Annotated in this window: 69 protein-coding genes and 1 tRNA gene (1 of these 70 only partly in view); 14 read left to right on the forward strand and 56 right to left on the reverse strand. The window is 32.5% G+C overall.

What is annotated here, in order from left to right; translation table 11 throughout:
- On the reverse strand, positions 1 to 1603 hold the 5' portion of the coding sequence (gene sppA, locus EQ921_RS06875; protein ID WP_128331087.1) for a signal peptide peptidase SppA. It extends 173 nt beyond the left edge of the window; only the first 1603 of its 1776 coding nucleotides appear in the window; the start codon lies at positions 1601 to 1603; its stop codon lies beyond the left edge, outside the window.
- 41 nt (positions 1604 to 1644) lie between these two features.
- Here sppA and folK point away from each other — a divergent pair, with 41 nt between their 5' ends.
- From folK to EQ921_RS06890, 3 genes are all read left to right on the forward strand, one after another.
- Entirely contained in the window at positions 1645 to 2055 is a 411-nt protein-coding gene (folK, locus tag EQ921_RS06880; protein ID WP_128331088.1) for a 2-amino-4-hydroxy-6-hydroxymethyldihydropteridine diphosphokinase, read from the forward strand.
- Positions 2056 to 2144: 89 nt separating this feature from the next.
- Complete coding sequence (locus tag EQ921_RS06885; protein ID WP_128331089.1) at positions 2145 to 3590, forward strand: OmpA family protein; 1446 nt, start codon at positions 2145 to 2147, stop codon at positions 3588 to 3590.
- A 91-nt stretch (positions 3591 to 3681) separates the two neighbouring features.
- Positions 3682 to 4539: an aldo/keto reductase family oxidoreductase gene (locus tag EQ921_RS06890; RefSeq protein ID WP_128331090.1), complete on the forward strand. Its 858-nt coding sequence runs from the start codon at positions 3682 to 3684 to the stop codon at positions 4537 to 4539.
- Positions 4540 to 4585: 46 nt separating this feature from the next.
- On the opposite strand, the gene rplQ is transcribed toward EQ921_RS06890, so the two are convergent.
- From rplQ to rplC, 28 genes are read right to left on the reverse strand one after another with little or no spacing between them, the layout of a single operon-like run.
- A complete protein-coding gene (rplQ, locus tag EQ921_RS06895; protein ID WP_128148935.1) occupies positions 4586 to 5095 on the reverse strand; it encodes a 50S ribosomal protein L17 in 510 nt (169 codons plus the stop codon).
- A 9-nt stretch (positions 5096 to 5104) separates the two neighbouring features.
- The gene (locus EQ921_RS06900; RefSeq protein WP_128148937.1) at positions 5105 to 6097 is read right to left on the reverse strand and encodes a DNA-directed RNA polymerase subunit alpha; all 993 of its coding nucleotides are present in this window, start codon (positions 6095 to 6097) and stop codon (positions 5105 to 5107) included.
- A gap of 25 nt (positions 6098 to 6122) precedes the next feature.
- Positions 6123 to 6734: a 30S ribosomal protein S4 gene (gene rpsD, locus EQ921_RS06905; RefSeq protein ID WP_128148939.1), complete on the reverse strand. Its 612-nt coding sequence runs from the start codon at positions 6732 to 6734 to the stop codon at positions 6123 to 6125.
- Between the two features lie 24 nt (positions 6735 to 6758).
- Positions 6759 to 7151, reverse strand: coding sequence for a 30S ribosomal protein S11 (gene rpsK / locus EQ921_RS06910; RefSeq protein ID WP_128148941.1), 393 nt, complete (start codon positions 7149 to 7151; stop codon positions 6759 to 6761).
- A gap of 10 nt (positions 7152 to 7161) precedes the next feature.
- Positions 7162 to 7539, reverse strand: a complete 378-nt coding sequence (rpsM, locus tag EQ921_RS06915; protein WP_128148943.1) for a 30S ribosomal protein S13 — start codon at positions 7537 to 7539, stop codon at positions 7162 to 7164.
- 4 nt (positions 7540 to 7543) lie between these two features.
- The gene (gene ykgO, locus EQ921_RS06920; protein ID WP_128148945.1) at positions 7544 to 7660 is read right to left on the reverse strand and encodes a type B 50S ribosomal protein L36; all 117 of its coding nucleotides are present in this window, start codon (positions 7658 to 7660) and stop codon (positions 7544 to 7546) included.
- Between the two features lie 12 nt (positions 7661 to 7672).
- Entirely contained in the window at positions 7673 to 7888 is a 216-nt protein-coding gene (infA, locus tag EQ921_RS06925; protein ID WP_128148947.1) for a translation initiation factor IF-1, read from the reverse strand.
- Positions 7889 to 7891: 3 nt separating this feature from the next.
- Complete coding sequence (secY, locus tag EQ921_RS06930) at positions 7892 to 9268, reverse strand: preprotein translocase subunit SecY (protein ID WP_128148949.1); 1377 nt, start codon at positions 9266 to 9268, stop codon at positions 7892 to 7894.
- Between the two features lie 6 nt (positions 9269 to 9274).
- On the reverse strand, positions 9275 to 9724 hold the full coding sequence (gene rplO, locus EQ921_RS06935; protein ID WP_128148951.1) for a 50S ribosomal protein L15: 450 nt from the start codon (positions 9722 to 9724) through the stop codon (positions 9275 to 9277).
- A gap of 6 nt (positions 9725 to 9730) precedes the next feature.
- A complete protein-coding gene (gene rpmD / locus EQ921_RS06940) occupies positions 9731 to 9907 on the reverse strand; it encodes a 50S ribosomal protein L30 (protein WP_221410477.1) in 177 nt (58 codons plus the stop codon).
- 4 nt (positions 9908 to 9911) lie between these two features.
- The gene (rpsE, locus tag EQ921_RS06945) at positions 9912 to 10433 is read right to left on the reverse strand and encodes a 30S ribosomal protein S5 (protein ID WP_128148955.1); all 522 of its coding nucleotides are present in this window, start codon (positions 10431 to 10433) and stop codon (positions 9912 to 9914) included.
- 11 nt (positions 10434 to 10444) lie between these two features.
- Entirely contained in the window at positions 10445 to 10801 is a 357-nt protein-coding gene (gene rplR / locus EQ921_RS06950; RefSeq protein ID WP_128148957.1) for a 50S ribosomal protein L18, read from the reverse strand.
- Positions 10802 to 10813: 12 nt separating this feature from the next.
- Positions 10814 to 11359 (reverse strand): 50S ribosomal protein L6, encoded by a 546-nt coding sequence (gene rplF / locus EQ921_RS06955; protein ID WP_128148959.1) that lies wholly within the window; start codon positions 11357 to 11359, stop codon positions 10814 to 10816.
- A 12-nt stretch (positions 11360 to 11371) separates the two neighbouring features.
- Positions 11372 to 11770 (reverse strand): 30S ribosomal protein S8, encoded by a 399-nt coding sequence (gene rpsH / locus EQ921_RS06960; RefSeq protein WP_128148961.1) that lies wholly within the window; start codon positions 11768 to 11770, stop codon positions 11372 to 11374.
- Positions 11771 to 11828: 58 nt separating this feature from the next.
- Positions 11829 to 12098: a 30S ribosomal protein S14 gene (rpsN, locus tag EQ921_RS06965; RefSeq protein ID WP_128148963.1), complete on the reverse strand. Its 270-nt coding sequence runs from the start codon at positions 12096 to 12098 to the stop codon at positions 11829 to 11831.
- Positions 12099 to 12106: 8 nt separating this feature from the next.
- Complete coding sequence (gene rplE / locus EQ921_RS06970; RefSeq protein ID WP_128148965.1) at positions 12107 to 12658, reverse strand: 50S ribosomal protein L5; 552 nt, start codon at positions 12656 to 12658, stop codon at positions 12107 to 12109.
- A 16-nt stretch (positions 12659 to 12674) separates the two neighbouring features.
- Entirely contained in the window at positions 12675 to 12989 is a 315-nt protein-coding gene (gene rplX / locus EQ921_RS06975; protein WP_128148967.1) for a 50S ribosomal protein L24, read from the reverse strand.
- Positions 12990 to 13004: 15 nt separating this feature from the next.
- Entirely contained in the window at positions 13005 to 13373 is a 369-nt protein-coding gene (gene rplN, locus EQ921_RS06980) for a 50S ribosomal protein L14 (protein ID WP_128148970.1), read from the reverse strand.
- 7 nt (positions 13374 to 13380) lie between these two features.
- Positions 13381 to 13635 carry a 30S ribosomal protein S17 gene (gene rpsQ, locus EQ921_RS06985; RefSeq protein WP_128148972.1) on the reverse strand — a complete coding sequence of 85 codons (255 nt, stop codon included), beginning with the start codon at positions 13633 to 13635 and terminating at the stop codon, positions 13381 to 13383.
- A gap of 29 nt (positions 13636 to 13664) precedes the next feature.
- A complete protein-coding gene (gene rpmC, locus EQ921_RS06990) occupies positions 13665 to 13844 on the reverse strand; it encodes a 50S ribosomal protein L29 (RefSeq protein ID WP_128148974.1) in 180 nt (59 codons plus the stop codon).
- A 12-nt stretch (positions 13845 to 13856) separates the two neighbouring features.
- A complete protein-coding gene (gene rplP / locus EQ921_RS06995) occupies positions 13857 to 14279 on the reverse strand; it encodes a 50S ribosomal protein L16 (protein ID WP_128148976.1) in 423 nt (140 codons plus the stop codon).
- 16 nt (positions 14280 to 14295) lie between these two features.
- A complete protein-coding gene (gene rpsC, locus EQ921_RS07000; RefSeq protein ID WP_128148978.1) occupies positions 14296 to 14991 on the reverse strand; it encodes a 30S ribosomal protein S3 in 696 nt (231 codons plus the stop codon).
- 2 nt (positions 14992 to 14993) lie between these two features.
- Positions 14994 to 15398 (reverse strand): 50S ribosomal protein L22, encoded by a 405-nt coding sequence (gene rplV / locus EQ921_RS07005; RefSeq protein WP_128148980.1) that lies wholly within the window; start codon positions 15396 to 15398, stop codon positions 14994 to 14996.
- Between the two features lie 10 nt (positions 15399 to 15408).
- Entirely contained in the window at positions 15409 to 15687 is a 279-nt protein-coding gene (rpsS, locus tag EQ921_RS07010) for a 30S ribosomal protein S19 (protein ID WP_128148982.1), read from the reverse strand.
- Positions 15688 to 15693: 6 nt separating this feature from the next.
- Positions 15694 to 16515, reverse strand: a complete 822-nt coding sequence (gene rplB, locus EQ921_RS07015; RefSeq protein WP_128148984.1) for a 50S ribosomal protein L2 — start codon at positions 16513 to 16515, stop codon at positions 15694 to 15696.
- 14 nt (positions 16516 to 16529) lie between these two features.
- The gene (gene rplW / locus EQ921_RS07020) at positions 16530 to 16820 is read right to left on the reverse strand and encodes a 50S ribosomal protein L23 (RefSeq protein WP_128331091.1); all 291 of its coding nucleotides are present in this window, start codon (positions 16818 to 16820) and stop codon (positions 16530 to 16532) included.
- Positions 16821 to 16824: 4 nt separating this feature from the next.
- Positions 16825 to 17454, reverse strand: a complete 630-nt coding sequence (gene rplD / locus EQ921_RS07025; protein WP_128148988.1) for a 50S ribosomal protein L4 — start codon at positions 17452 to 17454, stop codon at positions 16825 to 16827.
- On the reverse strand, positions 17445 to 18068 hold the full coding sequence (gene rplC / locus EQ921_RS07030) for a 50S ribosomal protein L3 (RefSeq protein WP_128148990.1): 624 nt from the start codon (positions 18066 to 18068) through the stop codon (positions 17445 to 17447). The genes rplD and rplC overlap by 10 nt, the downstream gene beginning before the upstream one ends.
- A 293-nt stretch (positions 18069 to 18361) precedes the next feature.
- Between rplC and asnA the strand changes: the two genes are divergently transcribed.
- Positions 18362 to 19402 (forward strand): aspartate--ammonia ligase, encoded by a 1041-nt coding sequence (asnA, locus tag EQ921_RS07035; RefSeq protein ID WP_128331092.1) that lies wholly within the window; start codon positions 18362 to 18364, stop codon positions 19400 to 19402.
- 592 nt (positions 19403 to 19994) lie between these two features.
- Here asnA and EQ921_RS07040 read toward each other — a convergent pair.
- The 3 genes from EQ921_RS07040 to EQ921_RS14740 form a co-directional block, all read right to left on the reverse strand.
- Positions 19995 to 20339, reverse strand: coding sequence for a DUF1493 family protein (locus EQ921_RS07040; RefSeq protein WP_164875599.1), 345 nt, complete (start codon positions 20337 to 20339; stop codon positions 19995 to 19997).
- A gap of 95 nt (positions 20340 to 20434) precedes the next feature.
- The gene (locus tag EQ921_RS07045) at positions 20435 to 20905 is read right to left on the reverse strand and encodes a hypothetical protein (protein ID WP_128331094.1); all 471 of its coding nucleotides are present in this window, start codon (positions 20903 to 20905) and stop codon (positions 20435 to 20437) included.
- Between the two features lie 163 nt (positions 20906 to 21068).
- The gene (locus tag EQ921_RS14740; RefSeq protein ID WP_164875600.1) at positions 21069 to 21206 is read right to left on the reverse strand and encodes a hypothetical protein; all 138 of its coding nucleotides are present in this window, start codon (positions 21204 to 21206) and stop codon (positions 21069 to 21071) included.
- 40 nt (positions 21207 to 21246) lie between these two features.
- On the opposite strand from EQ921_RS14740, the gene EQ921_RS07050 reads away from it, so the two are divergent.
- On the forward strand, positions 21247 to 21453 hold the full coding sequence (locus tag EQ921_RS07050; RefSeq protein WP_128331095.1) for a hypothetical protein: 207 nt from the start codon (positions 21247 to 21249) through the stop codon (positions 21451 to 21453).
- 111 nt (positions 21454 to 21564) lie between these two features.
- On the opposite strand, the gene EQ921_RS07055 is transcribed toward EQ921_RS07050, so the two are convergent.
- From EQ921_RS07055 to EQ921_RS07130, 16 genes are all read right to left on the reverse strand, one after another.
- Entirely contained in the window at positions 21565 to 22218 is a 654-nt protein-coding gene (locus EQ921_RS07055) for a hypothetical protein (protein ID WP_128331096.1), read from the reverse strand.
- A gap of 353 nt (positions 22219 to 22571) precedes the next feature.
- Complete coding sequence (locus EQ921_RS07060) at positions 22572 to 23228, reverse strand: hypothetical protein (protein ID WP_128331097.1); 657 nt, start codon at positions 23226 to 23228, stop codon at positions 22572 to 22574.
- Positions 23229 to 23378: 150 nt separating this feature from the next.
- On the reverse strand, positions 23379 to 23792 hold the full coding sequence (locus EQ921_RS07065) for a hypothetical protein (protein WP_128331098.1): 414 nt from the start codon (positions 23790 to 23792) through the stop codon (positions 23379 to 23381).
- 503 nt (positions 23793 to 24295) lie between these two features.
- Positions 24296 to 24619, reverse strand: a complete 324-nt coding sequence (locus tag EQ921_RS07070) for a hypothetical protein (protein ID WP_128331099.1) — start codon at positions 24617 to 24619, stop codon at positions 24296 to 24298.
- Positions 24620 to 24704: 85 nt separating this feature from the next.
- Positions 24705 to 24935 carry a DUF1493 family protein gene (locus tag EQ921_RS07075; protein WP_255424448.1) on the reverse strand — a complete coding sequence of 77 codons (231 nt, stop codon included), beginning with the start codon at positions 24933 to 24935 and terminating at the stop codon, positions 24705 to 24707.
- 105 nt (positions 24936 to 25040) lie between these two features.
- A complete protein-coding gene (locus EQ921_RS07080) occupies positions 25041 to 25616 on the reverse strand; it encodes a hypothetical protein (RefSeq protein ID WP_128331101.1) in 576 nt (191 codons plus the stop codon).
- Positions 25617 to 26228: 612 nt separating this feature from the next.
- A complete protein-coding gene (locus tag EQ921_RS07085; protein WP_128331102.1) occupies positions 26229 to 26645 on the reverse strand; it encodes a hypothetical protein in 417 nt (138 codons plus the stop codon).
- A complete protein-coding gene (locus tag EQ921_RS07090; protein ID WP_128331103.1) occupies positions 26642 to 27184 on the reverse strand; it encodes a hypothetical protein in 543 nt (180 codons plus the stop codon). The genes EQ921_RS07085 and EQ921_RS07090 overlap by 4 nt, the downstream gene beginning before the upstream one ends.
- 143 nt (positions 27185 to 27327) lie before the next feature.
- The gene (locus EQ921_RS07095) at positions 27328 to 27765 is read right to left on the reverse strand and encodes a DUF4279 domain-containing protein (RefSeq protein ID WP_128331104.1); all 438 of its coding nucleotides are present in this window, start codon (positions 27763 to 27765) and stop codon (positions 27328 to 27330) included.
- Positions 27766 to 27767: 2 nt separating this feature from the next.
- Positions 27768 to 28178: a polymorphic toxin type 33 domain-containing protein gene (locus EQ921_RS07100; RefSeq protein WP_221410478.1), complete on the reverse strand. Its 411-nt coding sequence runs from the start codon at positions 28176 to 28178 to the stop codon at positions 27768 to 27770.
- 165 nt (positions 28179 to 28343) lie between these two features.
- Positions 28344 to 28676 carry a DUF1493 family protein gene (locus EQ921_RS07105; RefSeq protein ID WP_128331105.1) on the reverse strand — a complete coding sequence of 111 codons (333 nt, stop codon included), beginning with the start codon at positions 28674 to 28676 and terminating at the stop codon, positions 28344 to 28346.
- 3 nt (positions 28677 to 28679) lie between these two features.
- Entirely contained in the window at positions 28680 to 35288 is a 6609-nt protein-coding gene (locus EQ921_RS07110; RefSeq protein WP_128331106.1) for an FG-GAP-like repeat-containing protein, read from the reverse strand.
- A gap of 22 nt (positions 35289 to 35310) precedes the next feature.
- Positions 35311 to 35760: a T9SS type A sorting domain-containing protein gene (locus EQ921_RS07115; RefSeq protein WP_164875601.1), complete on the reverse strand. Its 450-nt coding sequence runs from the start codon at positions 35758 to 35760 to the stop codon at positions 35311 to 35313.
- Positions 35761 to 35916: 156 nt separating this feature from the next.
- Positions 35917 to 38034, reverse strand: coding sequence for a prolyl oligopeptidase family serine peptidase (locus EQ921_RS07120; RefSeq protein WP_128331108.1), 2118 nt, complete (start codon positions 38032 to 38034; stop codon positions 35917 to 35919).
- 98 nt (positions 38035 to 38132) lie between these two features.
- The gene (locus EQ921_RS07125; RefSeq protein WP_128331109.1) at positions 38133 to 39053 is read right to left on the reverse strand and encodes a PfkB family carbohydrate kinase; all 921 of its coding nucleotides are present in this window, start codon (positions 39051 to 39053) and stop codon (positions 38133 to 38135) included.
- 194 nt (positions 39054 to 39247) lie between these two features.
- On the reverse strand, positions 39248 to 40162 hold the full coding sequence (locus tag EQ921_RS07130; RefSeq protein WP_128331110.1) for a DUF3078 domain-containing protein: 915 nt from the start codon (positions 40160 to 40162) through the stop codon (positions 39248 to 39250).
- Between the two features lie 97 nt (positions 40163 to 40259).
- Here EQ921_RS07130 and EQ921_RS07135 point away from each other — a divergent pair, with 97 nt between their 5' ends.
- On the forward strand, positions 40260 to 40874 hold the full coding sequence (locus EQ921_RS07135) for a DUF1684 domain-containing protein (protein WP_164875602.1): 615 nt from the start codon (positions 40260 to 40262) through the stop codon (positions 40872 to 40874).
- 30 nt (positions 40875 to 40904) lie between these two features.
- On the opposite strand, the gene EQ921_RS07140 is transcribed toward EQ921_RS07135, so the two are convergent.
- The 6 genes from EQ921_RS07140 to dut all read right to left on the reverse strand — a co-directional run bounded on the left by EQ921_RS07140 (position 40905) and on the right by dut (position 45640).
- Positions 40905 to 41513, reverse strand: a complete 609-nt coding sequence (locus EQ921_RS07140; protein WP_128331112.1) for a DUF4254 domain-containing protein — start codon at positions 41511 to 41513, stop codon at positions 40905 to 40907.
- 30 nt (positions 41514 to 41543) lie between these two features.
- Complete coding sequence (gene tatA / locus EQ921_RS07145; protein WP_128149026.1) at positions 41544 to 41732, reverse strand: twin-arginine translocase TatA/TatE family subunit; 189 nt, start codon at positions 41730 to 41732, stop codon at positions 41544 to 41546.
- Positions 41733 to 41819: 87 nt separating this feature from the next.
- Positions 41820 to 43358: a M23 family metallopeptidase gene (locus tag EQ921_RS07150; protein ID WP_128331113.1), complete on the reverse strand. Its 1539-nt coding sequence runs from the start codon at positions 43356 to 43358 to the stop codon at positions 41820 to 41822.
- Entirely contained in the window at positions 43358 to 44149 is a 792-nt protein-coding gene (locus tag EQ921_RS07155) for a DUF4292 domain-containing protein (protein ID WP_128149030.1), read from the reverse strand. The genes EQ921_RS07150 and EQ921_RS07155 overlap by 1 nt, the downstream gene beginning before the upstream one ends.
- A 5-nt stretch (positions 44150 to 44154) precedes the next feature.
- Positions 44155 to 45165, reverse strand: coding sequence for a sugar phosphate nucleotidyltransferase (locus EQ921_RS07160; protein WP_128149032.1), 1011 nt, complete (start codon positions 45163 to 45165; stop codon positions 44155 to 44157).
- 40 nt (positions 45166 to 45205) lie between these two features.
- Positions 45206 to 45640 carry a dUTP diphosphatase gene (gene dut / locus EQ921_RS07165; protein ID WP_128331114.1) on the reverse strand — a complete coding sequence of 145 codons (435 nt, stop codon included), beginning with the start codon at positions 45638 to 45640 and terminating at the stop codon, positions 45206 to 45208.
- A gap of 226 nt (positions 45641 to 45866) precedes the next feature.
- Between dut and EQ921_RS07170 the strand changes: the two genes are divergently transcribed.
- The 3 genes from EQ921_RS07170 (at position 45867) to EQ921_RS07180 (ending at position 49914) form a co-directional block, all read left to right on the forward strand.
- Positions 45867 to 47432, forward strand: coding sequence for a helicase HerA-like domain-containing protein (locus EQ921_RS07170; RefSeq protein WP_370449503.1), 1566 nt, complete (start codon positions 45867 to 45869; stop codon positions 47430 to 47432).
- A gap of 24 nt (positions 47433 to 47456) precedes the next feature.
- Positions 47457 to 48728 (forward strand): exonuclease domain-containing protein, encoded by a 1272-nt coding sequence (locus EQ921_RS07175; protein WP_128149038.1) that lies wholly within the window; start codon positions 47457 to 47459, stop codon positions 48726 to 48728.
- Positions 48729 to 48855: 127 nt separating this feature from the next.
- Positions 48856 to 49914: a class I fructose-bisphosphate aldolase gene (locus tag EQ921_RS07180; RefSeq protein WP_128149040.1), complete on the forward strand. Its 1059-nt coding sequence runs from the start codon at positions 48856 to 48858 to the stop codon at positions 49912 to 49914.
- A 73-nt stretch (positions 49915 to 49987) separates the two neighbouring features.
- Here EQ921_RS07180 and EQ921_RS07185 read toward each other — a convergent pair whose 3' ends face one another.
- Complete coding sequence (locus tag EQ921_RS07185; RefSeq protein ID WP_128149042.1) at positions 49988 to 51154, reverse strand: proline dehydrogenase family protein; 1167 nt, start codon at positions 51152 to 51154, stop codon at positions 49988 to 49990.
- A gap of 210 nt (positions 51155 to 51364) precedes the next feature.
- On the opposite strand from EQ921_RS07185, the gene hemH reads away from it, so the two are divergent.
- The 5 genes from hemH (at position 51365) to EQ921_RS07210 (ending at position 55740) form a co-directional block, all read left to right on the forward strand.
- Positions 51365 to 52375, forward strand: a complete 1011-nt coding sequence (gene hemH, locus EQ921_RS07190) for a ferrochelatase (protein ID WP_128331116.1) — start codon at positions 51365 to 51367, stop codon at positions 52373 to 52375.
- A gap of 67 nt (positions 52376 to 52442) precedes the next feature.
- The gene (locus EQ921_RS07195; RefSeq protein ID WP_128331117.1) at positions 52443 to 53306 is read left to right on the forward strand and encodes a lysophospholipid acyltransferase family protein; all 864 of its coding nucleotides are present in this window, start codon (positions 52443 to 52445) and stop codon (positions 53304 to 53306) included.
- Positions 53270 to 54286 (forward strand): glycosyltransferase family 2 protein, encoded by a 1017-nt coding sequence (locus EQ921_RS07200; RefSeq protein WP_128331118.1) that lies wholly within the window; start codon positions 53270 to 53272, stop codon positions 54284 to 54286. The genes EQ921_RS07195 and EQ921_RS07200 overlap by 37 nt, the downstream gene beginning before the upstream one ends.
- A gap of 74 nt (positions 54287 to 54360) precedes the next feature.
- Complete coding sequence (lysA, locus tag EQ921_RS07205; protein WP_128331119.1) at positions 54361 to 55578, forward strand: diaminopimelate decarboxylase; 1218 nt, start codon at positions 54361 to 54363, stop codon at positions 55576 to 55578.
- Positions 55579 to 55655: 77 nt separating this feature from the next.
- A tRNA-Ser gene (locus EQ921_RS07210) sits at positions 55656 to 55740 on the forward strand.
- Positions 55741 to 56004: 264 nt separating this feature from the next.
- Here the strand turns inward: EQ921_RS07210 and EQ921_RS07215 are convergent.
- Positions 56005 to 56742 carry a hypothetical protein gene (locus EQ921_RS07215; protein ID WP_128331120.1) on the reverse strand — a complete coding sequence of 246 codons (738 nt, stop codon included), beginning with the start codon at positions 56740 to 56742 and terminating at the stop codon, positions 56005 to 56007.
- Positions 56743 to 57671 lie beyond the last annotated feature (929 nt).

A 57671-nucleotide genomic window follows, 5' to 3' on the forward strand; every position in this document is an offset into this window, starting at 1 on the left:
TTAAAAAAGTTTCTAAAAATGTTTTTTCTACAGGATATGTAACTGTAGAATATTCATTTAGTTTTACAAGTTTTGCCGAATATTTAATAGCATCATCAAAAGTTCCAATCTGATCTATTAATCCATTTTTTAACGCAGAACTACCACTCCAGACTCTTCCTCCTCCAAGAGCATCAACTTGTTCAAATGTCATTTTTCTATTTTTCATTACTACTCCCACAAATTTTTTATAAACAATCTCCACCTCTTTTGTTAATACATTTTTAGCTCCATCAGAAAGCCCATTAAATACAGAATAATAGGCAGAATTAGCATTTGTTGAAACATAATCAGTTGTTATTCCTACATTGTTAGCAAATTTTTTAACGTTGGGAATTAAGCCTAGTACTCCTATGGAACCTGTTATTGTATTTTCCTGTGCATATATTTTATCTGCAGCCATTGCTATATAATAACCTCCTGATGCTGCAACATCACTAAACGAAACAACAATGGGCTTTTCTTTTTTCAGTTTTTCTAATTCATAAAGAATTTCGGCAGAAGCATTTGAACTTCCCCCCGGAGAATTAATTCTTAATACTACAGCTTTAACGTCTTTATTTTCTTTAATATCATGAATTTGTTTTATAAATGATTGGGAATAAATACCACCATCTTCTCCTTTTCCGGAAAATATCTGACCGGACGCATATAATAATGCAATTTTATTTTTAGTTGAAGAATTGAGCTGAGCTGTTTCTTTGTAACGAGTTAATGATACCTTATTTATTTTACTTCCTTTATCTAAACCTAATTTATTTTTAATAACCAAATCATAATCTGATTCATTAATTAATTTATCAACTAGTTTATTACTTATTATTTTATCAGAAATAAATCCGTATAAACTATCCGTAGCTTTGTTTAAATTATCAACCGAGACTTTTCTTGATGAAGATATATCTTGAGAAACTTTCCCCCAAATATTACCTAGCAACTCTGTAAGCTGTTGTCTGTTTTCATCAGAAAGATTATCTCTCATATAAGGTTCGACAGCGGACTTGTACTTCCCATGTCGTATAACATCAAACCCAATTCCATATTTTTCACCTAAATTTTTAAAAAACATAACTTCAGTAGACAATCCTGTAAGTTCTACAGTAGCATTTGGATTCAAATATAATGAATCAGCTACTGAACTTAAATAATAAGCTTTTTGGGAGCAATCATTTAAATAAGAATATACAAATTTCTTACTTTCTTTAAAATTTTGCAATGCTTGTCTGATTTCAGATAACTCTGAATATCCAACTTCAGGATTTGAAAGTTTAAGACTGATTCCTTTAATTTTATCATCTGCTTTAGCATAGTTAATTAGATCTAGAATATCTTTAAAATATAGGGGAGCTTCTTCTGATAAAGTAAAAACAGAAACATTTTTTTCACTTGAACTTTCAATAATTGATTTATTCAATGTAATTTCTAAAATTGAATTATCCTTTACTTTTGTCGTTGATTTATTAAGAAAAATAGAGCCGAAAAGTATAGAGCTTATAAAAAACAAACCTATAAGTAGCATAATTCCTACAATGGTTGCTAAAACCTGAATTGTAAATTTTTTCATTATTTTTGTATGTATTAATCTTATAATTTCATTATTAGTATATGAATAAAGTGATTTTGTTACTAGGAAGTAATCTTGGAGATAAAAAAAATAACATATTAAATGCAATTCAATTAATAAATAATAATATTGGAAAGGTAATCAACAAAACCGAGATTATTAGGACTGAACCTTTTGGGTACAACTCAAAAAATTATTATCTTAATTCCGGCCTTGAATTAAATACCTACAATTCTCCAATGACAGTTTTAAAAAAATTAAAAGAGATTGAAAATAAACTAGGTAGAAAATTTGATTCTTCAATAAGTGGTAAATATGAAGACAGAACCATAGACATTGATATAGTATATTTTAATAATATTGTCTTTTTATCAAAAAAATTAACTATTCCTCATGTACAACACATTACAAAAAGAGATTTTTCACAGAAGATTTTATATCAATTAATTTAATTTATTTTTTTTCTTCAAAAAAAAATGATACTTTTACACCCTATATTTGTATAAAAAAAGACTTGTATACTTACTAATTAATTATAGTTATGAATAAAAATTGTATTCTATTTGTACTTATAGCTTTATGCTCTTGCTTTAAAACACAAGCTCAGACACAAACTTTAGACAGTAGTAGCTTTACGGAAGATTATGTTAAATTTACTAATGATCAAAAGCAATTTAACGATTGGTCTATCTCAATATATGGAGGTGTACCATGGCTTCAATCTTCAGATTTCACTTCCATTCAGAATGGAGCATCCGGAACCTGGAGAGTTGGATATGATGTGCAGGCTTCGATAGATAAACAGATTTCACACGTTTTTGGAATCAGTTTAGTTGGTCAAATGGGCGAAAGTAAACAAGGCTATAATGGTGGACCAGAGGTTGACGCTAAAACTAAATATCACTCTATTAGCGTTATTGGAGATGTGAAAGTATCTTCTTTATTCAGAAGGATTGATAACCGTTCTCCATACAGATGGGGTATTCATGCATATGCCGGTGTTGGCTTTATAGGTTATAAAGCTTATAGAAAAGATTTAAGCAGAGGAGAAACAGAATATTATTTAATTGACAAAGCTGATTTAGACATTGATTCTTTTTTCGGTCAATTCGGTATGGGAATTGTATATAAAATTAATAATCGCTGGGATGCTGCATTTAAAGCTATGTATATAATAACAGGAGATAAACAATTTGATGGTTCAGGTAGAACCGGTTATTATGCAGAACTTCACACAGGAGGTAATTCAGATAACTTCATTACAACCTCATTAGGTTTAAAATATAAATTAGGTAAACACAATGAACATCTTGCTTGGGTTGACCCATTAAGAGAAGCATTCTCTAAAATCAATGAAGCTGCTGTTTCCGGAGGTTCTGTTGAAGTATGCGTATTTGGTGATAAAGATGATGATGGAGTTTGTGATGACTGGGACAGAGAGTTAGATACTCCTAAAGGAGCACGTGTTGACGGTTCCGGTAGAGCATTGGATGTTGATATGGACGGAATTATTGATTTATATGATAAATGTCCAACTTTCCCTGGGGTTCCTAATTTAGAACATCCTGAATTACATGGTTGTCCTGAGCCTAAACAACTTCCAAAAGTTATCAATGAAACAATTGTTAATACAATGGGAGGAATTCAATTTAATCTAGATTCTGATAAGATACTTGTTGAGTCTCAACCTATATTGGATAATGTTGCTGAAGTTATCTTAAAATATGGTCAAAATACAAGATTTTTAGTAGAAGGACATACCGATGCGAGAGGTTCTGATGCATACAATTTAAACTTATCAAAAAGACGTGTTACTTCAGTTATTAAATATCTAGTATCTAAAGGTGTTCCTCCTTATCAATTAACAGGTAAAGGAATGGGATTCTCTAGCCCTAAATATCCAGAATGTAAACCAGCGACTAAATGTCCTGAATGGAAAAACAGAGAAAATAGAAGAGTTATATTTAAGTTATTAGATCAAGAATAATAACTAATTATATAAATAAAATAAAAAACCTTCCTTTTACGGAAGGTTTTTTTATTTTTAGTAACTTTAATAAAATTTAAAATTTATAAGTATGAAACCACAGGTTGTTATAGGAACTATGCAATGGAAAAACAATACTAAATGTTTATCAGTCGAAGAAGCTACTGATCTAATTAAAAATTGTTATAATGAAAATCTTCTTAAATTTGATTTAGCAGATATGTATGGTAACTACACAACTGAGGACCTTTTTGGTCAAGCTTTATCTAAAAGTGGAATAAAGAGGAGTAATCTTAAATTATCAACCAAATGCGGAATCCTAAGTCCTGGGACAAAATATAAGGTTAAAGCTTACGATACATCAAAAATACATATTATCAATAGTGTAAATAATTCACTTAAAAATTTGAAAACAGACTATCTTGATGTATTATTTATTCACAGACAGGATTTATTAATCAATTTTGAAGAATTAGAATCCACTTTAACAGAATTGAAACTTAGTGGTAAGGTTAAAAATTTTGGTGTTTGTAATTTCTCAACCTATGCTTTTGAAGCATTAAATAATAAAATACCGCTTTTAACAAACCAAATTAATTTTTCACTAACACAATATAAAGCTTTGTTTAACGATACACTGTTTCAGTTAGGAAATCTCAATAAAAAAACACAAATATATTCTCCTTTGGGAAACTATTTTGATAAAAACTCTAATGACACCAGAGAGAATTTAAAAAATATAATAAATTCCCTATCTGAAAAGTATAATGCTGATATTGATCAAATTTTATTGGCTTGGACATTGAAGGTTCCCTATAAGATTACACCTATACTGGGGAGTACTAATTTTCAACGAATTAAGGAACAAATAAATGCTTTTAATTTAACTTTATCTACAGAAGATTGGTATCTTTTATTAGAGGCATCTAGAGGAGTAGAACTAGAATAAAAAAGCCGGTTAAAATTAACCGGCTTTTTTTAAACTGAATATTGTATTAGTCTTTAGATTCCTCAGATTGATTTTCAGAATCTATCTGTTCTACTTGTGAATCTTCAGCTACTGCTTCAGAAGCTACAGTTTCTTTTTTAGTTGAACGACGACTTCTTCTAGTTGTTTTCTTAGAAGCATCTCCTGCATTGTAAACCTCGTTAAAATCTACTAATTCGATGAGTGCAGTATCAGCACCATCACCCAAACGAAAACCTGTCTTAATGATACGCGTATATCCTCCATTTCTTGATGAAATTTTAGGAGCAATAGCTCTGAAAAGCTCAGTTACAGCTTCTTTACTTTGAAGGTAACTGAATACAATTCTTCTATTATGTGTTGTATCTTCTTTTGATTTAGTTAAAAGAGGTTCCACGTAAGTTCTTAAAGCTTTAGCTTTAGCAACAGTAGTATTAATTCTTTTATGTAAAATAAGAGAGGTAGCCATATTGGAAAGCATTGCTTTTCGATGCGAAGCTGTTCTCCCTAAATGATTAAACTTTTTTCCGTGTCTCATGATTTCTTATTATTCTACGTCTAATTTATATTTTGAAACATCTAAACCAAAAGTAAGATTTTTAGAATAAACTAAATCTTCCAATTCAGTTAAAGATTTTTTACCAAAGTTTCTAAACTTCATTAAGTCTGACTTAGTAAAAGAAACTAATTCTCCTAAAGTTTCCACTTCAGCCGCTTTCAAGCAGTTTAATGCTCTAACAGATAAATCCATATCTACTAATTTAGTTTTTAACAACTGTCTCATGTGAAGAGCTTCTTCATCATAAGTGTCTGTTGATGCAACCACATCAGCCTCTAAAGTTATTCTCTCATCAGAGAATAACATAAAGTGATGAATTAAGATCTTTGCAGCTTCAGTTAAAGCTTCCTGAGGTGTGATTGAACCGTCTGTCTGAATGTCTAATATTAGTTTTTCATAGTCAGTCCTTTGTTCAACACGATAATCTTCAACGCTATAACTTACATTTCTAATAGGTGTATAAATTGAGTCAACTGCGATAGTTCCTATCGGAGAATGATTAGATTTATTTTGTTCAGCAGGTACATATCCCCTACCTTTGTCTATATTGAAAGTAATGTTTATGTTAACAGATTTATCCATGTGACAAATCACTAAATCAGGATTTAAAACTTGGTAAGAAGAAATAAATTTCCCCAAATCTCCAGCTGTTAACTCTGTTTTTCCAGAAATTTGAGCTGTTACTACTTCATTTCCTCCTTTATTGATTTGATTTTTAAATCGAACTTTCTTAAGGTTCAGTATTATTTCAGTTATATCTTCTATAACTCCAGGAATTGTTGAAAACTCATGATCAACTCCTTCAATTTTTATTGAAGTAATAGCATAACCTTCAAGAGAAGACAATAAAACTCTTCTCAATGCATTTCCTACTGTCAATCCAAATCCCGGCTCTAATGGTCTGAATTCGAATTGCCCTTTAAAATCATCAGATTCAATTAAAATTACCTTATCAGGTTTTATAAAGTTTAAAATTGCCATATAAATTTTAGCTAATTTTTTATTTTTATTTAGAATATAACTCCACTATCAATTGTTCTTTGATATCTTCTGGAATTTGGATTCTTTCAGGAACAACTTTGAATTCTCCTGAAAGTTTTTCATCGTTCCATACCAGCCATTCGAAGGTTTTATGAGAATTATTTACTAAAGCATCTTTAATTACTTGTAATGATTTAGATTTTTCTCTAACCCCAATCACATCACCTGGTTTTAAAATGTATGAAGGAATATTAACTAATTCTCCATTTACAGTAATGTGCTTGTGAGATACTAACTGACGAGAACCTGCTCTAGTATTTGATAATCCCATTCTGTAAACAACATTATCTAAGCGAGATTCGCATAGTTGTAACAAAACTTCACCCGTAATACCTTTACTTCTTTGGGCTCTATCAAATAAATTAGCAAATTGTCTTTCTAAAATACCATAGGTATATTTAGCTTTTTGTTTTTCGGCTAACTGAACTGCATATTCAGATTTTTTAGCGCCTCTTCTCTTGTTCGGACCGTGTTGTCCTGGAGGGTATTTTCTTCTTTCAAAATACTTATCTTCCCCATAAATAGCTTGTCCGAATTTTCTAGCTATTTTCGTTTTTGGACCAATATATCTTGCCATTATAAAATTTGAATAAATTTAATATTAAACTCTTCTTCTTTTAGGAGGTCTACATCCATTGTGAGGAATTGGAGTAACATCAACGATTTCACTCACTTCAATTCCAGAATTATGGATAGTACGTATAGCTGATTCTCTACCAGCTCCAGGACCTTTAACATAAACTTTAACTCTTCTTAATCCTAACTCGTAAGCTACCTGAGCGCAGTTTTCAGCTGCCATTTGAGCTGCATAAGGAGTATTCTTTTTGGAACCTTTAAATCCCATTTTCCCTGCAGATGCCCAAGAAATTACTTCACCGTTTTTATTGGTTAAAGATATGATGATATTATTGAATGAGGCTTGAATGTGAGCTTCTCCTACTGCTTCAATCTTAACTTTTCTTTTTTTAGTAGTTTTTGATGCTGTTTTTGCCATGTTTCAGTTATTATTTAGTGGCTTTTTTCTTATTAGCTACAGTTTTTCTCTTACCTTTTCTAGTACGTGAATTATTTTTAGTTCTTTGTCCACGTAAAGGTAAACCTAAACGATGTCTTATACCTCTCTGACATCCGATATCCATTAATCGTTTAATGTTTAACTGAATTTCAGAACGTAATTCTCCTTCAACTTTTACGTTTTCAGATATAAATTTTCTGATGGCATTAATTTCGTCATCATTCCATTCTGAAACTTTTTTATCTTCGCTAATTCCTGCGTCTTGTAAAACTTTAGCCGCAGTACTTTTACCGATACCATAAATATAGGTAAGACCGATAACTCCTCTTTTATTTTTTGGTAAATCTACACCGGAAATTCTAGCCATAGTATTAACCTTGTCTTTGTTTAAATTTAGGATTCTTTTTATTTATAATGTATAGACGACCTTTTCGTCTAACCACTTTGTCATCTGCACTTCTTTTTTTAAGTGATGCTCTAATTTTCATTTCTTTCTAATTTTAATATCTGAAAGTTATTCTTCCTTTTGATAAATCATACGGTGACATTTCTAATCTAACTCTATCACCTGGTAATAATTTAATATAATGCATTCTCATTTTACCTGAAATATGTGCAGTTAAAATGTGACCATTCTCCAGTTCAACTCTGAACATTGCGTTAGACAATGCTTCAATAATTGTTCCGTCTTGCTCTATATGTTTCTGTTTTGCCATTTACTAGTTCGGATTTCTACTTAATCTTGACTGCATTAAACCATCATAATGATGATTTAATAAATAAGTATTAATTTGCTGTACAGTATCTAATAATACTCCTACCATAATCAATAATGAAGTTCCACCAAAAAACAATGCAAACTGATCTGTCGCTGTAAGACCTATCATTTTTACTATTGCTGGAAGAACTGCTATAAGGGCTAAATAAATAGCTCCCGGTAGAGTAATTTTAGATAATATATCATCTAAATAATCCGCCGTTTCTTTACCAGGTTTTACACGAGGGATTAAACCTCCATTTCTTTTTAAATCATCAGCCATCTGATTTACAGGAATGGTAATAGCCGTATAAAAAAATGTAAATATTATGATTAATAAAGCAAACAACAAATTATATTGCCAGCTAAATACCTGACTAAATCCTGCCCAAAATGTACTGGTTGTAGATTCTGAACGAACAATTAGACCTGGTATAAACATCAAAGCCTGTGCAAATATAATAGGCATAACCCCTGCTGCATTAACTTTTAAAGGTATATATTGTCTGGCTGCATTTGCTATGGAACGTATAGAACCAGACTTGGTTCTACTTACGTACTGAACAGGAACTTTTCGAACCGCTACAGTTAGCATAATACACAAAACAATAACCAATAGCCAAGCTATAACCTCTAACAATATCATAACCAAATTACCACTGGAACCAGTTTGTACTCCAACTTCTTGTACAAATGCCGTAGGGAATCCTGCTAAAATACCAACCATAATAAGAATAGAAATACCATTTCCTATTCCTTTGTCAGTAATTTTTTCACCCATCCACATGGCAAAAATAGTACCTGAAATCAAAATAATGATACTTGGCACCCAGAATAAAAATACGCTATTAGGATCTACTAAATAGGCACTTCTGAATTGTTCTACAGGCAGAAAAACCTGAGTTATAGAAGTTAGATAAGCCGGAGCCTGGATCAAACAAATTAAAATAGTTAACCATCTTGTTATCTGATTAACTGTTTTTCTTCCACTCTCTCCTTCCTTTTGTAATTTCTGAATGTAAGGAATTGCTAATCCCATTAGCTGTACCACAATAGAAGCAGAGATATAAGGCATAATACCTAAAGCAAATATGGAGGCTTTACTAAAAGCTCCTCCTGTAAACGAAGAAAGTAATCCTAATAAACCTGTGGCCTGCTGGTTTCCTCCGTTTTGTTTATAAATTTCAAGAATATTATCTACTTCCACCATATTAATAGCAGGTAACGGAACATGAGTTCCGAACCTGTATACTAATATAAGAGTGAAAGTAAAGATTAATTTATCTCTTAATTCCTTTATGCTCCAGATATTTTTTATTGTCTGTATAAATCCTTTCATGCTCTATTATAGGGTGTTAGCTTTTCCTCCAGCTTTTTCAATTGCTTCTTGCGCAGATTTTGTATATTTATCTACAGTAATAGTTACTGAAGATTTTAACTCTCCTCTACCAAGTATTTTCACTAAATCTTTTTTAGAAGCTAACCCATTCTGAACCAATATTTCTTTCGTAATTTCTCCAGAAATATTTTTAGTATCAATCAAATTTTGGATAGTATCCAAATTTACGCCAACATATTCCTTTCTATTGATATTTTTAAATCCAAATTTAGGAAGTCTTCTTTGCAATGGCATCTGACCACCTTCAAAACCTATTTTATCTTTATGTCCTGAACGAGATTTATCCCCTTTATGTCCTTTGGTAGAAGTTCCTCCTTTACCGCTTCCTTGTCCTCTACCTAGTCTTTTACTATTATGTGTTGAACCTTGTGCAGGCTTTAAAGTATGTAAATTCATATCTTATTATTCTTCAACAGTTACTAAATGTTTTACGACAGCAACCATTCCTAAGATTTGCGGGGTTGCTTCATGTTCAACGGATTTATTCAACTTTGTCAAACCTAAAGCTTCTAATGTTAACTTTTGGTTTTTAGGTCTTTTTATTGAACTTCTTTTTAAAGTTATTTTTATCGTTGCCATGTTCTTATCCTTTAAATACTTTAGAAAGTGATACTCCTCTTTGTTGCGCAATAGTTTCTGCACTTCTAAGGTTTAATAATGCTTTTACTGTAGCTTTAACCACATTGTGAGGATTGGAAGATCCTTTAGATTTGGAAAGTACATCTTTTACTCCTGCAGATTCTAATACTGCACGAACTGCACCACCGGCAATAAGTCCTGTACCGTGTGAAGCTGGACGAATAAATACATTAGCTCCTCCGTATCTTGCTGTTTGCTCATGTGGAAGTGACCCGTTTAGAATCGGAACTCTAACCAGATTTTTTTTCGCATCTTCAACAGCTTTGGAAATTGCGCTAGCTACCTCTTTAGATTTACCTAATCCAAATCCTACTACTCCTTTTTCATCTCCTACTACTACTATAGCAGAAAAACCGAACGCTCGTCCACCTTTGGTTACTTTAGTTACTCTTTGTACACCTACTAAACGGTCTACAAGTTCTAACCCACCTGGTTTTACTCTTTCAATATTTTTTACTTCTAACATAATCTAATTTATTAAAATTTTAAACCTTGCTCTCTAGCACCATCAGCTAAAGCTTTAATTCTACCATGATAAATAAATCCGTTTCTGTCAAATACTACAGTTTCAATTCCTGCAGATTTTGCTTTTTCAGCAATTCTTTTACCTACAAGGGTAGAAATTTCAGTTTTAGTTCCATTTTCTCCGACAACTTCTTTCTCAAGCGAAGATGCAAAAGCCAAGGTTTTGCCGGAATTATCATCTATAAGTTGAGCGTAAATTTCTTTGTTGCTTCTGTAAACAGATAAACGTGGTTTAGCAGCAGTACCAAAGATATTCTTACGAACTCTTCTTTTAACTCTTATTCTTTTTTCTCTTTTAGTTAATGCCATAACTTACTTTTTTTATGCAGACTTACCTGCTTTTCTTCTAATTTGTTCTCCTACAAATTTCACCCCTTTACCTTTGTATGGTTCAGGCTTACGGAAAGATCTGATTTTAGCACAAACCATTCCTAATAAATGTTTATCATGCGAAGATAAGGTAATTATTGGATTTTTACCTTTTTCTGTTAAAGTTTCTAATTTAACTTCTTGTGGAAGTTCTAAAACTATCAGGTGAGAAAAACCTAAGGCTAATTCTAATTTTTGCCCTTGATTTGAAGCTCTGTAACCTACTCCAACTAGTTCTAATTTTTTAGTAAACCCTTCTGAAACACCTACAATCATGTTATGGATTAACGCTCTGTACAATCCATGCAGAGATCTGTGATCTTTACTGTCTGATGGACGCTCTACAGTAATTTGAGCATCTTCTATTTTCAAAGTAATCCCTCCTGTAAGTTCCTGGGTTAGTTCACCATTTTTTCCTTTAACTGTAACCACGTTATCTTTATAATCAACTGTAGCACCTGTAGGAATATTTATAATTGCTTTACCTATTCTTGACATTTCTTCAATTTTTTAATAAACATAACATATTACCTCTCCTCCTACATTTTCCTGACGTGCTTTTTTGTCAGTCATTACACCTTTAGATGTAGAAATGATAGCGATACCTAATCCATTTAATACTCTCGGAAGTTCTTTGGAACCAGAATATTTTCTCAAACCTGGTTTTGAAGCTCTTTCTATTCTTTTGATAGCCGGAAGGTTTGTAGACTTATCGTATTTTAAAGCTATTTTAATAGCTCCTTGTACGCTTCCTTCTTCAAATTTATAGTTAAGGATATATCCTTGATCAAAGAGAATTTTAGTAATCTCTTTTTTAATTTTCGATGCAGGTATTTCCACAACTTTGTGTCCTGCCATCATTGCATTTCTTACTCGTGTTAAGTAATCTGCGATTGGGTCTGTAACCATATTGTTTAATTTTAGAGTATAGAAATTAATTCTACTTTTAAAATTTATAATTTATTTTTTACCAGCTTGCTTTTTTAACTCCTGGTATTAATCCTTCATTAGCCATTTCTCTAAAAGTAACTCTGGAAATCCCAAATACTCTCATATATCCTCTAGGTCTTCCCGTAAGTTTACATCTGTTGTGTAATCTAACCGGGGAAGCATTTTTAGGAAGTTTTTGAAGAGCTTCGTAATCTCCTGCTTCTTTTAAAGCTTTTCTTTTAGCGGCATATTTAGCAGAAAGTGCTTCTCTTTTGCGCTCACGCGCTTTCATTGATTCTTTTGCCATGTTCTGAATTAGTTCTTTTTAAATGGTAAACCAAAATGGGTTAATAATGCTTTCGCTTCTTTATCAGTATTTGCACTGGTTACAAAGGTAATATCCATTCCTTGAATTTTCTTAACTTTATCTATATTTATTTCAGGAAAGATAATTTGTTCAGTAATTCCTAATGTATAGTTTCCTCTTCCATCAAAACCTTCGGATTTAATACCGTTAAAGTCACGAACCCTAGGTAAAGCTGATGAAACTAATCGGTCTAAGAATTCATACATTTTATTACCTCTCAAAGTTACCATAGCACCAATTGGCATTCCTTTTCTTAGTTTAAATCCAGCCTCGTCTTTTTTAGATATACATGCCAGCGCTTTTTGACCAGCAATTAAAGACATTTCTTCAACTGCATAATCTACGATTTTTTTATCTGCTGTAGCTGCTCCTAAACCTTGGCTAATAACAATTTTTTCCAATTTAGGAACCTGCATAATCGATGTATAACTAAATTCTTCTTTTAAAGCTGATTTAATTTTATCGTTATATAATTTTTTGGGTCTTGCTATATATTGCATAATCTTTCTAATTAAATTAAATTGTTTGTCCTGATTTTACTGCAACTCTAACTTTTTTATCCCCTTCCACTTTATAACTCACTCGTGTTGGTTTTCCTGTTTTAGGATCCAATAGAGCTAAGTTAGAAATATGAATAGCAGCTTCTTTTTCAACAATGCTTCCCTGAGGATTTTCAGCAGATGGCTTTTTGTGTTTTTTTACAATATTAACACCTTCCACAATTGCTTTATTTTTTTCAGGATAAACTACTAATACCTGTCCTTGCTTTCCTTTGTAAGCTCCAGCAAGAACCTGAACTTTATCTCCTTTTTTAATTTTAACTTTTGCCATTTTCTTTTATTTAGCTTATAATACTTCAGGAGCTAAAGATATAATTTTCATATATTCTTTATCTCTTAACTCTCTGGCAACCGGTCCAAAAACACGGGTTCCTCTCATTTCTCCTGCAGCGTTTAACAATACACATGCATTGTCTTCAAAACTGATATATGAACCGTCTTTTCTTCGTACCGGTTTTTTAGTTCTTACGATAACTGCTTTGGATACTTGTCCTTTTTTTGCGTTTCCTGATGGAGTTGCATCTTTAATAGTAACAACAATTTTATCACCAACGGATGCGTATCTTCTTCTAGAGCCTCCTAATACCTTGATAACTAAAGCCTCTTTAGCTCCTGTGTTATCTGCAACTTTTAATCTTGATTCTGTCTGTAACATATCCTAATTATTTAGCTCTTTCTAAAATTTCTACTAATCTCCATCTTTTTCTTTTACTTAATGGACGAGTTTCCATAATACGTACGGTGTCTCCTTCGTTACACTCATTTTTTTCATCATGAGCTGTATACTTTTTCGTTTTCAAAACGAACTTACCATACATAGGGTGCTTCATTTTGGTTGTTTCACTAACAACAATGGTTTTATCCATTTTGCTGCTGGATACTACTCCGATTCTTTCTTTTCTTAAATTTCTTTCCATAGTTGAAATTAACTTCTTTTCGGATAATTTTAATTACTAAGGGCTGTTGACAGCCTTGCTATTGTTTTTCTCATCTCTCTTAATTGAATCGGATTTTCAATTGGAGACACTTTATGTGCTAATCTAAGTTTTGCATATTCAGCTTTTGTTTCCGCTAATTTTGCTTTTACTTCTTCCTGACTTAAATTTTTAATATCTACTGCTTTCATCGATTTTATTTATTAAGATTGTACAAAATCGTTAGCAACGACAAACTTAGTTTTAACCGGAAGTTTCTGAGCAGCTAAGCGTAATGCTTCTTTAGCAATATCGTGAGGAACTCCTCCTACTTCGAAAAGGATTCTACCTGGTGATACTCTGGCTACCCAATACTCTACAGCTCCTTTTCCTTTACCCATACGAACCTCTGCAGGTTTTTTAGTAATAGGTTTATCCGGAAATATTTTAATCCATAACTGACCTTCTCTTTTCATATATCTGGTCGCGGCAATACGAGCTGCTTCTATTTGTCTTGCAGTAATAAATACTGGATCTAACGCTTTAATTCCGAAAGTACCGTATGCTAACTGGCTTCCTCTATGAGAAAGACCTTTCATACGTCCTTTTTGCATTTTACGGAACTTTGTTCTTTTTGGTTGTAACATAATTACCTAAGATATTTTATCTTCTTTCTTTAACTTTTCTTTTCTGAGTCTTTTTCTGAAGACCTACTAACGGAGATAATTCTCTCTTGCCATATACTTCGCCTTTCATAATCCATACTTTCACACCTAATCTTCCATAGGTAGTATGAGCTTCAGCAATGTAATAATCAATATCTGCACGGAAAGTAGATAATGGAATTCTTCCATCTTTAAAAGATTCAGATCTTGCCATCTCAGCTCCGTTTAAACGTCCGGATATCATAATTTTGATTCCTTCTGCATTCATTCTCATAGTTGAAGCTATCGCCATTTTAACCGCTCTTCTATAAGAGATACGATTTTCAATCTGACGTGCAACGCTTTCAGCTACTAATTTAGCATCCAGTTCCGGTCTTTTAATCTCAAAAATATTGATTTGAATTTCCTTTTTGGTAATTTTCTTAAGCTCTTCTTTTAGTTTATCTACTTCCTGCCCTCCTTTACCAATAATGATTCCGGGACGTGCAGTTGTTATAGTGATAGTTACTAATTTAAGAGTTCTTTCTATGTAAATTCTGGAAACACCAGCTTTTGATAAACGAGCTTCTAAATATCTTCTGATTTTGTAATCTTCTGCTATTTTATCTCCAAAGTTTTTTCCACCATACCAGTTGGAATCCCATCCACGTATGATTCCTAATCTATTGCCTATTGGATTTGTCTTTTGTCCCATACTTAATTTACTTCGTTTTTGTTTCCAAGAATAATTGTAACGTGATTAGATCTTTTTCTAATCCTATACCCTCTTCCTTGAGGAGCCGGACGCATTCTTTTCAGCATAGTCCCTCCGTCAACAAAGATTTCTTTTACATAAAGCTGAGCTTCTTCTATATCTTTTCCTTCATTTTTCACCTGCCAGTTAGCAATAGCGCTTAATAAAAGTTTTTCTAATTTATTGGAAGCTTCTTTTTTGGAATATTTTAAAATATATAGTGCTTTATCTACATCAACTCCTCTGATGATATCGGCAACCAATCTCATCTTTCTTGGAGAAGTAGGACAATTATTCAAGCGAGCAATAACCAAATCTTTATTGGCTTCTTTTCGTGCAGCTGCACTATTTTGTTTTCTGTTACCCATTGCTTACTTATTATCTATTTCCTTTATTTTTATTACCTGCATGACCTCTAAACACACGTGTTGGAGAAAACTCTCCTAGCTTATGTCCAACCATATTTTCAGTTACATATACCGGAACAAATTGTTTACCGTTATGTACTGCGAAAGTTTGTCCTACGAAATCCGGAGAAATCATAGATGCTCTAGACCAAGTTTTAATCACGACTTTCTTTCCTGACTCAACATTAGTTTGAACTTTTTTGCTTAATTTATAGTGAATGTAAGGTCCTTTCTTTAACGAACGTGCCATATCTGATTATTTTCTTTTTTGTAAAATATAACGATTCGATTCTTTCTTTTTAGAACGAGTCTTGTATCCTTTTGCAGGCTTACCGTTTCTAGATCTTGGATGTCCTCCGGTTGATCTACCTTCACCACCTCCCATTGGGTGATCTACAGGGTTCATTGCTACTGGTCTTGTTCTAGGTCTTCTTCCTAACCATCTGCTTCTACCTGCTTTACCAGATACGATTAACTGATGGTCTGAGTTGGAAACAGATCCTACGGTAGCCAAACATTCAACTAAAATCATACGAGTTTCTCCTGAAGGCATTTTAAGAACGGCATATTTCCCGTCTCTTGCTATCAGCTGAGCACTGGTACCCGCGCTTCTTGCCATTTTAGCTCCTTGTCCAGGACGAAGTTCGATGCAGGAAATAACAGTACCTAAAGGTATGCTTTTCAATTTCATTGCGTTTCCAATTTCAGGAGCTACTGTTTCTCCTGAAACGACTTTTTGCCCCACTTTAATTCCATGTGGAGCCACAATGTAGCGTTTTTCTCCGTCGGCATATACCAATAAAGCGATAAATGCCGTTCTGTTTGGGTCATATTCTACTGATTTAACAGTAGCCGGAATTCCAAACTTATTTCTTTTGAAATCGATATCTCTGTATCGTTTCTTGTGTCCACCTCCGGTATAACGCATGGTCATTTTTCCGGTATTGTTTCTACCTCCTGATTTGCCTGCTCCTTTTAATAGAGATTTTTCAGGTTTTGAAGTAGTAATTTCTTCAAAATTGTTAACAATTCTGAATCTTTGTCCGGGGGTGATAGGTTTTAATTTTCTTACCGACATGATTCTTTAAATAATTATATAGTTCCAAATACATCAATGGTCTGACCTTCTTTAACGTCAACCATTGCTTTTTTTAACTTATTCGATTTTGCTACCTGTAGCCCTGTTTTTGTGTATTTAGTTTTCACTACAGGGGCAGATATTAGGGTCCTTACTGCAGTTACTTGTACACCATAGGCTTGTTCTACAGCACGTTTGATCTCTGCTTTGCTCGCTCTGGGATTTACTAAAAATGTAAAGCGATTTCTTTTTTCAGCGACATCATTTGCTTTTTCTGATATAATAGGTCTTACTAGTACAGACATAATTCTACTTTCTTAAATTTTCTTGAATTTTTTCTACTGAACCTTCAAATAAAACTACTTCATTCGCTCTTAAAATGTCATAACTGCTTACTGCGTTAAATTCTAACACTTTAGTTTCCTGCAAATTACGAGAAGACAAATATACAAATTTGTTAGCCTCTCCTAATACAAACAAAGTCTTTTTGTTAGCCAATCCTAAGTTTTGTATTACCTGAATAAACTCTTTAGTTTTTGGTGATTCGAATTTCAAATCTTCAACTACTTTAAGATTATTGGTTTTTATTTTTTGGCTTAGTACTGATTTTTTAGCTAACCTTTTTAAAGATTTGTTTAATTTAAATCTGTAATCTCTTGGTCTTGGCCCGAATACTCTTGCTCCACCTTTGAACAAAGGATTTTTGATATCCCCTTTTCTGGAACCACCAGTTCCTTTCTGACGGTGTAATTTACGGGTTGAACCGCTTAATTCTGATCTTTCTTTGGACTTATGAGTTCCTTGTCTCTGTGCAGCCAAAAATTGTTTTACCTCAAGGTAAACCGCATGTTGATTAGGCTCCACAGCAAATATTGTTTCGTCTAAAGAAACTTTTCTTCCTGTTTCTTTTCCGTTTTTATCTAGTACTACTAATTCCATCTTCTTACGATTACATATGAATTTTTAGGCCCCGGAATTGCACCTTTTACTACTAAAAGATTTTTTTCTTCGTCCACTTTTATTACCTCTAGATTTTGTACAGTAACCTGATTACCTCCCATTCTTCCAGCCATTCTCATTCCTTTGAAAACTCGTGAAGGGTCTGAACCTGCACCAATAGAACCTGGCGCTCTTAAACGGTTGTGCTGTCCGTGAGTAGCTTGCATTACACCTCCAAATCCGTGTCTTTTAACTACCCCCTGAAAACCTTTTCCTTTAGATGTTCCGGTTACGTCTACATATTCTCCTTCAGAGAATAAATTTACTTTTACCACATCTCCTAATTTCAAATCATCAAATCCATGATGAAACTCCACCAATTTTCTTTTTGGTGTTGATCCTGCCTTTTTGAAGTGACCTAGTAGAGCTTTGCCTACATTTTTTTCACTTCTGTCATCGAAACCTAATTGAAAGCTTTTATATCCGTCTTTCTCTTTGGTTCTGACCTGTAAAACTGTACATGGACCCGCTTCTATAACGGTACAAGGAATATTCTTACCTTGCTCGTCAAACAAACTGGTCATGCCAATTTTTTTACCAATAATTCCTGACATTTGTTCTATTTATAATTTTTTCGGATTGCAAAAGTATAAAAAAAAATCAACATTTTAACATTCTGATTCAAAATTTTTTATATTCTTTACTTATTTTTATTTTTCTGTATTCGAGATAAATAGAATTTGTCAAAAATTTGTCTTTCTTCTAATTTTAACTGTTTAAAAAACTAAATAAAATTACACAAAATATTTAATTAAAATTCTCATTTCCCCTATCTGAAATTTATCTGATTAAGTATGGTGCGTAATATTTATTATCTTTACATCTTTTAACTATTTAAAATAATTTTATGAGCAAATTAATCCTACCGGAGGGGTACACACCTTCCCTAAACTTAAGACAAACCGAGTTAGGTATTAAACTAATAAAAGACTTTTTCCAGTCTAATTTATCTTCTGAGCTGCATCTACGTCGTGTAACGGCTCCTTTGTTTGTATTAAAGGGTACGGGAATCAATGACGACTTAACGGGTTTGGATCGTGCCGTGACATTTCCGATTAAAGACCTGGGAGATCAGCCTGCAGAAATTGTCCACTCACTGGCAAAGTGGAAACGATTAACTCTTGCCGATCTACAAATTGAAGAAGGATTTGGTATTTACACAGATATGAACGCAATTCGTGCGGATGAGGAAATGGATAACACTCATTCTCTTTATGTTGATCAGTGGGACTGGGAACGTGTGATTAGTATTGAGGATCGTACCGTTTCATTTTTAAAGGAAATCGTAATCAATATTTACGATGCTGTCCGCCGTACAGAATATATGGCTTATGAAATGTATCCGGAGCTAAAGCCTCGTCTTCCTAAAAACATTCAGTTTATTCATTCGGAAGAATTGTTGCAATTATATCCTACTCTTTCGCCTAAAGAAAGGGAAAACAAAATTGCTGAAAAATATGGCGCTGTATTTATTATCGGAATCGGAGATCGTTTGAGTAACGGTGAGCCTCATGATTTACGTTCACCTGATTATGATGACTGGACCTCCGTTTCTGAATTGGGATTAAAAGGACTGAATGGGGATATTATTTTATGGAATGATGTTTTAAAACAGGCTTTTGAAATTTCTTCTATGGGGATACGAGTAGACACTGAAGCTATGATACGACAATTGGAAGCCACCGGACAAAACCAACGTAAAAATTTATATTTCCATCAACGTTTACTTGCTAATGAGCTTCCCCTCTCTATCGGTGGAGGAATCGGACAATCTCGACTGTGCATGTTCCTGTTACAAAAAGCTCATATTGGAGAAATACAATCCAGCATATGGCCGGAGGATATGAGAAGTGCTTGCGATAAGGCAGGTATTCCTTTGATTATATAACTTCTACACACATAAAAATTAAAAGCCTTCTTATAAGAAGGCTTTTAATTTTTTAGAACGAAACTCGTATTCCTGTTCCTCTTCGGTCAGAAATCAGAGATACTTTATATCTTCCGGGTGTTTTCTCTTGATAATCTTCAATTGATTGATTATATAATTCAACTGATTTTTTTATTTTCTTTTTACCTACTATTTTTAAAGGAATTGTTGCTACTAAAAAAGTTCCTCCTATGATTGCTGTTGTAACGGATGTAGTTGTTTCAGCGTTTGAGTTAGATTCTGAATTACCATACGTATCAATTAGAAAACCTCCAGCAGCTATTGCTATTACCCAAAAAAAGTTATATCTCCCAGTGTTCTCAACGTTTTTCCATCACTATATTTCTCTAATGCTGCTTCATTATTTTTCATTTGTTGATGAACTTCGGTTCTGGAAAGAAATCTATCTCGTAGTTTTAGTTTTCTGAAATTTTGAATTCCAATGTCTGTGCTTGAATCTGACTTAATCCAACAACAAACATTAAGGCAAGTGCTTGTACTTTCATCGTTAAATATTTTTAAATGTGTTTCTCTAGTTTTAATTTATCTTACTTTATTCCGGTTCAAACCATTCTCCTTTTTCTGCTACTTTAATTAAATGCCCTATAGTTAAAAGGGGTATAGGAGTACGCTTATTTTTACCTGTGAGTCTTGCCCATATGTCTTTTAAATTTAAGGTAGGTTCCGGACAAAAGTAATCTAGTATATTGAAGTCATTGATTTTTATTTTGAAATATTCAAAGTAATCAACAAGCTCAAAATATATTTCATCTTCAGTAGTATACAATTTATTTAATATAGTGTTTTCATCAATTATAACAAAACCTTTAAATTTTCTTTTAAAATAATCAATTACTTTATTTTCTATACTCGTTCTATTTACTAAAAACTTTTTCAAATTCTTCTTTATACGTAAATTCCCTATATTAAAAACTATTATAACAAGATCGTTTTACTTGAGAATTAAATATTATATTTTCATTAATTATTTTTTCAATATATTATATCAATAAAATCATGTCCGCTAAATTTATCTTCATAAATATTATATTTCCCAAAATTGGTTTTAGTGAGTTTTTCATATAATTTTTTTTGATCATTCTTTATACTTATTTTATATTGATGAAAACTATTAAAAAGAATTATTTTAATTTTTATTTTTTCATCACATACATTGTTTCGCATAATTTTGTATGTCAATTTTTCTTTTGAATTAGCATTAATCAAATATACTAACTTTTGATTACTTTGAGTGTATTCTTGATATAAATCAGATTTATGATATAAATTTTTTACTATTGAATCAAATTTCATATTTACTTCCTCCCATGGAGTATTGCGACTATCATATTGCCCTAACTTGTTTATAAACAAATGTTGACAATCACTAATAAATAATAAATCTTCATTCACAATTGATCCTTTTTGATAATGATTAGGAAAGCCTACTTGAAAATACGGCATATATAAATAATTTTCCTGAGATAAATTATTTATATTTAATACAATTAGAGAATCTTTCTCATTATACAGAAGTTCTACATCTATATTTTTCTTATCATTTTGATAATATTTATCACATGAGAAAAAATCAATAATATTATAAAATATTTTATACTATGTAACGTCATTTTATTTTTATGCTTCCTAAAAATTTTATTTTGTCGTATAAACCTACTTCAACAGAATCTGTGAAAACATTTTTTATATTACTTAAAAGTTCTTGTCCACGTAAACCTAAACCCAACCAACCATTTGTTTTCAAGAATTGATATGTCATTTTCTGACTAGCCTGATGAACTAAATTGTCAACTAAACCTGTTGCAGCGTCCTGCCTCCCACGCGTAAGACTGACCCGTTCGCTAAAAATGTCTACCAGACATTTTCTTTACGCTCCGCCCTCACCGGTTAAGGCGGAACCGAAACCTCCACTTAACGTTCCAAAAAACAGGGTTCCAAAAGTTTTAGAACCATTAATTCCTGCTGCTGCACCTCCTAACCCTACGGCTTAGATCTACAAACTACCAATACTCTTTAAAAAAATATATTTTCATTTTCTAAATAAAGTGTATCTTTAGTCATACACACATTATCATAAATAAAATAATTATCTGTTTATTATTTTAATCATACTTAACTTTTAGAGTATCTCTTATATAAACATCTTTTTTATAGGGATAATATCCTTGTAACTTCATATTTTCTAAAGCTTTCAATCTATGCTTTAGAACAGAGTCTCTAGACATCTCAGAACGTACGGCATATTCAAATTGATTATTTAAAATATCTCCATTATGACTAAATTTATACAATAAAGCTACTTTACTCTTTTTCTTAATACAAATACCGTCAAATAAACAAATTAATATACTATCATTACCTATTCCATAGTTATTTTCAGGAACATAATTACATCGAGATGGATAGATTGAATCTATCTTTTTATTTAATGTTATCATACTTAACAAATCATATGAGCCTTCTATTTTAGAAAAACTAAATAGTGATTCATATCCTTCAAGTCTATTAATTTTTCTACTTAATACAGGATAAAAAAAATAGCCTGTATTTTTTTTATCAACGAAAGAAAACCTATTTCCTATAAAATAATAATTGGTATCTGTTTTATTAACATATTCTATAGTTAGAACTGTATCTTTTTTATTGAAAGTAGCTATCATTTCTATCCCTTCCTGATCATTTTTAGTATTTGCTTCTTTTCTTATGCAAGAAACTATTATTAAAGGTAAAATTATATAATATATAATGTTTTTCATTTTATTAAAATTTTATTATCCTTTTCAATATTTTAATCGAATTATATAACTTAGGATATTCTTCTGCTATTTGACTAGAAGCACCTAATAAATCTCTATTCACTGTGTTTTCTTAAATCAATTTCCTAAAACCCAAAGAAGCAGAAAAAGGCAAAATACTATTAAAAAAACTTCCAACTTGTTTTTTCTTTTATTGACCTAACTTCTATTAAATGAATTATATGCAATACTGCTATTGCTGCACCGATCCCTACCTCTAGGATCACTAAACTATTAATACTCTTAAAAAATGGAATTTCTGTAAAAATGCTAGAATTCTTCTATCACTAACAGCTTAAAATTACAAGATTTTTTTATTTAATAAATATATTTTCATTTTCTAAGTAAAGTGTATCTTCAGTCTTTAACTTATTATCATAGATTAAATAATTTTTTAGTTGTAATTCTTTCATTCCTTTGTAAAAATTATCAGAATTTTTTTGTCCTTTTATTCTATTATTTTTTAGTTCATTAAAAAAATTCAACATATATATTTTACCATTTATATGTTTTTGCTTATACTTATCCATTGATAATTTATAAAATAGTTTAATATTCTTTTTGGAATCAATATTAATTAATCTATTAAAATAATATAAAGAATCTTGTTTTCTCATATCAGGAAAATATTTTTTGTAATTGACTCGTATCATAATTGAATCCATTAATAAATTAAGTTTTTTTCTATAATAAATACTACTCTCCCCTTCAACACGGGTTAACATGACACTAAAATGTCCGGCAAGTAATTCACTATTTAAGCTATTGTTATACTTTATATCTTCAATTAATACTGGTATTAAAAAATATTTATTATTTGAATAATTAAATAAGGTTACTTGAAGTAAAGAATCTCTTTTAATATATTTATACGACGTCTCTATTTCTTCATTCAGATTATAATTTTCTTTTTTTTCACATCCACTGAGAAAAAACAATATGAGTAACGATATTTTATTTAATCTTAACATTTCCTAATGATTTAATCGTGTTATGAGTGGTGCCACTTATTTCTTGTAACATCCAATTTTCTAATGCTAGCATAGCTATCTACTCATATTAAAATTGTATTTATTATTTGTATCGATTTTTGCAGGAGGCTACATTAAGTTACTTAATTTTTATTCAATAACTTTAATATACACTCCTCCAAATCCTTTATAAACAGGTACCTGCCTTTTACTCTGTGAAGAATCTATAAGATTATACAATTTAGGAGATACTTGTACACTTAAAAAATTATCTTCAAAATCATCTTTAGATAAAAAATATTTCAAATACATGGAATCTTTTTTATAACCTATAACCATAGGTATAATTAATTGTGTTTTACTATCTACTCTTTTAAAAAAATCTTTAGGAATTTTTAATTCTGATGAATCAATCTCTACTTTAAATTTATCTCCATTTAAATTATTCTGTTCCAGTAATTTAATTGTATTTTTTTTAACATGATGTAATGCCTCATCTGTACTTATTTCACTACATGAAAATAAGACAATGATCATTAAAAATATAAAAGATAATTCTTTCATAATCGTTTGATAACTTATTTTTTTAATACACATAAAATATTAATAAATATAAATTAATATTAAAAAAAGTATCATTATAATTATACCATTTACAAATATTAAATATTTCACTATTTTATCCTTTTTAAATAGAAAAAATAAAAATGCTATATTAAGAAAAGCACTTATGATATAAATATATACTGGATAAATCAGGCTATCTAAAACAGTATAAGAATGCCAATCAATAGCACTATTGATTATAAAAAATGCAATAAAATAGATACTGCAATTAACCAATATATATAAACTACTTTTAAAATAACTTCCAACTTGTTTTTTCATTTTTTTATCTATGCTTGCCCGCTAATTATAAAGGTATGCATTTTATAAGAAAAGAGTGGTTTTCTTTTACCGTGAAAAAAAACCATCTTTAGACTTGTGGGAAAAACGCTCACAAAGAAAAAATTTAAAAGACTTCTTTAATAAAAATGTAGCGGTTTTGTAAGGTGAAAAAATAGAACTTATTGTTCTGTTTTTCTTACATATCTGTAAAAATTATCATTCCCTTCTACAAAATAGCCTGCTTCATCATCTAAGGTAAACCAAATAATCAAACTATCATTATTTATCACATTATAATATTTCAAAACATAGTGCGTATATCCTACCTTTTCATTAGTTCTAATGTAGTATTTACATTTAAAGTTATGAACATCTATCTTTTTTTTGGTAAAGTAATCATTACTCCTTTTTATCAGAATTTTTTCATTTATCTTATCACTATTACAAGAACTAAAAGCTAACATAATAATAGCAATTTTATATAATTTATATAATCTCTTCATTATTCCCCTATTTTAGATGTCCTTTTTTTCTTATAGTAAATAGCTTCCCTCTCATGCACAACAATCTGGCTCAAAAAATCTTTCTTTATTCCGGTTCAAACCATTCTTCTTTTTCTGCCACTTTAATTAAATGTCCTATAGTTAAAGGAGGTTTTAATGGATAGTCATATTTTTTTCTTTTTACTATTTGATTTATAAAATAATTCCATGTTATTATTGGATCTCCTTGAAAAAAATTAAATTCATCAAATCCCTCACTATTAATATTAAATTTTTCAAAGAATAAGTTCATTATTTCTATTGCATCTGTACCCAAAACCTGAAATAAGTATGGATCTGCTATATTAGAAGAAGATACTAGTTCCTACACTCCAATTTTATCTTTAAAAAATGAAATTACTCTTTCTTTCATACTTATATTCTAAAATGTAAATCGTTTGTAAACTCTATGTATTCCATCTATCATTATTCCTCCTCCTATCAAAGAAGCATTTCTACCAAGAAATGTTGCTAAATTTTTAGATAACACCCCACTTACAGTATACCATCCTCTATTCTTCCATGGATATCTTGTAAGACTATATTTTTTTATCCCATTTGATTGAAGTTTCTTAGTAAAATAGACCGTAGCCTTATTAGCTACTTTAGATGCATCACCAACATTCATAGCTCTGATATTTTTAATTGATGTTTTAGGTATAGTTGTTAAACCCATTTTTGCAAGCGTCAATCCTGCTTTTATCTCACCAAATCCGGCATAAATCTGAAACATATCCCAACTAGGATCATACAAAGTTCCTCCTGTTCCTGTATTGGCTAGTACGCCATAGGTTCTGTTGTAAGAAACTTCTCCTCCTGTTTGAAAGGGTACTCTGGTTTCTACAACTTCCCCATTTTCATATAAATAATCCATACTATCTCCTCCATTATTATTTATCTGCTTATATCCTCCATTCTCATCTTTTTCATATCCATTATCCGGTGAATCTGTATGCATCGCGTGATTCAATCCACTAACCACTAAACCTGTTACGGCGCCATGCCTCCCACGCGAGAGACTGGCTCGTTCGCTAAAAATGTCTACCAGACATTTTTTTTACGCTCCGTCCTCACCGGTTAAGGCGGAACCAAAACCGCCACTCAAGGTGCCAAAAAAAGGGTTCCAAAAGTTTTAGATCCATTGACCACTATAGCAGAAGTCATTATACTATTAAATCATTCTTATTAATCAAATAGCATTTAATTTTTATTACATATTATTATCCCAAAAATTTTAAAAATATCCGTCAAAACTCCCTCTTTATTAAAAAAATATACTATGGTGAATATATTTGAGAAAATAAAAAATTGCCATCCTAAGGTATCTAATGTAGAATCAAATATATTCTTAGGTTTATAATTTTTATCTTTTCGAATTTTAAATATGAATAACCAATAATCCATTCTTTTTTTTAAAAAGAACAAAAAATAGATTCCTAAAAATAGTATAAAAATTAAATTCTGAATAATATAATTACACATCTTTTTTATTTAAATATAGTTTCCTATTTTTCCATACCTCTCCACCTGCTGTAGATACTCCTATAAACAAAAACTTCCTTGTATTTGACTACATTATTTGATAATAGACACATATTTTTTTCTTTAAAGTATCAATTATTAAAATGTCAAAATTTCTATTATCTTCTTTATTTATGATACATTTATAATAACCATTTGTATTGTTTATAAATTCTCTGGGAATTTCATTTGGTGGTAAATTGTATTTAACAGGAAGACTCTCTAATCCATTAATATTTGTTTTATCCCAATTTTTAAATTCAAACACTTGAATTTTTATACCATCTCCATTAGGAGACCATTCTTCCTTTTCTTTTACTTTCTGTAATTTAAAATTATGAAAATCTACATCAAAATTTTTATCTATTACCGATTTATCACTAGAAAAAAAATTATATAGCGCAAATATTGTTATTATTAAAATTCCGATTAAAAATAACATAATAATTATTTTATTATTTTTCATTTTCGTAAATAATCTTGATTAAATTTAATTTCAAAAGCTTTTCCGCTCGAATAAATATTATATGTTCGTGTTTTTATCTCGTTAAAAACAGTCCTCGTTCCCCAAGGTTTTGGATCAAAATCGTATTTATCATAAAATGATCGAAACAAAATTTTTCCATTTATCTCTCTATATGTAATGGTAGCTCTACCAAATGAATTTGCTAAATCAAAGCCCGAATCATAAAAATTTATTGAGGCTTGGTAAACATTATTTTTAGCATCTATCAGGGTTGCGTTTGCATAATCCACTTTTCCTTTTGAAACTAAATATAAAAATTCTTCTTCTGTTAGGTTAATTGTTTTTTGTGTTTTACCCTCATAATGACTTTTTAATCTATCAAAAAATTTAGGCTCATCTCCGTCGTTACTATTATCAAGGTTCCCTACTGCTATTTTTTCTCTATGTGTCACATGATTCAATCCACTAACCACTAAACCGGTTGCGGCGCCCTGCCAGAAATTGCCGTTAGTCAAGACAGAACCGAAACCGCCACTCAAGGTGCCAAAAAAAAGGGTTCCAAAAGTTTTAGATCCATTAATTCCTTAATTCCTGCGGTTGCTCGCAACTTGAAGAATATTCTCATAAATTATCTAGATTTAATAACATTAAATCAATTGTTTTTTAATCAAAAATTTTATTTTTATTCCTCATCTTCTGGTGGGTAATATATATCAAAATCAAACTCTACATCTACCTTTCGTATAAAATCATTATACCTTTTATTTAGATGTACCCAGGGAGTACTTTCATTTTGATTTAGTATAAATATAGCTAATGAAAATTCAAACTCGCATTTATGCTTTTCACTTAGCATTTGTAATTCTTCTATTTTCGGCTCTAACAAGTCTAACATAACATTTAGCTGATCTTCAAAAGAACCGTATTTATCTAATGAACTTTTTAATATCCATCCGTTTTGTTTTGATATCTTTGGATTTTCAGGATTTATTCGTTCTCCTTTTACATAAACTTTTGAGGGTATAATTCTTAGTATATGAGTGATTTCTTTATGGGTAATATCTTCATAATTCCATATACTAAAATCAAAATGAATTTTATTTTTATATTCTTTTTTCATTGCTATAACATTAATTGCTTATTATTTAGACCATCATCTAACATCATAAAAATAATTTCTGGTATTACGGGTACTCTAATTAAACTCCCTGCTGCCTTCTCCATTATTTTTAATAATCCATCTCCTCCCATTTTATTTAATAAAGAACTTGTAGATAAATTATTTAAATTATGTCCAGTCCATTCTCCCGGACCATTCCCTCCTTTAGGTTTTTCATATACATTCCCCTCTTTATCTTTATATAAATCCTTTTTTCCACCCCCTTTTCCTTTATCACTATGATCCCATCCGGCTTCTTGCAATTTTTCTATTTCTCCTTTTGATAAAAGTTTATCCTGTCTCCAATTTCTGTTAGGATTGGGATCTCCTCCAGTATTTTCTAGAAAAGTTATCTTTTCTATCTTATGTACCACATGATTCAATCCACTAACCACTAAACCTGTTACGGCGCCCTGCCTCCCACGCGAGAGACTGGCTCGTTCGCTAAAAATATCTACCAGACTTTTTTAACGCTCCGCCCTCATTAGTTAAGGCTTGCCCCCTGCTCAAGGTTCCTCATATATAGTATAAAATATTCATTATTCCGGTTCAAACCATTCTCCTTTTTCTGCTACTTTAATTAAATGCCCTATAGTTAGAGGTGGCTTTGTAGGATATACAATCTTTCGATTTAATATTTTCTTAATTAATAATTTCCAAGAATAATCGGGATATTGAAAATATTTATCTATAATAAAATTAGAATAATTAATAGAAAACTCCTTAAAATATTCTTCCATAACATATTCTGCATCTAAATCAAAGAGAGAATACTTAGGATCTGCTATATTACTTGATAAAGTAATATTCTTTATCCCTAATTTATTTTTAAAGAATTTAATAACTTTATTACTTAAATCTGAAGCATTCATATTCTAAAAACTAAATTTGTTATATAAATTCATTGTCTTATTATATAAAGTATTAGTACCATGCCAAAGCATTGCACCTCCAATAAGCAAAGAATTTCTCCCATAAAAAGTACCCCAAGTAGAGGCTTTACCATATAAAGTTGGCAACGATTTTATTCCCATTATATTAATACTTCTACTACCTATTAATTGCTCAAAATAAACAGAAGATTTTAAAGTTTCTTTAGAGGCCCCTAAAACAACTCTTATACCTACAGAAGATTTAAGAATTTTAGTACTTCCCATTCTAATTAAATTAAATCCTACTTTTATTTCACCAAATCCGACATAAATCTGAAACATATCCCAACTAGGATCATACAAAGCTCCTCCAGTTCCTGTATTGGCTAGTACGCCATAGGTTCTGTTTTTGGAAACTTCACCTCCTGTTTGAAAGGGGACTCTGGTTTCTATAACTTCCCCATTTTCATATAAATAATCCATACTATCTCCTCCATTATTATTTATCTGCTTATATCCTCCATTCTCATCTTTTTCATATCCATTATCCGGTGAATCTGTATGCATCGCGTGATTCAATCCACTAACCACTAAACCTGTTGCGGCTCCTTGCCAGAAATTACCCCCGGTTAAGGCAGAACCGAAACCTCCGCTCAAGGTGCCAAAAAATAGGGTTCCAAAAGTTTTAGATCCATTAATTCCTGCTGCTGCACCTCCTAACCCTACGGCTGAGGCTACCAAGCTGGAAATCCCTCCACTGGACATTCCGCTTAATACATCTCCTCCTGAAATTCCTACGATTACCCCTTGAGATATGGCATGTAAACTTGCTCCAACTCCGGAGCTTATAATATTAATTTGAGTTGCTGTTAGTGTTTGAGTTGCAGAACATATACCCGTTTTAAACATTTCTGTTAAAGTTCCTATCCCATAAGATACTGTTCCTGCGACACCACCTAAAATTACATTATTTACAAAACCACTCCAACTAAAGGTATCTGTATATAAGGCATAGGCAGTATAGGTTGCTCCTCCAATAAGAGCACCTATCCCTGCCGCTATTGCTAATCCGGCAAGAGTAAATTCTTCACCGGAAGGATCTGTATACATCAACGGATTATTTAAAACATAGCCATAACGATTATAATTTTGAGAATTAAAAGCTTCCTGTATAAAGTTATCCGGCGAAAGAAACTGTTTCAATATAGGATCATACATACGTCCGTTCATATGTATAAGCCCTACGGTAAAAAAATGTTCATGACCTGTATATCCGCGATCCATAAACCCAAACTGAGCATTCACAGATTGTGTATTCCCGTTTTTATCGGTAACCTTCATCACTTTCCCCCAAGGATCAAATAATCGGCGTTCTATAGTTTGCCCTTTTTCATTGCTTATTGCAAGAATAGTCCCCTGATAATCGCGATGCAGGTAATATATTCCTTCTTCGGATTTTGACCCGGAGGTTGTAAACCGGGTAACCCATATAGCCGGAGCGTCGTACGGCGTACCTGAAATATAGGTAATTATTTTCGTTCCCTCTTTATCGGAAATAATTTCTACCTGTTTATCATCTGAATAATATTTACGTGTATGTATCATGTTCCCAGTGCTAACCTCTGCCTGAGTACGGCTATTGTGAATATTGTATTCGAAAATTACTTTTTCCTGTCCTTCTGTAATCTGAACCGGATTTTTAAATATATTATACGTAATTTGCTGTGTGGACTTTTTCTCATAATAGCTTTTTCCAGCATTATTTAGATTTATAGAAGACTTTTTATATCGGGAAGAAGTAACATAGTTATATTCTCCTACCTGAGAATTGCTGGTAATCCGTCCATCTGGGGCATAGCTATTAGAATTTACACCGGATGGATCCGACCAGGAAACCAAGCGGTCAAAGGAATCATAGGTAAACCTCTCGTTCCAGTTGTAGTATTGATTGTGCCTGGAGGTAAGAGTTCCTCTTTTCCATTCAAAATTATACGATGCTACTAAAGGTGCAGACAGTTCTCCTTTTTGTTCTGTTTTCGTAATAAACCCGGCACCGTCAATCGTATTTTTAATGGTTATTCCGTTGCCTAATTGGGCGTTTAACACCTGCATTCTTTCATTCATGCCGATGAGCTGCCAAAGAATTTTTCCACTTTCTGCATGTGTTTTTTTATCTAAAATCCCATTATACAGGTTATATGAATTTTGAACCGTAATTGCTGAAACCTGCTTCCCTAAAGTAGTTGTAACTTTCTCTGTCTGAGTCCTTCCTAATGGGTCGTAAGTAAATTCTTTAAAATAAGCAGCCTGAGGCGTTATTTCCCTTGTATTTTTTAACCGATAGAACGTATCGTAGTTATACACATTAGTATAAGCCTGTCCATTTGCCGTTCCTGTTTCTTTTAAAAGCAATCCTTTATCCGAGTATTCATAGCTCACGGTTACCTGTGTATGGGAACCTGTTATTCTTTTGGTAAGCACCTTACCCATAGGTGAATAGGTATAAGTCGTAGTTCCATCCGGTGTGGTTTCCGTAATTTGCTCTCCGTAGTTATTATAAGAATAAGTATACGGTTGCGTGCTTACTGCCGGATCATGCAAATAGGTCTTACGGCCCCATCCATCCTGTTGGGTCGTGATGATATGTCCTGCATAGTTGGAAGTTTTAGGGGTACCATTGGCATAATAAGTATAGGTTATGGTTTCGCCATTATCATCCACTTTTATGGTATTACCATTGGCATCTTTGGTTAGGGTTTTCTTTTTCACCCCATCGGATGTGGTAACAGAGAGTCCTTTATAGGAAATTGTATTTACCTTACCGGTAAACAGAGTTTGTTTTACGGGTCTACTCAGCTCGTCATATTCGGTTAGGTTCCAATAGGCGGGACTTCCCTCGCTCTCAAAATACGGTTCGCTTTCTTTTAGCTTTCTACCCAGTACATCGTAAACCGTCTCTTTAGAGACATAGGTTCCCGAAGCAAAACCTTTGGTCGTAGCTTTGATATCCCGCCCGTACACATCTTTGTATAGTGCCGAATATTCTCCGGTCTGGTTATTGAAGCTGATTATTTTTGCTCCGCCTTCTGAGGTTCTTTGATATTCCGTATAGGTAATCAAAGGTTGATCGGAGGTTCCGGTAGTTGTTACTTTTATTAATTTCCCCCAGCCGTCATAAACCGTTTGTATTTTAGTTCCTAAAGCATCGGTATGTTCCAGTACCTGTCCCCAAGTATTATAAATAAAGTTTTCGGTAAGGTTATTTATATCTGTTTTCCTGATAACAAACCGCCCTTCCGAATCGTAGGTATCTTTAACGGTACGTGGTGACACTCCCGGTGCAGATATTGTTTTCTGAATAAGGTTTCCCCAGTCATCGTATGTGTATGATTCTGCTATTTCATCTGTTTTATACCCTTTTTTGAAACTTTGTTTTATCAGGTTCTTATCATAGGTAAATCTTTCTTCGGAGGTATAGGTATCATTGTATGCAGTTACTGCGCTTTCTTTTTTCAGCAGCCTTCCAATATAATAATTTTCGTTGGCTCCTGTCGCATTATTATCATAGGTATATTTATATGTGAAGGTACTAACTCCGTTATTTATTTTTGTCTGAATTGGATTTCCGTAACTATCGTATTGATAGTTCTCGGTCGTTGTTTTTCCGGTTATGTAGTCCTTTTCTGACTTATCAGCGGGTAAAATTTTAATGATTCCGGATATAGATCTTTGAGTGTAAAAACGCGTGGATCTTTTAGACAAGAGCTGATTATCCTGAGGTGTATCTATAAGATTGTAGTTATTCCCTTTAAAGGTCCAGAAAGATATCCATGGGGAATAGTCTCCTTCATTTCTTCCTAATTGGGGATACATTTCTTCCACTGACCATATTTCAGCTTTCACGATATTTTCATCCGTCATCCAGTTGGAACGTGCAACTTTTTTAAACCCTAACAGCCCTAGCCCTTGGGTATGTGCTGTTAACCCAAAATATTTATATTTCTGATACAGGTACTTGGTCCCGGTCCTTACCGTTACTTTTTCTACGACATCCATATTAGGAACCTGAATAATCTCTTTATACGGATACACTTCTTGATCGGAAGAGAAGTAAAGTCCAGTAGCATCACCTAAGCCTTTATTTTTTGCATTGGGAACTAAAGGAGCATAGTCTACTTTTGTAATTATATTTCCTCCGGATTCTGAAATTTCCGTTATCAGAATTTCTTTTCGTAAATCCTTATTAAACTTACCTTTCCAAATTTGCTGACCTTGTCCAAACAGGTAGTTTCCTGTTTTTTCGTTGTTTTTATAATCGGCAACTATAAGAGCTATAGGTTCTTCATACCCATATCTGGATCGGGGAGTAACGCTTTCCAACATATTGCCGAAAACAGGTTTTTCTGCTCCTCCCATATTCTCAAAATAACGGATATAGCCTCTTCCATCTCTATCTTCGGGGCTTACCGTCCAAGATTCATATTCCGATTCTACAAAATCTGCTTTCCCGTCTTTATTTAAATCTACTAACTGGTATTGTTTTGCTCTATATCTATTGGCTGATGGTGGGCCCTGCCATGCAGGTTTATATTCTCTGAAATTTTCATACTTGGTCTTAACAAACCCTTCCCCTGTAGATACATAGACATACCAATGGCTTGAGCCTTCAGTCTCTGGTATCATAATATCTGTTTTCCCATCCCCATTTAAATCTCCCAATAGGAGGGGTTTCTCTGCGTCATATTCGCTAATTCTTCCGCTATGTACTTTAAAAAATTTACTATCTTTTCCCAAAGAATAAATTTCAAAATATCCTCCTTTCCTTATTGTTAATAAATCAGACGTACCATCACCATCAAAATCTAAAACTAAATTTTTCTCACCCAAAAACTCTAATTTATATTGATTTAACTGTTCAACTTCCGGATTTAAATCTACATAAAAGGCATGTTTGCTGTAACTTTTCCCCGATCTGTCACATCGTGTTCCTCCTCCTGTTCCTCCATCAACGGGATATCTGAATGTTCCTATTTTATTTCTTCCTGAATAAAGCAATGAAGATTCATTCCAGATCTTATTAATAATTATGATTTCAGAAATTCCATCTCCATTAAAATCACCTTCTAAATACTCAAAGTCATCAGAAACGGAATATTCGCTAATTATCGGTAAGTAACTACTGGGTCTGCATTCATCATATTTATAATTCGCAGCAGAAAAAGGAATTTTGATATCAGATTTCTTAACCATTTTACCTTCTTCTAAATTATACAGTTGAATTTTTAATTTATGTAAAGGTGATTTAGAAGTAAAATCTTCGTGTAATAGACTAAAAAAAGACTGTTTACTTTTGAATTTACCATCTATACTAGATTGAATAGGAATGCTTGCCAGTTTTCCTTCCAGTTTTGATAAATCTATTTTGCTCTTCCCCATTGTATCAAATATGTTTACATACAATGTGTTATTAGCTACAACATCTACCAAACCACTCCCATCAAAATCCCCAGTTAATCTTATATTTCTTAACCCATCAATTGATTCAAGTTCCTCTTTTTCGTATTCTGAAAATGAATTGAGAGTATTATTATAGGAAAAAGTAACCGGATTAGCGGCTTGATTTTTACTGTTAAATTCTTGTATAGAAGAAACCCTTTGATAATTTCCACTTATTTTTTCGTGAGTAACCTGATATTTTTTAAATAATGCACCGGAGGAATATACTTCAATTTTATCCAGGATTCGGGTATTTATTAGTTTGATTCCTTGTACATAAGCAAATTCAGAACGTTCTCTTTCTTTATAAAAAAACTGTATACAATTAGAAATCCCTGTAGATTTATTTTCATTTTTTCCCCAAAAAATTTTACTTATATAAATGGTATTAAACTCTTTTTCATATATATATTCAATATAATTGCCCTGCGGATCTTTCCATTTTTTAATCAACCATTCCGTAATGCCTCTTGAATCTTCCGAAGAACCGTAAAATACTTGCGTTCCATCCGGAAACGTAACTTTAAAATATTCAGGCTTAACTCCTTCCTTCCCGGATAAATTTGCAGTACCCAGCGATTCAATTTTTAAATTCGAATAGTTTTCTGTCTGATAAATCGCTCCCGGTTTTCCATATTCACCTTGCTTCACAATAAGTCTTTGACCATCTAATGAAAATCTTATATTTTCGTTAAAACTAACTCCCGAAACGAAACCGTCTAAATCTAAACGTGTTGAGACCACTGAAATTGAGGAGATTCCTGAAATACTCCACCCATAACCAGCTATTCCATTATCAGAGGAGCTGTTATAACTTAAAGAGATCTGCGGCCCAATATTTTTAACTCCCGGTGGAACCGCAACGGGTATCACGTAACTAGCCGATCCCATGTTTGAGACTGAAATTTCTCCTTTAGTATCAGCAAAATTAACAATTCCAGCATTTTTAATATCTATTTTCGAACTATTGTCACGAGATTTATTTTCTATATTTTGATATTCTGAACCTAACTTATTACTTTCATCAGATTTCAAATCATCATTCTGTAGTACTTGTGAATATATCGTAGGGTATTGTAGAAGCAGTAAAACTGCTAGAAATATTCTTAATTTCATAGTAAATAAAATTTAAAGTCCGTTAGTTTTTAATTAATTTATGATTGACAATTACTCCGTCCGTAAAATGTATTTTCAAATAATACACCCCGGATGCTTTATCTGTCATATTTAAAGTAGTTTTATTCTCTGAATGTTTAAAAGACACATTTTCTATAGCTTCACTATTATATGGTAATAATTCAATCCTTTTTACAGGATTCGATAAATTGTTTTCCCACTGAATAGTTAATATAGTTAGAACAGGATTAGGGAAAACTTGTACCTTCGTTTCAGATAATCGGGCTCCACGAGAAACCTCGGGTTCTTGCTCCTCCTGCGACTGATTATAGGTCGTAATTCCGATTGTACTTACATACTTTCTGATAATCTGATTTCCAGCACCATCATATTCAAAAGTAAGATTTAACTTCTGAGAATATAAATTTGTAAATGCAAAAACTGAAAATATTAGGAAGTAAATTTTTTTCATAAGCATTATTTTAATTTGACGTTAGTTAGTATTCAAAAATACAAATAAAAAATAATTAAACCAATATTTCACCTATTATTTACATCATAGATATATAAAAAAACCAGATTGACATAATCAATCTGGTTTTTTTATATATCTAATTACTACTATATATTATTCTAAATTTCTAATTCCAAAATTATATAAGATAAAAGCAAATTTATCTGCAGATTCTTCAATGATTAACTCTGTAGGCTTACCTGCTCCATGTCCTGCCTTGGTTTCAATTCTTATTAGTGCTGGGTTTGAACATCCTTGTTTTTCCTGTAGTTCAGCAGCAAATTTATAGGAATGAGAGGGAACTACTCTGTCATCGTGATCTCCTGTGGTTATCAGGGTAGCAGGATAACAAACTCCTTTTTTCACATTATGCACAGGTGAATATGATTTTAAATACTCAAACATTTCTTTGCTATCATTAGCCGTACCGTAATCGTAGGCCCAGCCTGCTCCTGCTGTAAAAGTATGATATCTCAGCATGTCCAACACTCCCACTGCCGGCAAGGCTACTTTAGCCAAATCCGGTCGCATAGTCATTACTGCTCCTACCAGCAACCCGCCATTGGAGCCTCCAGAAATTGATAAATATCGGGAGGAAGTATAGTGATTGTTTATCAGATATTCTCCTGCTGCAATGAAATCTTCGAATACATTCTTCTTTTTCATCTTAGTACCTGCATCATGCCATTCCCTTCCGTATTCTCCTCCTCCCCTCAGGTTTGCTACGGCATAAATTCCACCATTTTGTAACCATACGGCATTAGCTACAGAAAAACTTGGAAGTAAACTTATATTAAATCCTCCATACCCATACAAAATCGTAGGATTAGTACCGTCTAACGTAATTCCTTTTTTATAGGTAATCGTCATAGGAACCTGAGTCCCATCTTTAGAGGTGTAAAATATCTGTTTGCTTATATAGTCGTCGGGATTAAATTTAATGTCGGGCTTTTTATAAAGCTCCGATTTACCTGTTTCGACATTAACCTGAAAAATTGACGATGGATATATATAATTGGTAAATGAATAATAAATATTTTTCTGATTCGTTTTCCCTACAAACCCATAGGTTTGACCTTCGCCCGGTAAATCAACCATGCGTACCAGATTCCCATTAAAATCATACTGCCTAACCACTGAATGAACATCCGTGATATAAGAGGCAAATAAATATCCTCCTGCCGAAGTAACGTTCATTACCGAGCTGGTTTCAGGAATTACATCCGCCCAAATAAGATTGGAACTCCCCATTTTTGATGCATTAAATTTTTTAAGCACCTGATTGGGAGCATTAAGGTTTGTTTGTACATATAACCAGTCTCCTTTTGAAGTTATAACTTCATAATTGTTATCAAATCCTGATATTATTTTGTGAATATTGTTATCTGCCGAATGAAAATCCTGTATGTAAAGTTCATTTCCGGAAGTTGAATTGGCTGCTGTAATAACCAAATATCTCTGATCTTCGGTTACAGATGCCATAATATATCTTCTGGGAGTACTTTCTCCACCAAAAACAAGCTTATCCTTGGATTGCGGCTCGCCCAACGTATGATAGTAAAGTTTATGATGTTCTGTTTTTCCTGCCAGCTGACTTCCTTCTTTAGGCTTGTCATAACTGGAATAATAAAAACCCTCACTCCCCTTCCAGGCTATTCCTGAAAATTTAACGTCTTTTAGGGTATCTTCTATCTGTTTATTGGATCTTGTATCGAGAATTACTACTTTCCTCCAGTCAGATCCTCCTTCCGAAATCTGATACGCAGCCAGATTTCCGTCTTTACTAAATGAAATATCTCCCAGGGAAGAAGTTCCGTCTTTTGAAAAATTATTAGGATCTAAAAACGTTTCTTCCGGTCCACCAGTGGTAAGTTTCCGATATAAGACAGCTTGAGGCTGCAATCCGTTATTTTTATAATAGTACGTGTATTCACCTTCTTCAAAAGGAGCTGAAACTTTTTCATAGTTCCATAAGCGGGTGATCTGCTCTTTAAGCTGATTTCTATAAGGAATTTTTTTCAGGTAATCAAAAGTCAGTTTATTTTGCTTCTGAACCCAATCTGCCGTTGCTTTAGACTGATCGTCTTCCAGCCATCGATACGGTGCCTGAATTTTTTCTCCAAAATATTCGTCAATAACTTTTCCTTTATCGCTTACCGGATATTTCATATTCTGTGCATTTAAAACTGAGACAATAAAAAGTCCTCCCAGTATTACTTTAATTTTGACCATATGTTATTAATACTTTTTTTCTAGAATGTTAAATATATAAAAAAAACCCTTAATTGCTTTAATTAAGGGCCTATATTATAAATTTAGTTTGTCTGAGTTTAAATATCGTAACTATATTCCGTTAAATTTTTAAATTCATTTAAACGAATTTCAAATTCTTTTGATTGTAACTCTTGTAATTTTTCAGTACCAAATTTTTCAACGGAGAACGATGCTAAGGCACTTCCCACGATAATTGCTTTTTTCATATTTTCGAAAGATAAGTCACCGGTTTCTGCCAGATATCCGGCAAAACCTCCCGCAAAGGTATCTCCGGCACCTGTAGGATCAAAAACATCTTCCAGAGGCAAAGCAGGGGCAAAAAATATTTTACGTTCATTAAATAACAATGCGCCATGTTCCCCTTTTTTAATAACTACAACTTTAGGCCCCATTTCCTGAATTTTCTGAGCTGCTTTAACCAGGCTAAATTCTCCTGACAACTGACGGGCTTCTGCATCATTGATAGTAATAACATCAACTTTAGCTATTACTTTCATTAGTAAGTCCCAGGTACTGTTCATCCAGAAATCCATAGTATCCAGAATAGTCAGCTTAGGCTTTTCCTCCATTTGCTCAATTACTGATAATTGAACCGCCGGATGAAGATTACCTAACATAACAATTTCCGATTTTTTTTGCTCTTCCGGAATAACAGGATCAAAATTTTCGAGAACATTTAACTCAGTAATCAAAGTATCCCGGTTGTTCATATCTATATGATATTTCCCAGCCCAGAAAAAGGTTTTCCCTTCTTCGATCACTTTAATTCCCTCGATTCCGATGTTATTTTGAACCATCATATCTAAATAAGATCCTGGAAAATCCCCTCCGACTACAGAGACAATGTTTACTTCGGCTTTAAGTTTGGAAGCAGCAAGAGCTATGTAGGTAGCAGCTCCACCTAAAATTTTATCTGTTTTACCAAACGGTGTTTCAATAGCATCAAATGCAACCGTTCCTATTGCTAATAATTTCATTTTTTTCAATTAATAATAAAAGGCAGCTGCAAATATAGTTCTATTAAGAAATATATACTAAAAAAAATAACCCTTATCTTTTATATTTTGATTTATATTATTTTCTTTTTCCGGATTTCATATTAGGACTTAAACCTAAAAAGGCTTAATTCTTTCGAAACCAAGCCTTCTATTATATTTTACTTATCGTAACCCTATTCGTTTGTTTTGAATTTGTACGAAACACCTACTCCAAATGTCTGACGCGTTTGTGTTTTTCTTATTTGATCATGATCATAAATCAAATCAAAGGTTAGTTTTGTTGAAATATGATTGTTTACTTTCATATCTATAACACTTCCAAATGTTATATCCACCCTTTCTGCATGTCTTAAATAATTGGAAAATAAAGATAATGAATTATCCCAAGTAATATTTTTCACTACTTCAGTTTTGTATTTTGCCGTGACCATGGCACCTAATTCCATAAACATATAATCCCCGTCGTGTCTTAAACCGTAATTTCCTTTTTTCTGAAGCTTTTCATCCAGTACAAAAGTATTTTTAGAAGTCAGGGGTAAAACTGAAAATTGAAATTTGCCTTCAGGCTTATATTCAAAACCAACTCCTAAGGTTAGATAGCCGGGTGACATAAATGATGATATTCGATCTTTTGAAGTATAATCCGGATGCGCGGAATAATCGTAACCATTAAACATCTGAGTTTTCATAGACATTGCTACACTGGCATACCAATTTTTTGAAATCGAATAGCCATACATGGATTCAAGTAGCAATATATCATCTGTTTTTTTCATTTTATCACCTTTGTTATTTATTTGTCCGTATCCAACAGTGATTTTATTCTTTGAAATATGTTTGCCATTTTTATAATCAAAGGAATAATTAATTCTTGCGGCGCCTCCAAATGAATTGGTTCCTCCGGCAATCCAATTTGAAAATGAATTCTGATTGATAGTCAGTGAATGATCTCCACTTATTTTCCAATGATTTTCTTTTTTTGGAATAAGTACAGAATCTTTTACGGTTGTGTTTACCTCATTTTCCTGCGCTTTACTAAGTTCAGAAACAGACAAAGCCAACAGGAGCAATAAAAGTTTTTTTAGCATTTTTTATTTAATTTTGACATTTAAAGGAGCAAATGTAATAATAATTTAAAAAATATACTTACATTTATCTATCATTCAATTAATTATTTATCCACAAGTGAAAACGTTTGGCTACCTCTTTTTCAGTATTTTAATCCTTAATTCATGTTCCGTTAATAAGAGCAGGCCTGCACTATCAGCTGCTCAATATCAGGCAGAACTCAAAGAACATTATGACGGTCCTAATACACCATTGAAGAAAGAAGATATTGCAGATTTTAAAGGTCTTAACTTCTTCCCTATTGATAGTAACTTTATTGTTCAGGCAGATTTTATCAGGCTAAACTCTTCCGATATTTATAGCTTTAAAACATCTAAAAATTTGTATAAAAAGTATTTAAAATATGGTAGGTTAACTTTTGAACTAAATGGGAAAACAAATCATTTATACCTTTATCAACCTTTTCCGCTTACCAAGCATCATAAAGATTATTTGTTTTTACCCTTCCGAGATTTAACTACAGGTATATCTTCTTATGGAGCCGGAAGATATTTAGATTTCTCAAAAAAATCAATTGTTAAAAATAAGATTATCATAGATTTTAATAAGTCATATAATCCTTACTGTGCATATAGCAGATATTACAGCTGCCCGATGGCTCCTTCAGAAAACACTCTTACAATCGCTATTGAAGCAGGTATTAAATATGATTATTCCGTTCAAATTGAATAATGATATACAAAAAATAGTTAGAGTTTTTAATTACTTTTTACTGTTATAAAGTACCGGATTTAATTCTTCATCATTATACATTTTCATCTGCTTATATACTTTCATATATTTTGCTCCTCTTTCATAGTCATCCAATAATTCTTCGATAGCTGTAGATAAATCTATATATTGCTGTTGTAGTATGTTTAACTTTTCCTGACATTTCTCTTTATGCTGAGCAGATGCATCTTTTCGCTCTACTTCCGATTTCATATGATATATTTTTAAAGCCAGAATGGAAAAGCGATCCATAGCCCAAGCGGGGCTTTCCGTATTTATTTTGGCTTCAGGCATAATATTTACCTGTTTGTATTTATCTAAAAACCAACTATCCAAATTTTCAACCCTATCTGTTCGTTCCTGATTAGATTTGTCCACCCATCTTTTTAGTCTCAATGCTTCTACCGGATCTATATTTTCATCTCTGATTAAATCTTCGAGGTGCCACTGAACAGTGTCTATCCAGTTTTTCAAATACAATAAATGCTCAATCTGACCGACAGGATAGGGATTGTTAATTGGTTGGTTAACATTGTCTGTAGTGTGATAATCCTGAATACTTTGATTGAAAATATTCCAAGCTTTTTCTGTAAATTTCATTTGCTAAATTTTAAGAACAGGATGGGTTGTTTATTCTTCCTTTTTTTCAGATGAAGCAGAATCTTTCTTTTTATCATCATCTGATTTCGTAGCATCTTTGAATTCCTTCAGTCCTGATCCCAGCCCCTTCATTAATTCAGGAATTTTCTTACCACCAAATAATAATAATACTACAACCAGTATTATTACAATTGACATAGGATGTTCAAATAATCTCATATTTTTTAATTATTTTTTATTTGCTTCAAAGTTAACAAATATTTTAGAATTCACTTATTTAAGTTTGTAGAGTTTTTTTCGATGGATTTACATTCCGGAAATCCAGTTAGCCGGATTTTGTGGGGTTTGCCCTTTCCAAATCTGAAAATCTAATAAAGTGGTATTGGTATCATCAGAATATATTTTACCTAAGGCTTGCCCTATACCCACTTTATCTCCTACAGAAACTATCACTGTTGATAAATTAGCATAAAGTGTAAAATATTCACCATGACTCACCAATACTGCTTTTCCTCCTCCAGGAATAACCAAGACTTTGCTTACCACTCCAGAAAATACAGAATTAGCTAAGCTACCTGGTGCCGCTGCGATTTCCACGCCCCTGTGTTCTACCTGTATGTTAGGAATAACCGGATGCGGAGTAGTTCCGAATTGTGAAACAATCGTTCCTTTAACCGGCCAGGGTAAAGATTTTTTATTAGCTTCAAAAGACTTCGATAAAGCTTCTGTGGAAGTAACCTGAGATTTATTAATACCTAAAGAAGCTCTTTTTTCTTCTGCTTTTTGCTCTGCATCTTTAGCTTTTTCAGTTTTCTGAATCGCTAACTTTTCTGCTGCGGCTCTTTCTGCTGCAGCTTTTTCTGCTGCCCTTCTTGCATCTTCCGCTTTTTTGGCTGCCGCTCTGTCGTTAGCTTCTTTTTCAGCAAGCAGCCTGGCTGCTAGTGCCTCCTCTGCTGCTTTTTTGGCTGCAGCCGCTTTTTCTTCCGCGAGTTTTTTGGCTGCCAACTCTGCTTCTTTAGCTTTTCTAGCTCTTTCCTCTTCAATAGTCTTTTTTCTGGCTAGTTCAGCTTCCTGAGCTTTTCTCCTTTCTTCAGCCTCTCTTGCTTTTATTATTCTTAACTCTTCTGCAATAATAGATTGCACCTGTCTTTCCAGATTTTGCCTTTGAGTTTGCTTTTGTTTTATTTTAGCTACAATATCGCCTTGTTGTTGGATATATTGAGCAACAACTTCTTCTTTTTCTTTTTTCTCTACACTTAATTGCTTTACCTGAGTTTGTTGCTGAGCCAGAACGTTTAATTTGTCTTTCTTAGCTTTCTCCCTGAGTTCTATAGTATGTAAAATTTGTTGCTGTTTTTCATTTATTTCAGCTACTTTACGGTCTTGAAATTCTGAATATTTTTGCAAATATTTGATACGTCGGAACGCTTGAGAAATATTTTCTGAAGAAAGAATAAATAAAATTTTATTTTGTATGGATTTATTTTTATAAGACCTAATTAAAACATCCGCATAATTTTCCCTTAATACTTTCAGCTCTCTTTTTAATTTATTTATTTCCAGTTGATTTAAGTAAATCTCATCGTCCAAAACTCTGGATTCCTTTTTTGTATTTGTTATAAGCTGAGTTCTCGCACTTAATTTTTTATTCAGATTAGCAATGTAAATAAGCGAGGTCTTAGATTCGTTTTTACTAGCTGCCAACGCTTTATTTAAATCTGCTATTTCTTGTCTTAACTGTGCACTTTGTTTTTGTAATGCTTCTTTGTTATAGGGCTGCTGACTATATCCTAGCAGGCTAAATAAAGCCAGAAAAAATGTGTATAGAAGTTTTCTTTGATTCATTAGTTAATTTTTCTCTGAGTGTATCCTTTTGGAATATCAAAAGGAGTTTGCATCTTAACAGTTTCAAATTTATTATAATCTAACGATATTTTTGCTTCTTTCTTTTCTTTTATGAAAATTTTAATATTTTTTGGCAAAATTTTATTTTCAAAATCTACATAATTATCATAATCTACCTGTAAATAGGTATTATTTAATTTATCTTCCAACACTACCTGTAGCAGATTAAAGTTTGAATCAAATGCAATAATACTTGCAAAGTTTCTCGTATTCTTTCCTGAACCAATGGGAATTGTTCTGTCTGAAGTAAGAACGTATTTGTTATCCTGAATTTTCAAAGTGTAATCCTGTGGTGCTACCGGAAAAAATAGTTTTCCTACCAGAAGATTTTCCATACTTTGATAATCAATAAAGTCTACTTTTAACAAGTTATTAACATAATCAAAATCGGAGTCAATATAAGTCTTACCAATTTTTTCGTACATTTTAAAACCAGAAGGCATAATACTTGCCCTTGCCAGAGGTAAAAGTAAAGAAGCGTTTGCCCAAATCTGCTTCCCTTGATCTAAATATAAAGTTAGAGCCACAGACGGGTAATTAGACCCTGCTTCAATATCTGCCGTTGCTTTTATTTTAAGACTTGAAAATGTATTAGTTTTATGAATGGCTGTAAAAAGTTTTTCTTCATCAGCATTTTCATACTTGATATCTTTATTTTTTACAGTAACTCCATGGGTCGTACGACAGGAAACCAGACTAATTGCGAGCAGTATATATATTATCTTGTTCATCAAAATTATTTCGTCTCCAATACGCTGTAATCTCCTAAGCTCAAAGAACTGGCAACGCCAAAATATTTAGCGGAATTACCAATCATGGAGTTATTCAAATTCCCATGAGCTATTAAAGTATCTTCCTGTATTAAAGAATTCTCTATGTTGCTACTATCAATTTTAGTACCATTTCCCAGAGAAACATAAGGTCCAATCTTAGAATTAACAATTTTAACGTTTTCCCCAATAAAACATGGTGGTATGATTAAGCTATTTTCAATTTCTGCGCTCGGAGGAAACACTGCTACTTCTTCTTTTTCATAGGCCAATATTTTGGAATTGGTTTCAACAGTAGCCTCTTTATTTCCACAGTCCATCCAGTCATCCACCTTACCTAAAGTAAATTTAGCTCCTTTTACTCTAAGATTATCCAATGCATCCGTAAGCTGATATTCATTTCCTACTTTAATATCGTTATCAATTAAATAATCAATTTCCGTCATTAACCGTAAAGCATCTTTAAAATAGTAAATTCCTATTATAGCCAGATCTGAAACATATTCTTCCGGTTTTTCGACTATGTCCTGAATAATTCCGTAAGCATCAAGCTTCACAACTCCAAACGCACTAGGGTTATCCACTCTTTTAACCCATATAACTCCATCAGAATGTCTGTCTAACTGAAAGTCGGCACGAAATAAAGTATCGGCAAATGCTACGATAACCGGTCCTGACATACTTTCTTTTGCACAATGGATTGCGTGAGCTGTTCCTTGTGGTTCCAGCTGGTAATAAATAGATCCTTTGGCCCCCAGTTTTTCAGCAACACTGATTAGCTTTTGTTCTATTTCGGCACCAAAATCTCCGATGATAAAAGCTATTTCATCTATCTCTTCATCTACAACTTTAGCTATATCTTCAACCAATCTTTGCACAATTGGCTTTCCTGCTATCGGGATTAATGGCTTAGGAACTGTTAACGTATGCGGACGTAATCGAGATCCTTTACCTGCCATGGGTACTATTATTTTCATATTTTTTAAAGTATAATAATTATTGTATCTTTATTTTCGTTTATTTTATTCCTGAACTTCCGTAACCGCTATCTCCCCTTTCAGTATCATTCAATTCATCAACCTGTTCCCATTCTACTGTTTCATGTTTGGCTATAACCAACTGTGCAACTCTATCTCCATCATTAATCGTAAAATCTTCTTTAGATAAATTTACTAATATAACTCCCAATTCTCCTCTATAATCGGCATCTATGGTTCCTGGAGAATTAGGACATCCTATTCCGAATTTAGATGCTAATCCACTTCTCGGTCGAATCTGCCCTTCATATCCTTTAGGAATTTCCATATATAATCCGGTTGGTATAATTTTTCTTTCCAAGGATTTTAAAACTAGGGAACTCTCCAGATTGGCTCTCAAATCCATTCCGGCAGAAAATGCAGTTTTGTATTCCGGAAGTTCATGCTTTGATTTATTTATAATTTTAATCTTCATCAATTTAAAATGTTAATTTAAATACGTTATACAAAATAAGGTCAAAGTTTTATAAATTACAAAATAAATGCCATGTAATTATTTATTGTTAAAATTTGGTTATTTAAAAATTCAAAACTAAACCGATTTCAATTTATTGATTTACAGAAAATTAATTTAATTAACTCAATATTTATATTTTTTTAGAAATAAAAATATTTAACTTTACCGTTTTATTTTAATTGATATGAAAGAGCAATTTATTAGTGATCTTACATCCAGATATACATTTAAAGGACAAAAGATAGTTTTAGGTAAAGCTATGTTGGAGGGTGAAGTCGTTTCGGAAGTTGAAGTGGGCGTGCCTTTGAAAATGATTAACCGTCATGGTCTCATTGCTGGTGCAACAGGAACCGGTAAGACCAAATCTCTGCAAATACTGGCTGAGCAATTATCCCTACAGGGAGTTCCCTCATTATTGATGGATATAAAAGGTGATTTGAGTGGATTGGCAAAACCGGGAAATGCAACTAATGCTAAAATAATTGAAAGGTACCAAAAATTAGGTTTTAGCTATACAGCCCAAGGCTTCCCTGTTGAACTACTTAGCATTTCACAGGAAAAAGGAGTTCGCTTGAGAGCTACTGTTACTGAATTCGGTCCGGTATTACTTAGTAAAATTTTAAGTCTTAATGATACTCAGAGCAGTATCATGTCTATTATATTTAAGTATTGCGATGATAAAAAACTTCCATTAATCGATTTAGATGATTTGCGTAAGGTTTTGCAATTTGTAACGGACGATCCTCAGGGTAAAGCAGAGCTATCCCAGAATTATGGTTCTATAGCTTCCAGTTCTTTAGGCGCCATATTAAGAAGTATAGTCACACTTGAACAACAAGGAGCCTCCCGCTTCTTTGGCGAGCCCAGTTTCGATCCTCAGCATCTCCTGCGAACAAAAGACGGACTGGGTGTTATCAGTATTATCCGATTAACGGATATACAGAATAATCCTCAGTTTTTTTCCACTTTCATGCTGAGCTTACTTTCAGAAATTTATCAAACTTTTCCGGAAATCGGAGATCAGGATAAACCAAAACTAGCAATATTTATAGACGAAGCGCATTTAATTTTTAAAGAAGCAACTAAAGTTCTTCTTAATCAAATTGAAACTATGGTAAAGCTTATACGCTCTAAGGGGGTCGGAATTTATTTTTGTACTCAAGTTCCGGGAGATGTACCCGATGGTGTATTGAGCCAGTTAGGATTAAAAATTCAACATGCTCTACGAGGTTTTACAGCAAAAGATAAAAAAGAAATTGACAAAGCGGTAGAAAATTACCCTTCTTCTAAATATTATAAAGCCAACGAATTAATTCAACAACTAGGAATTGGTGAAGCATTCATAACTTCTCTGGATGAAAAAGGAATACCTACTCCACTGGCAGATACATTTATGATCTCTCCCAGCTCGCGAATGGATATATTAACTACAGAAGAAATTGACGAAATTGTCACTAATTCTGACTTGGTTAAAGAATATGCACAGGATATTCATAAAGAAAGTGCTTACGAAATTTTAAGCAAAAAAATGGAGGTAGTAGCTGAAAGTACTAATCCTTCAGAAACATCTAGTTCAACTACTCCCCCCAAAACAACATCAACACCCCGTAAAAAAGAGGAACCTTCGCTATTCGAGAAAATAATGAATTCTCCATTTGTAAGAGATATGGGCAGAACCATTGTACGAGAGGGATCTAAAGTTTTTTTTGGAGCATTAGGGGTTAATAATAAAAGGAAATATAAAAAATAAATACTGCTCCAACAGTTTATAACTATGGACTATGCTATTTTAGATGTAGAAACTACAGGAGGTAAATTCAATGAAGAAGGCATAATTGAAATTGCGGTTTACAGGTTTGACGGAGAAAAAATAACCGATACTTTTATTTCACTGGTAAACCCTGAAAAAGAAATTCATTTTTATGTGCAAAAACTTACGGGTATAACCAACAAAATGGTTCGTACCGCTCCTAAATTTTATGAGTTGGCTAAACGATTGGTTGAAATTACTGATGAGACTATTATAGTGGCTCATAATGTAGCTTTTGACTATCGGGTTATACGAACTGAGTTTTCACGATTAGGCTTTAATTTTCAACGTCCTACTCTGGATACCATTTCGTTAAGCAGGACATTAATCCCGGATATGAGCTCATATTCTTTGGGTAATTTATGTACTGCAGTGGGAATTCCTTTAAGCGACAGACACCGAGCTCATGGAGATGCCCGTGCTACGGTGAAATTATTTCAGCTCTTACTGGCTAAAGATTTGCAGAAAAATATTATTCAATCTTCTATTAAACAAATACGTCATCAATCTTTAAATAAAAAAATATTATATCTTTTAGAAGAACTTCCACTGGAAACAGGCGTTTTTTATTTACAAGATGAAAACGGAAAAATTATTTATATTGATCAAAGTACTAATATTGCTAACAAGGCCAGACAGATTCTGACCGGAAAAAATAAAAAGTCTATCGAGCTTCAAATAAAAACGGAATCAATTACTTATGAGCTCACAGGTGATGAAATAATTGCAAAGATTAAAGCCCAAAATGAGATTAAAGTTAACGTTCCTGAATTTAAACCTAAAAGAGAAACAAATTCATCTATTTACGGCTTATATTTTGAATTTAATCAATGGGTAATTAACCCTCTTAATAGTAAAAACAAAAAATACGCCTGGCTTTCTTTCAGTTCTGCTGAGAAGGGTATCTCGTTTATTAATAAAACTATTGAAAAATTAAAAGGGAAAGAAGAGGATTCAGACCTTATTAATCAGCATATATTGGACTATTTTTCTTTAGATGAGCCTAATATAATATTATATGGAAAAGGCAGAGCTCTCGGTGAAAATTCTTTTATTTATCTGGAAAACGGAGTGGTAAAAGGATACGGTTTTTACAATCTCCATTCGCAGATTAAAAATTTAAGCCGTGTTAAAAAAATAATGACTTCTGCTCTTTCTTCCCGAGATATTCTAATGAAAATAAGAAACAAACTTTTTATAACGGAAGGTTTTAAAAAGATACTTTTGGCTGAATAGTTTAAAACACTAATCAGTTTCTTTAGATTACAAACTTTTTTTAATTTAATTATTTTGATTGAAATCTTATCTATCAGCTTATAAATGCGTATATTTATAGGTATTAAAATCCTATATATTTTCAGTTATGGCAGAAACAAAAATTGCTCAATTACTGGGCGAACAAGCTGATTTTTATTTAAAACATGAATGTAAAACGGTAGATAAAAAACTCTTACATTCTCCCTCTCCTTCAATCATTGATGATGTATGGTCTTTGACGGATCGAAATATTCCTACCCTCAGAAGTTTACAAACTATATTGGGACATGGAAGACTGGCTGATACCGGATACGTTTCCATTCTACCAGTTGATCAGGGAATTGAACATACCGGCGGTGCATCGTTTGCCCCTAATCCTCTTTACTTTGATCCGGAAAATATTATTAAGCTGGCTATTGAAGGGGGATGTAATGCTGTGGCATCTACTTATGGGGTTTTGGCCTCAGTAGCAAGAAAATATGCCCATAAAATCCCTTTTATTGTGAAAATAAACCATAATGAGTTATTGACATATCCTAACACCCCTCAACAAATTTTATTTGGTACAATAAAAGAAGCCTGGGATATGGGAGCGGTAGCGGTAGGTGCTACGATATATTTCGGATCTGAAGATAGCCGTAGAGAAATTGTAGAAATTGCAGAAGCATTTGAGTATGCTCATGAGCTGGGAATGGCTACTATTTTGTGGTGTTACCTGAGAAATGATAATTTCCAAAAAGATGGTGTAGACTACCATTCAGCGGCAGATCTTACCGGACAGGCAAATCACATCGGGGTAACATTAAAAGCAGATATTGTTAAGCAAAAGCTTCCTGTTAATAACGGGGGATTTACTGCGATTAAGTTTGGTAAAACTGATCCTAAAATGTATACTGAACTCACTACCGAACATCCTATTGATTTATGCAGGTATCAGGTAATTAATGGTTATATGGGAAGAGTGGGTCTTATAAATTCGGGAGGAGAATCTAACGGAAAATCTGATCTTAAAGATGCAGTTGTCACAGCGATTGTAAATAAACGCGCAGGTGGTATGGGACTTATTAGTGGTAGAAAAGCATTCCAAAAACCTATGAAAGATGGTGTAGAATTATTACAAACCATTCAGGATGTATATCTGGATAAATCTATTACTTTAGCGTAATATAATTTTTGTTTAAAAATAAAGAAACCTGATTTTAGGAATCAGGTTTCTTTATTTTATTAAAATGTACTTTTTATTTATTTCTTCTTTGTAATTCTTTTTGAATATAAGACAATTCTCTACCTGTTTGCCCCGCAACAGATGTATTTTCTTCAGCTCTTCTTGTCAGATAAGGAACTACATCTGCAACTGGTCCATAAGGAAGATATTTGGCAATGTTATACCCATCTTTCCCTAATTTAAAGCTGATATTATCACTCATCCCGTACAACTGACCAAACCAAACTTTATGAAAGTTGTTTTCGATATGTTTTTCTTTAAGTAGTTCCATGATAGTGGTGCAACTGATTTCATTATGTGTTCCTGCATACAAAGATATAATATCGTTGTTTTCAATCATAAATTTAACAGAATCATCGTATTGTTTATCAGTGCTTTCTTTATCCGGCTGAATAGGTGAAGGATAGCCTTTTTCCTGAGCTCTTTCACGTTCTTTCTCCATATAAGCTCCTCTAACTATTTTAAATCCGATAAAATACCCCCCTTGCTTAGCTTTTTCAAATTGTGATTTCAAAAATTCCAAACGTCCGGTTCTATACATTTGGATTGTTCCGCATACAATACATCTTTTCGTATTGAATTTTTTCATGAGTTCTTCAGTTAAATCATCTACTGCATCCTGCATCCAGCTTTCTTCAGCATCAATCATAAAAGTAACGTCTTTCTCATAACAAAGTTCCGCAACCTTATAGTATCTTTCAACTACCCGTTCCCATTCTTTTTGTTCTTCTGGAGATAACGTCTGCTTACTTCCTATTTTCTCATAGAGCTCTAATCTTCCAAAACCTGTAGGCTTAAAAACTACGAAAGGAATAGCTGAGTTTCCTACGGAAAAATTCACATTATTAATAGTTTCATTAAAAGTTCTATTAAAAGTTTCTTCTTCAACTTTACCTTCCACAGAATAATCCAATATGGAAGAAACTCCTAATTGGTGCATTTTTTCAACTACCGGAATACATTCCTGCATAGTTTCTCCTCCACAAAAATGATTAAATAAGGTACTTTTCACTGTTGATTTAACAAAAGGTAAATCCCATTTAATCACTGTATTAAGCAAAGAAACCCCCATTTTAGTTACGGTTGGACTTTGTATACAGGAAAATAAGAATTTAGCTTTTTTTAAATCTTTATCGCTTTTTAATTTGAATGCTACTTCAGTATCAGAGAATGGATTCATAATAAAATTGTTTTAATATCTGCAAATCTAAAATTTTTCAGAAATATTTAAGTAAAAAAACAAAAAAATTACATTTTTTTATTTAAATAATATTTTACTTGCTTAAATCTTAATACATAAAACATTTTAAATACTACTATTAATTCTTATTATCAGAAGAGAGAATTTATTAAAATGAGATTGTTAATTTTGTAATGTAAAATAAAAAGAATGAAAGGAATACTGTTGGTCAATTTAGGATCGCCAAAATCTACTAGCGTTGAAGATGTGAGAGTTTATCTGCGGGAATTTTTAATGGACAAAAGAGTGATTGATGCGCCCTGGCTAATCAGAAAATTTGTAGTTGAATGTACTATTTTACCTCAAAGGCCTAAAGATTCAGCTCATGCTTATCAGACGATCTGGTGGGATGAAGGCTCTCCTTTGGTTGTCATTTCACAACGGGTTACCAACAAAATTAAAGAACAAGTAAAAAGTCCTGTAGCTTTAGCCATGAGGTATCAGGAACCATCTATAAAAAGTGGATTACAAGAACTTTTAGACCAGGGAGTATCCGACGTTCTGGTTATTCCATTGTATCCTCAATACGCAATGAGCACTACGGAGACTGTTGTTGAAAAAGCCAAAGAAGTTCAAAAGAAACACTTTCCCGGTATGCCTTTAAATTTTCTTCCTCCGTTTTATAATGATGAAGATTATTTACAGATTTTAACTGAAAATATTAAAAACCAACTTCCTCAAGATTTTGATTTAGTGTTGTTCAGCTATCACGGATTACCGGAAAGACATATTTATAAAACAGATCCAACCAAACAATGCCGAATTGATAATCACTGTTGCTTTGAAGAAAGCCGTGCTTCTCATCCGTATTGTTATCGTCACCAATGCTATTATGTTACTGAACAGGTAAGAAAAAGACTCGGGCTTGAAAAATCTCAGGTTAAGCAAACTTTTCAATCAAGGTTAGGAAGAGATCCGTGGTTACAGCCCTACACCGATAAGACTTTAGAAGAACTACCTTCTATGGGTATTAAAAAAATAGCAGTTGCAGCCCCTGCATTTGTGTCTGACTGCCTGGAAACTCTGGAAGAGCTGGCTATAGCAGACAAGGAATTATTTATAAATAAAGGAGGCGAGTCTTTTCATTATATGGAATGTTTAAATGAAGATAAAAACTGGATCAACTGGCTGGTTCAAAAGATTGAATCTTATCTGGCCTAGTTTTATTTTTCGAGGTAGTACTCTTTATGGAGAACATTTCTTATTTTTGCCTTATAATTAAAGCAATTTGAAAGTCATATCTTTATTTTTTATAAAATTATTTTCTAAGTTACCGTTTCGTGTACTTTACGGAATAGCTGATTTTTTATATTTTATTCTGTATTATATTATCGGATATAGAAAAAAGATTGTCAGAAACAATTTGTTGATTGTTTTTCCCGATAAATCTAAAGAGGAAAGAAAAATAATTGAAAAAAGTTTTTATAAAAATTTTTCAGACTTCATGGTAGAACTTCTTAAAGCTTTCACGATGACAAGTGAAGATTATAAAGGGAAAATACGGTTTACAAACCTGGAGGTACTTAAGCAGGAAAAGGACGTTATCTTACTTACAGGACACATGTTCAACTGGGAATGGTTAACCGGTATCGCTCCTGATCTGCCTCAGGAAAATAAGTTTGCTATCTATAAAAAAGTAGCCAATAATTTTTTTGATCAGGAGGTTCATGAATCTCGATCTCGATTTGGTGCAATTCCTTTAAGTGTAAAAGATGTAGGGCGAACTATGATAAAACAACCGAATGACGGCTCTCATATTTATTTCTTTGTGGCTGATCAAAGTCCGTTTAAAAACAGAATCCATTATGAGCTGAACTTTTTTAACCGAATGACTCCTGCATTTAACGGATACGATAAAATTGCAAGAAAGAAAGATTATGTAATTATCTATGTTGACATGGTAAAATTAAAACGTGGAAGCTACGAAGCCCGTTTGAAAAGAATATGTCCGGAAGGAGAAAAATTTTATGAGAATGAAATTGTAGAAAAATTTTATCAGGAACTTGCTCAAAATATAAAAACACATCCAGGGCTATGGCTCTGGTCTCATAAGCGATGGAAATACACCAGCGGAATAGATTACCAGCTTTAGCCATTGTTATTTTAAATTATAACGGTGTTTCCTGGTTTGAAAAATTTTTACCAGGAATTATTCATTTCAGCACAGATGCTTCTATTTATGTAATTGATAATGCTTCGACAGATCATTCGGTTTCATACTTGAAGAAAAACTTTCCTTCGGTAACTTTGATTCAGAATAATACGAATTCGGGATATGCTGGCGGGTATAATGAAGGGCTACAATTTATAAATGAAGAAATCTATTGTTTGTTAAACTCTGATGTGGAGGTTACTGATAACTGGATTTCACCTATACTTACTTTGTTTAAAGAGAATGAATCCATCAGTGCCATACAACCCAAAATTTTAAATTATAATGAAAAAATACAGTTTGAATTTGCGGGTGCTGCCGGTGGTTTTCTTGATAATCTAGGTTACCCTTTTTGCCGGGGCCGAATTTTTTATACACTGGAAAATGATAACGGGCAATACAATAATAATCAAGAAATATTTTGGGCTACAGGAGCTTGTCTGTTTATAAGAAGTAAAGATTTTTGGTCACAGGGCGGCTTTGATAATGATTTTTTTGCACACATGGAAGAAATTGATTTATGCTGGCGGCTAAAGATTTCCGGAAAAAAGATTTTTTATTGTGCGGAATCTAAAGTCTATCATGCCGGAGGAGGTACTTTAAACCCGGACAATCCAAGAAAAACTTTTCTTAATTTTAGAAATAATCTGTTAATGCTACTAAAAAATCTTCCGGCAAATCAAGTTTTCTTTATTATTTTTTTACGATTGATTTTAGATGGTATAGCAGGAATAAAATTTGTTTTTTCCGGAAACTGGAAACACTGTTTAGCTATTCTTCAAGCACATTTTTCTTTTTACAGGCTACTTCCCCGATTTTTAAAGAAGAGAAAAGCCGGAAGCATCATTTATTACAATAAAAAGTATTTACTTTATCAATATTTCATTAAAAAAAGAAATCGATATTCTGACTTGAAATAATTTTTGTATTCCCCAGGATACAATAACAATTCAATTGTTTTTTTTATAACTTTGCAAACTATTTATTTTAGACTATGGAATTAGCAAGAATGCATCAAATGGAGGAAATAGCCCGAGAATACGGTGCGCCTCTCTATATATATGACAGTGCAGTAATTGAAGAACAATTTGCACGTTTGACCCGCGCTTTTCAGGGAGTAAAAGATGTTAAACTTAATTATGCCTGTAAAGCTAATACTAATATAAATATTATAAAATTTATACGCAATCTGGGTTCTGGATTAGATGCTGTTTCTATAAATGAAATAAAGCTTGGACTTAGAGCCGGTTTTTTGCCTCAGGAGATAATATTTACACCTAGTGGTGTTCATTTTAATGAAATTCGTGAAGCTGCAGAGCTGGGTGTTAAGATACATATTGATAATTTTCCTTTTCTCAGAAGATTTGCGGAGGAATTTCCGGATTATCCTATTGGTATTCGTATTAATCCGCATATTAAAGCAGGAGGTAATGAAAAAATATCTACCGGACACGTAGACTCTAAATTTGGAATTTCTATAGACCAGGTGGATGATATTGTAGATTTAACCCGTAAAATTCCATTAAAAGTGGATGGACTTCATGTGCATACCGGATCAGATATTTTAGATATCGATGTTTTTTTAGAGGGTGCTAAAGTATTGTTCGGTGCTGCGGAAAACTTCCCGTCACTTACTTACCTCGATTTTGGAAGCGGTTTTAAAGTTCCGTATAAAGAAGGAGATAAAGAAACTGATATTGTAACCCTAGGAAATAAATTAGGACTTCTTTTCAATGAGTTTGTTGAAAAATATAAAAAACCATTACGCCTGATTTTTGAACCTGGAAAGTTTCTGGTTAGCCAATGCGGCCTTTTTGTTACAGAAGTAAATGTGGTAAAAGAAACTCCATACCGTAGATTTGCCTTTATAAACAGTGGCTTTAACCACCTTATACGACCCATGTTTTATAATGCATTTCATCATATAGTAAATCTTTCTAATCCTGATTCAAAAAATGAAAAAACATATGACGTGGTTGGCTATATTTGTGAAACAGATACTTTTGCATCAGATAGAAAAATAGCAGAAATTCATGAAGGTGACTATCTATGTTTTGAAAATGCCGGAGCTTATTGTTTTTCCATGTCTTCAAATTATAACTCAAGGGTTCGTCCGGCAGAGGTTTTATTATTGAATGGTGCTCCTCACCTGATAAGAAGAAAAGAAAATTTTGAAAATTTATTGGAAACTACTGTTGAAATTTCTTTGTGAAAAATTTGGAAAAATAAAAAAGGTTTGTATATTTGCAACCGCTAAACAGACCTCCTGATATTTAAAATCAGGATTTTGGAGAAATGGCAGAGTGGTCGATTGCGGCAGTCTTGAAAACTGTTGACTGTAACAGGTCCGGGGGTTCGAATCCCTCTTTCTCCGCAATAAAAAACCGCAACAATATATAAATTAAATTGTTACGGTTTTTTTATTACATAATTAGCCAACATATAGCCGAATATTTCAAAAATAGTGAGAGATTGGATCAACCTCAAAAGTTATGGACTAGGCTAAATAAAAATTAGGAGATCGATTTTTCTCCTCTGAGTATAACCACAATGTGAAAATAGAAAATAACAAATCAGTCCACAAGCTTTATTCTTATGTCACTACCTTGTGTTTTTTGTAAATTGAAAAGTTATTGTTCTATATTTGTCGATTTCTTTTCACAAAAGTTACTCTTTCTTCATCATAAACACCCTCCCTATGATAATTATGTCTATTTTCAATTTTTTGTAAGAGCTTTTCTTCTTGTCTTTCTAAAGCTGCCCTGCTCCCGTAATAAACCTTTTCAGTTAAATTCGCATTATCAGGATTCGCATTAACTAAATGTTCAATGGCATTATATCCTTTTCCATTATATATATTGACTCCGATATCTTGTACAGTACCTTTGACAATTAAATGCTCTCCAAATTTATTTGTTTTTTCTCCGTTTTCTTGCGTTATCTTAACATCACGCAAGGCTCTGTATACTCGTCCAGCAAGAGGTTCTATATTATCTATAAAACTCCCCGTTCTACATCCATGTAAATATATTTTCCCTTCATATCCTTGTGGCAAAGCATCGATCAATGCACATATAAATGCATGATGATTTAACCCCATAAATTCTTCTGATCCATTATGTCCAACAAATATTAAATAATCTGTAGTTTGAATAGGCTTACCTTCAGTGGCAAATACATTTACATTGTCAGATCGCCTTTCATTTATATAGGTTACCTCAATTCCAATACTTCTACCGTCAATTCCAACATTTTTATCCCTATATTTTTCGTATAAAGCGCCCCCCCCCCGTCTAAATATCATTTCCATTCTAAAACCTTCATAGACTTTATCCTCTGCAAATACACTTTCATCGTAAAATATAATTGTACTCATAATTAATTCAGTATTAAAATTTCTTTATCAGCAAATTTAAGATAAATTTATACTTTTAAGAAATAAAAATAATTTTATTGAAGAATAAAACTCAATAAATATTTCTTCATTATCTATTAATAAGAAAAAATACGCTCACTATTATGATGTAGAAAATTAAAACAGTGGGAAGCAGAGAAAATATTTAAATCAAAATTTATTTTTCGATATTATAATAGTTTATATCTAAAATCAATTGTTCTTTATTGCAAGTTTTAGAGATAAGGATAGACAACATTTTCATAAAATATATTAGTGGGTTCGATTCCCCCTACTAGCTACAAAAGTCACTTGAAAAATCAAGTGACTTTTTTTGTATCTATAATATTTTCGATTATACTTTAGATCAACCTCAAAAGTTGTGGACTAAGCAAAAATATTAGCTAATCTAAATAAAAAATAGGAGATCGATTTTCCCCTCTGAGCCTAACCATAATACGAAAATAGAAAACAATCAATTAGTCCAAAAGTTTTATTCTTGTGCCGAGAAATTCTCTTCTTTTAATCTTACACACCACAAGATATTTATTTTTATACTTCCCCAATAATAAAACATATTTAAACCTTCTATTAATAAGAGATTAAGAAAGATACGTTTTCCTTTTGTATAAAAACATAATGAAATACTATACATAACAATAATCGGCTATAGTAATAACCAAACGAGCGCAACTGAATAAAAAAGTTGAAAAATTTTGGATAAGAAATTGAAACAGTCAATGCCTCCCATCAAAAGAAATCCAATTTCCTTTTGAGTAATTAGGGGGGGGAACTTTATACAAAGACTCTAATCCTTCGAATTTAGATAATTTTTTTGATGGGTCTTGATTGAAGTATTGATTAAATATATTTTACAGGGATGCTCAATGATATGCATACCTGTTTTAGGC

The organism is Apibacter sp. HY039, from assembly GCF_004023655.1.
GTDB lineage: Bacteria > Bacteroidota > Bacteroidia > Flavobacteriales > Weeksellaceae > Apibacter > Apibacter raozihei.

Coding starts and splice junctions, on each gene's coding strand:
- folK (WP_128331088.1), top strand. CDS start 1,645: ATGAATAAAGTGATTTTGTTACTAGGAAGTAATCTTGGAGATAAAAAA.
- EQ921_RS06885 (WP_128331089.1), top strand. CDS start 2,145: ATGAATAAAAATTGTATTCTATTTGTACTTATAGCTTTATGCTCTTGC.
- EQ921_RS06890 (WP_128331090.1), top strand. CDS start 3,682: ATGAAACCACAGGTTGTTATAGGAACTATGCAATGGAAAAACAATACT.
- rplQ (WP_128148935.1), bottom strand. CDS start 5,095: ATGAGACACGGAAAAAAGTTTAATCATTTAGGGAGAACAGCTTCGCAT.
- EQ921_RS06900 (WP_128148937.1), bottom strand. CDS start 6,097: ATGGCAATTTTAAACTTTATAAAACCTGATAAGGTAATTTTAATTGAA.
- rpsD (WP_128148939.1), bottom strand. CDS start 6,734: ATGGCAAGATATATTGGTCCAAAAACGAAAATAGCTAGAAAATTCGGA.
- rpsK (WP_128148941.1), bottom strand. CDS start 7,151: ATGGCAAAAACAGCATCAAAAACTACTAAAAAAAGAAAAGTTAAGATT.
- rpsM (WP_128148943.1), bottom strand. CDS start 7,539: ATGGCTAGAATTTCCGGTGTAGATTTACCAAAAAATAAAAGAGGAGTT.
- ykgO (WP_128148945.1), bottom strand. CDS start 7,660: ATGAAAATTAGAGCATCACTTAAAAAAAGAAGTGCAGATGACAAAGTG.
- infA (WP_128148947.1), bottom strand. CDS start 7,888: ATGGCAAAACAGAAACATATAGAGCAAGACGGAACAATTATTGAAGCA.
- secY (WP_128148949.1), bottom strand. CDS start 9,268: ATGAAAGGATTTATACAGACAATAAAAAATATCTGGAGCATAAAGGAA.
- rplO (WP_128148951.1), bottom strand. CDS start 9,724: ATGAATTTACATACTTTAAAGCCTGCACAAGGTTCAACACATAATAGT.
- rpmD (WP_221410477.1), bottom strand. CDS start 9,907: ATGGCAACGATAAAAATAACTTTAAAAAGAAGTTCAATAAAAAGACCT.
- rpsE (WP_128148955.1), bottom strand. CDS start 10,433: ATGTTAGAAGTAAAAAATATTGAAAGAGTAAAACCAGGTGGGTTAGAA.
- rplR (WP_128148957.1), bottom strand. CDS start 10,801: ATGGCATTAACTAAAAGAGAAAAAAGAATAAGAGTTAAAAGAAGAGTT.
- rplF (WP_128148959.1), bottom strand. CDS start 11,359: ATGTCAAGAATAGGTAAAGCAATTATAAATATTCCTACAGGTGCTACA.
- rpsH (WP_128148961.1), bottom strand. CDS start 11,770: ATGGTTACAGACCCAATCGCAGATTACTTAACACGAGTAAGAAATGCA.
- rpsN (WP_128148963.1), bottom strand. CDS start 12,098: ATGGCAAAAGAATCAATGAAAGCGCGTGAGCGCAAAAGAGAAGCACTT.
- rplE (WP_128148965.1), bottom strand. CDS start 12,658: ATGCAATATATAGCAAGACCCAAAAAATTATATAACGATAAAATTAAA.
- rplX (WP_128148967.1), bottom strand. CDS start 12,989: ATGGCAAAAGTTAAAATTAAAAAAGGAGATAAAGTTCAGGTTCTTGCT.
- rplN (WP_128148970.1), bottom strand. CDS start 13,373: ATGTTACAGACAGAATCAAGATTAAAAGTTGCAGATAACACAGGAGCT.
- rpsQ (WP_128148972.1), bottom strand. CDS start 13,635: ATGGAAAGAAATTTAAGAAAAGAAAGAATCGGAGTAGTATCCAGCAGC.
- rpmC (WP_128148974.1), bottom strand. CDS start 13,844: ATGAAAGCAGTAGATATTAAAAATTTAAGTCAGGAAGAAGTAAAAGCA.
- rplP (WP_128148976.1), bottom strand. CDS start 14,279: ATGTTACAACCAAAAAGAACAAAGTTCCGTAAAATGCAAAAAGGACGT.
- rpsC (WP_128148978.1), bottom strand. CDS start 14,991: ATGGGACAAAAGACAAATCCAATAGGCAATAGATTAGGAATCATACGT.
- rplV (WP_128148980.1), bottom strand. CDS start 15,398: ATGGGTAACAGAAAACAAAATAGTGCAGCTGCACGAAAAGAAGCCAAT.
- rpsS (WP_128148982.1), bottom strand. CDS start 15,687: ATGGCACGTTCGTTAAAGAAAGGACCTTACATTCACTATAAATTAAGC.
- rplB (WP_128148984.1), bottom strand. CDS start 16,515: ATGTCGGTAAGAAAATTAAAACCTATCACCCCCGGACAAAGATTCAGA.
- rplW (WP_128331091.1), bottom strand. CDS start 16,820: ATGTCTGTACTAGTAAGACCTATTATATCAGAAAAAGCAAATGATGTC.
- rplD (WP_128148988.1), bottom strand. CDS start 17,454: ATGGAATTAGTAGTACTAGATAAAAACGGAAAAGAAACAGGAAGAAAA.
- rplC (WP_128148990.1), bottom strand. CDS start 18,068: ATGTCAGGAATTATTGGTAAAAAAATTGGCATGACCAGTTTGTTTGAC.
- asnA (WP_128331092.1), top strand. CDS start 18,362: ATGAGCAAATTAATCCTACCGGAGGGGTACACACCTTCCCTAAACTTA.
- EQ921_RS07045 (WP_128331094.1), bottom strand. CDS start 20,905: ATGCCGTATTTTCAAGTAGGCTTTCCTAATCATTATCAAAAAGGATCA.
- EQ921_RS07055 (WP_128331096.1), bottom strand. CDS start 22,218: ATGAAAAACATTATATATTATATAATTTTACCTTTAATAATAGTTTCT.
- EQ921_RS07060 (WP_128331097.1), bottom strand. CDS start 23,228: ATGTTAAGATTAAATAAAATATCGTTACTCATATTGTTTTTTCTCAGT.
- EQ921_RS07065 (WP_128331098.1), bottom strand. CDS start 23,792: ATGAAAGAATTATCTTTTATATTTTTAATGATCATTGTCTTATTTTCA.
- EQ921_RS07070 (WP_128331099.1), bottom strand. CDS start 24,619: ATGAAGAGATTATATAAATTATATAAAATTGCTATTATTATGTTAGCT.
- EQ921_RS07080 (WP_128331101.1), bottom strand. CDS start 25,616: ATGCATACAGATTCACCGGATAATGGATATGAAAAAGATGAGAATGGA.
- EQ921_RS07085 (WP_128331102.1), bottom strand. CDS start 26,645: ATGAAAAATAATAAAATAATTATTATGTTATTTTTAATCGGAATTTTA.
- EQ921_RS07095 (WP_128331104.1), bottom strand. CDS start 27,765: ATGAAAAAAGAATATAAAAATAAAATTCATTTTGATTTTAGTATATGG.
- EQ921_RS07105 (WP_128331105.1), bottom strand. CDS start 28,676: ATGAATGCTTCAGATTTAAGTAATAAAGTTATTAAATTCTTTAAAAAT.
- EQ921_RS07110 (WP_128331106.1), bottom strand. CDS start 35,288: ATGAAATTAAGAATATTTCTAGCAGTTTTACTGCTTCTACAATACCCT.
- EQ921_RS07115 (WP_164875601.1), bottom strand. CDS start 35,760: ATGAAAAAAATTTACTTCCTAATATTTTCAGTTTTTGCATTTACAAAT.
- EQ921_RS07120 (WP_128331108.1), bottom strand. CDS start 38,034: ATGGTCAAAATTAAAGTAATACTGGGAGGACTTTTTATTGTCTCAGTT.
- EQ921_RS07125 (WP_128331109.1), bottom strand. CDS start 39,053: ATGAAATTATTAGCAATAGGAACGGTTGCATTTGATGCTATTGAAACA.
- EQ921_RS07130 (WP_128331110.1), bottom strand. CDS start 40,162: ATGCTAAAAAAACTTTTATTGCTCCTGTTGGCTTTGTCTGTTTCTGAA.
- EQ921_RS07140 (WP_128331112.1), bottom strand. CDS start 41,513: ATGAAATTTACAGAAAAAGCTTGGAATATTTTCAATCAAAGTATTCAG.
- tatA (WP_128149026.1), bottom strand. CDS start 41,732: ATGAGATTATTTGAACATCCTATGTCAATTGTAATAATACTGGTTGTA.
- EQ921_RS07150 (WP_128331113.1), bottom strand. CDS start 43,358: ATGAATCAAAGAAAACTTCTATACACATTTTTTCTGGCTTTATTTAGC.
- EQ921_RS07155 (WP_128149030.1), bottom strand. CDS start 44,149: ATGAACAAGATAATATATATACTGCTCGCAATTAGTCTGGTTTCCTGT.
- EQ921_RS07160 (WP_128149032.1), bottom strand. CDS start 45,165: ATGAAAATAATAGTACCCATGGCAGGTAAAGGATCTCGATTACGTCCG.
- dut (WP_128331114.1), bottom strand. CDS start 45,640: ATGAAGATTAAAATTATAAATAAATCAAAGCATGAACTTCCGGAATAC.
- EQ921_RS07170 (WP_370449503.1), top strand. CDS start 45,867: ATGAAAGAGCAATTTATTAGTGATCTTACATCCAGATATACATTTAAA.
- EQ921_RS07175 (WP_128149038.1), top strand. CDS start 47,457: ATGGACTATGCTATTTTAGATGTAGAAACTACAGGAGGTAAATTCAAT.
- EQ921_RS07180 (WP_128149040.1), top strand. CDS start 48,856: ATGGCAGAAACAAAAATTGCTCAATTACTGGGCGAACAAGCTGATTTT.
- EQ921_RS07185 (WP_128149042.1), bottom strand. CDS start 51,154: ATGAATCCATTCTCTGATACTGAAGTAGCATTCAAATTAAAAAGCGAT.
- hemH (WP_128331116.1), top strand. CDS start 51,365: ATGAAAGGAATACTGTTGGTCAATTTAGGATCGCCAAAATCTACTAGC.
- EQ921_RS07200 (WP_128331118.1), top strand. CDS start 53,270: ATGGAAATACACCAGCGGAATAGATTACCAGCTTTAGCCATTGTTATT.
- lysA (WP_128331119.1), top strand. CDS start 54,361: ATGGAATTAGCAAGAATGCATCAAATGGAGGAAATAGCCCGAGAATAC.
- EQ921_RS07215 (WP_128331120.1), bottom strand. CDS start 56,742: ATGAGTACAATTATATTTTACGATGAAAGTGTATTTGCAGAGGATAAA.